We start from the raw sequence: 53,385 nt of genomic DNA, 5'->3' as shown, positions 1-53,385 counted from the left end.
GGTGAATCCGCATGCGGAGCAGCGTCGGGAGGTGTTCGGGGCGGGAACCTTGACGAGCTGGCCGCCGTAGCGGCCGAGCTTGTACGTCAGCATCGCGACCGTGCGTCCCCATGCCTCTTGTGCGATGGAGCGGTTGAGGCCGGCCTTGGCTTTGACGTTCTTGCCCGGCTCCTCGGTGGTGCCCCGAGCGGACTTGACCATGTTCGTGATGTTGAGCTGTTCGACCACGATCACGCCGTACGTACGGGCGAGGTAGGTGGTTGTCTGGTGCTGCCAGTCCAAGGCTCGTCGCGTGGCTTTTGCTCGGAGCTGTTTGATCTGGTCGTAGGTGTGCTGCAAGCGGCGGGAGGTCTTCTCCCCCTTCTTGCGGAAGCTCTTGCGGTGTGCGGCCTGCCGCTCCAGCCTGAGGAGTCTGCGGACACTTCTGGTCCGGCTCCTACTTCGCCGGAAGCTGCGGCGGCGCGCCCCTGACCGACGTGAAGCAGTACATCGAGAACCAGAAGCGCCCCATGAGCTGAGCTGAACACTGCGGACTCGTACTCATGCGCCGGTCAGAGCAGTTCCGGCATGGCCTTCACCTCCGGCGTAAACGCCGGAGCACTGGCCAAGATCAAAGGTAGAACCAGAGCGCCTACTGGCCTCCCGGTCGACGTCTCTGGCCGCTGCTGCCGGCCCGCCATGACTGATCCAAGGCATCCCTGGTGCTGTGACCGGGATGGTCCACCGTGATCGGAAGGCGGCTCGCGGGACGAGCGCACGCGCAACGGCTGGTATTACTGGGGCATGCAGGAAGAGACGGCACGCTCCGCGATCGACACGTTCATCTCCGCGTTTAACGCCTCGGACGACAGCTATGTGACTGGCCTGCTCTCCCAGGCCCTGACCTCAGACGTGGTCTTCTGGGGGCCGTTGGGTCGCAGCGAAGGAATCGCGGCGGTCGAGCGGTTCGTGCTGGACATCCGGCGCCACCCGGCGGGGACCGGCACGATGGTGCGCTGCTCAGCGGTGGACATGCCTGACGAGTGGGCCCGGTACCAGTGGGTCTTCACCACGCCGGATGGAGGCCCCCGCCTGGCGGGAACGGACGTCGTCCATCTGCGGCGGAGCCTCATCGACCAGGTCATCGTCTTTGCGGGGGATATCGAGCCGTCCGCCTCCTGAGTCGTCCTTCTGTCGCTGTCCTTCTCGTGAACTTGTCCGTTTCGGCGCTCCGGGGCTGCGGTTCGCGGTCGGTCAGGCTGCGGCGTTGAGGGGGGCGTCCGCCCCAGCTGATGCCCTTCTCGCTGCGGATGCGGGCGAGCGCCTCCGGCCGGTCATGAGCGGAGCCAGATGGTGAGGGCCGCGGCGGTTACGGTGCCGAGGGAGATGTAGCGGCGCTTGTCATAACTGGTGGCCACGGCTGACGGAGGGGCCGCCCCGTGATCGGGCGAGGTAGACCGTCCCCATGCCGCCCACGCCCAGCTCTCGCTCGACGGTGTGGACACCGTTCCGCCGTGGCGCGTCCGCGCCGTTCTCCATCGCCTGCACGCCTATCCCTGCGTGCGGTCACCGATACGTGACGCTGATGCCGACCCGTGCACCCTGGCCGATCTCCGGTCCCGCGTATCCGTCCAGCAGCGTAGGCGAACCCATCGCCCGGCAGTCCGGGAAGCCGGTCTCAGCCGTCGCGCCGCACCCGGGCCGCCTTGCGGGCCTCCGCGAGCTTGCGGGCCTCGCTGCTCTTGCGGGACGGCCTGCCACCGGATCCGCCCTTCGCGTCCTTGGTGCTGCCCAGGCCGCGGAACGGGGCGTTGTGGTTCTTGGGTCGCGATACGGCCGCCCCGCCGTCGAGGGGCTTTCCGGAGGGGGCCTTGGCGCCGGTGATCCGGCTCAACTCCGCCTCGCCCGACCGCACTTTGGTTACATTTGGGGCGACTTCGGCGTCCGCCATGACCTGGCTCGTCTCGCGGCGCTGTCCCGACAGGACGAGTGTCACGACGGTGCCGGAGCGGCCGGCCCGGGCCGTGCGGCCCGCGCGGTGCAGATAGTCCTTCGGATCGGTGGCCGGGTCGACGTTGACCACGAGGTCGAGGTTGTCGACGTGCAGGCCGCGCGCGGCGACGTTCGTCGCGACCAGCGCGGTGACCTGCCCGTTCTTGAACTGGGCCAGGGTCCGGGTGCGCTGCGGCTGGGACTTCCCGCTGTGCAGGGCGGCGGCGGCTACGCCGCTGGCCCGCAGATGCCGCGTGAGCTGGTCGACACCGTGCTTGGTGTCCAGGAACAGCAGGACGCGGCCGTCCCGCGCGGCGATCTCCGTGGTCACGGCGTACCGGTCCGGGCCGTGCACGACGAAGACGTGGTGCTCGATCGCGGAGACCGCGCTGGTCGAAGGGTCCACGGAGTGGACGGCGGGGTCGCGCAGGTAGCGCTGCACCAACTGGTCCACGTCGCGGTCGAGGGTGGCGGAGAACAGCATCCGCTGCCCGTCGGGGCGCACCTGGTCCAGGATCTCGGTGACCTGCGGCAGGAACCCCATGTCACACATCTGGTCGGCCTCGTCCAGGACCGCGATGCGCACCCGTCCCAGTCGGCAGCCCTTCCGCTCGATGAGGTCGTGCAGTCGACCGGGCGTGGCGACGACGATCTCGGCGCCATCCCGCAGCGCGGCGGCCTGCCGTCCGATGGACACTCCGCCCACCACGGTCGCGAGCCGCAGCCGCAGCGCCTCGACGTACGGGGTGAGAGCCTCACCGACCTGCTGCGCCAGCTCCCTGGTAGGCACCAGAACGAGCGCCAGCGGCTCTTTCGGCTGCGCGCGCTGCCCGGCCGTCCGGGCGAGCATCCCCAGGCCGAAGGCGAGTGTCTTGCCGGATCCTGTGCGGCCCCGGCCCAGGACGTCCCGTCCCGCGAGCGCGTTCGGCAGCGCCGCCGCCTGGATGGGGAAGGGCACGGTCACTCCGTGCTCATCGAGCGCCCGCAGAATCTCGGCCGGCAACCCCAGCTGGGCGAAGGACGTCGCCGTGGGCACTGCCGAAGTGGCGCCCGCCGCCTCGGACACATCGTCCTGCTGCCGGGCATCAGCACGTGCTGATTCGTTCACAGAGAGCCTTCCTCCGAAGGGACCGTACCGAGGAAGGCGCGGCAGGGACACGGCCGCCAGCCAGAGACATCGAACGGAGCACCGACACAGCGACACTGCAAAAGCGCAACGGTAGCACGGGGCACGCCGCTCGAACCTCCCGTGGTCGCACCGCTCAGCCGAGGAACGACAGCCGGACCTGCCAAGCTCAGCCTCGGCTTCACCGCCGAAGACTTCATCGGCGGCGGCGACCGCCTGATCGACACCCTGGCGGACTGGGGACCGACGACGCGATCGGCGACCGCCTCAACGAGTTCCACACCATCGGCGCCGACCACCTGGCGCTGGCGCGACGCCTTCACCACCTGCTGGCACCGCCTCGGCGCCCTGGCCACTCCGGCCTGACCCGCCACCCCATCCCGACAGCGGTCGACTTCCTCTTGGTCGCCGCCGTCTTCGACACGTGCCCGGGCCCGACGGCGGACAGCGTTTTCGGCCTCCTGCTGCGGGCTCAGACGCTGTTGGCCTCATCCTTTGCGGCGCGGGATGAGCAGTCCGGTGCCCTGGTAGCCGCCATCAGCGAGGGTGGTAACGCCACGGCAGGCCCGGTCGACACCCGGACTCGGTGAAGGCCCGGCAGTCGTTGCGGCTTCCGGGTAGCGGGTCACCGATGGCCACCATCAGGCGGCTGTTGGCATCAATGACCACCTGCAGGTTCGTCGAGTACTGGTAGTTCTTGCTCGAGGCCGCGACAGTGCGGTCCCTGGTGGGCACCAGCGTGCCGTCGACGATGTACACAGTGCCCTCGCGTCTGCGGCGGGCCGGAGAGATCGCCAGCAGCGGCGCGAGATGGTTCAGGATCCGGTCCGCGGCCGACTTCGACGTCCCGAACAGTAGCGCCACCTGCCGCAACGTCACATTCGTGCACCAGTACGTGGCCACCAGCAACACCCGGTCCTCCAGCGGCGATCGCCACGGCCGGCCTCGCTGGATGTCACCACCCCGCCGCCGCACCAACGCGACGAGACGGTCGAACTGCACCGGGCTCAACCCGACGAACGACTCGATCCACTTCGGATCACCTCCTGACATCACCCCACCCATGACCGGACAACGTCGACGAGCAACGGTTGGACACCGAGTGGTTCGGTCAGATTCGAGCCTTCGCGCTGGAAGCGGTACAGGGCGAGCTGTCCTGCATGGTGGGCCCGCCGATCGTGATCCTCTGCGCGACACACCTGCACTCCGGCGTGGTGGCCTGGAGCGTCGGCGCTGCGATCGTGGCGGGCGGAGCGGGGATCGCTCTGCTCAACCCCCCGCTGCGGGCCGAGGAGGAGGCGTCGGCCGACCCAGCCGACCGCCCCCGTCGCCGGAAGTGGCTGGGCCCGAGAATGATCGCGTTGCTGGTGATGGCGTTCGGCGCCACGATCGTGCTCAACGGTACCGACCTGGCCATCGTGGCCACTCTCAAGGAAGCCGGCCAGGTCTCCTGGGCCGCCGTCGTGGTGGCCGTGTACGGCGCGGCCTCCATCGCCGGCGGGCTTCTGTACGGCGTGCTCCCGCGACCGCTGCCCACCTGGCTGCTGCTCGGCCTGCTCGGGCCGGTAACCATTCCCGCCGGACTGGCCCACGACTGGCGCTGGTTGTGTGTGGCAGGCTGCGGCGCGGGGCTGCTTGCCGCACCGACTCTTTCCGCGTTGTCCGACGCCGTGAGCCGGCTCGCACCCGCGAGCGTGCGCGGTGAGGCGACAGGCTTGCAGTCCTCGGCGCTGGGCGCGAGCTTCGCCCTCGGCGTCCCGATCGTCGGCGGAGCGATCGACACGTCCGGACCGGCAGGCGGCTTCGCGGCGGCCGGCCTGGCCGGCCTCGCCGCCGCGCTGATGGGATGGCTGCTGTCCCGGCGCGGCACTCGGACCGGGCGCCTCCTTGCTCAGCGACACGTTGCCACCCTTGGACGAGGACACACCCATGGTTCGTCCCTCCACGCACTCGATCGGTTCGGGGCCTGCTTTGGAACCTCACAGCAAGCCACTGCCACCATCCGCTTTGTACGATGTGACACTCCTTCGGCGTGAGAAGTTGAGGCGAGGGCGGGACAGAAGGGAGACAGCGCGTGACAGAGCCGGAGGCACACCGTCGGCGTAGGGCGCACGGGGCGTTGGAGACGCGGGTGCTCGCCACGCTGCACGAGGCCGAGGGACCGGTGACCGCGGGCTGGGTGCAGGAGCACCTGGCCGCCGACCTCGCGTACACCACCGTGATGACGGTGCTGGCCCGCCTGCTGGCCAAGAAGGCCGTCACACGCAGGCGCGAGGGCCGGTCCTTCGTGTGGCTTCCCGCCGCGGACGAGGCCGGGCTCGCCGCGCTGAAGATGCGCAAGGTCCTGGACAGCGAGCAGGACCGTCGGGCGGTGCTGGCCAGCTTCATCACCGCGCTGCCGGAAGGCGACGAGCAGTTGCTCCGCGATCTGCTGGACCATGCCACGGACGAGGACTGAGAGCACATGGGGATCTTCGTTCTCCTCCCGTTGATCCTGCCGTTAACCGCCTGGCCGATCGCGCGCTTGGCCGAACGGCGCCTCCATCCCCGCGTCGCCACGGTCCTGCTGACGAGGGTCTCCACCGTCATGGCACTGTGCAGCACGGTGTGCCTGGCGCTGCTGATGGTGGTGGGCACCGCTCAGCTGCCCGGCAATCCGCTGCCGGACGGCTGGTCTGATCCCGAGGTGCGCGAGAGCGTTCCGCGGCACGAGGTCGCCGGAATGGCAGCGATCCCGGGTCTTCTGGCGGTCGTCGTAGCCTGCGGCCGCGCCCTGCTGCATCACTACAGGGTGCGATGGCGGGCTCACCGAGCACTGGAGGGTCTGCCGCGCACGGAGGTTGCGGTGCTGCACGATGCCCAGCCCTATGCCTACGCGTTGCCGGGCGGTCTGCGCGACCGGATCGTGGTGTCCACGGCCATGCTCGCCTGCCTCCCGCCCCGGGAGCGCCGGGTTCTTTTCGCTCACGAGCGCAGCCACCTCGCCGCCCGGCATCATCGCCATCTGCTGTTCGTGCGGCTGGCCGCCTGTGCGAACCCGTTCCTGCTGCCCTTGCGGACTGCCGTGGCCTACACGGTGGAGCGGTGGGCGGACGAGGAAGCAGCCCAAGCCGTCGGCAGTCGTAAGACCGTAGCCCGTGCGATCGGAAGGGCAGCGCTCGTCTCGCGCGGCACCCCCGCGCCCACACTCGCCGGCCTGGCCGCCCCGGGCCCGCTTCCCCGCCGGGTCGCGGCCCTGCTTGGGCCGGCGCCCGTCGTGCGCACCTGGCCGCCAGTGTTCACCACAGTGGGCCTGGCCCTGTGGGCCGCAGCCACCGGCGTTCTTCTCTCGGCGACGTTCTCGGCCAACTCGGCCTTCACACTGCTGCTCTTGCTCCGCACAGCGACGGCGCTCTGACGCCGAGGCAGCAATGGGCCCGGCAGGCGGTTCATCCCTGCCGGGCCCAAAGGCGCTTCTGTCGAATGCCGTTCGGCCGGAGTTTCAGAGGTCGAACTCGTGGGGCGGCAGATCCAGCGCGAAGCAGGCGTCCCGGACCACGGCACGCTCGGTCGCGTCGAAGTCGCCGTCGGCACCACCGATGACAATGCCGATCTGGATCACGGCACGCGCCTCGGCGGGCTTCTTCTTCGCCTTGGCGATCTCCTGAAGCACGCTCACCTTGCCGAAGTCGAAGTCGGCGGTCAGCTTGTCGAGGTTGCCCTCGAAGCGGCGCTGGAGGTCGTCGGCGGGGAAGTTCTGCAGCACTTCGTTGCTGAAGATCAGCTGCGCGACACGCTGCCGTTCGGACGGGTCGATCTTGCCGTCGGCCGCGGCGACCAAGGCACACATCGCCATGCTCGCATCGCGGAAGGCACCGCTCTTGAGGTCGTTCTTCTTCGCCACCAACTGGGTCTGCATCTGCGACGCCGAGTCCTTGATGCGGTCCCACAGTGCCATGTCGAGCTCCCTTTGTCCCGGGCCGTCGAGGACTCGCTCGAAGGCGAACCCGACAGCCAGACCAACTTCTACAGTGTTGTAGAAGATACCAGTGTGGAGGTATCACTCTCATGTACCCAGACAGATCAACGTGTGGCGCGATCCCGTCGTTCCCCTATGCGCGCCTCCTCAAGGCGACCGAGCAGAAAGGGCACCGTCCCCCGTTCCAGCAAGGCCAGTTACCACGCCTGTCGCGCCCGGTTCACCTCCGCGTCCGCATCGACCTCGCCATCGTCCTGGCCGGCACAAGGACTGGGCCCCACCGTGACCAGTTGCCGGATCAGGTAACCGATGGCCGCTCCGACGGCAACGGCGCCCGGGAGCAACCCTGCCGTGATCAAGCCGTCGCCGACGTAGGGCCGACCGCCACGGGAGCACGGTCCGTATCCGCACAGCAGAGACACCAGCCCTCCGGCAGCCGACACCCGTACGAGGGCATCGTCGCCCCAAGCAGCAGTTCGTTGCCCTCGGGCGCCTCTGACACGAGGTGACGGACAGTCGGTCGCCCATCATCGCGACCGGTAGAGGCCGCCATGGCACCCGAGACGCTCGCGGTGCTCGCGGTACTCGCGGCACTCGATGTTCGCGAAGGCTGCGATCACGCCTATCGCCCGAAAGCCCTGCCGCCTGCCCGCCCGCCCACCGATACGGACTGGTGGAGAGTCGCGCGTTCAATGGTTCCGACGCTGCGCAACCATCGAAGTGGGAACCGGGAGGAGTGTTGGTGCACGCGCTCGGCGTCCGCGCACCGTCCACCACTGCACTCGACGAGGTGAAGCTGCGTCACCAGCGCTGTCGGCGCGGCGGCGATGGCCTCGCCGGGCCATCGGCTCAGCCGTGACAGCCGGGAGGCGAAGGAGCCGATCCGGAGCGCCATGGACAAGGGGCCGAGGTCGCCACCACCTGTGCCGGCCGCACGCCCGTCTGCTGGAACCGTCCGCCGCCGAGTAACGCCGCGGCATCCGAGCAGGCTCTTGAACTCGACCTACCCGCACTCCTGGCCAGCCTGGAGACCGAACTCGCCGCCACTCGCAGCGCAGGCACGGTCCAATTTCACGGGCCCCGGGGCTGTCCGGCAGGTAACCGTGACGCTGGATCACCGAGCGCAGGATCGATCGGCCTTCGCGCCACCCCGTGACCAGCGAAACCCGCCCTCACCGCTCCGATAGCATGTTCGAACTATCGGCAATCATCCCTTCACCCATCACCAGGAAACCATATCAACCAGCGTGAAAAGTGGCCTGGTTGACTAAATGACAAATCGGCCAGGCAATTGATATCTATAGCATCGCGGGTGCTTTCGCGAATAAACGGCAGAATTACGTTCGCCGCGTGGCGTCGACCACGGGCGCTGCTGTGGGTCACGGTGGGTGTGGTGGCACTCGGCCTCCTCACTGCGCTGGAGATCGCCGCGCGTCGCTTCGGTGGCGAACCGGGTCCGATGACCAATCAGGTGAAAGAGGTGGTCTTCGCCCCCAAGCCGGGGCCGCTGTACGCCGGTTTGGCGTTGATGATGGTGGTGCTCACCTGGCGGCAACGGTTCATCGCGGCTGGTGTCGCGATCGGCATCGACGTCGTCTTCGTACTGGCGCGGTGGGCGGTCGGCGCCAGGACGACCGACGGCCATTTCTTCGGCAACGGCGCGTTGTGGGTGATTCTGGGCTGTGCGGTCATCGCTGTCACGCGCCGCACCGGCCAGGAGCGTGTCCTGCTGTTGAAGGGCGTCGGGCTCGGTCTGCTGCTGGTGGCCGGCCGCAAGACCGGTGACACCTGGCTTCTCATCACGTCGAAGACTCGTCCGGCGGTGCTCGACCAGTACGTGGCAACCGCCGATCACGCGCTGGGCAACCCGTCGTGGCTGGCAGGCCGGATCGTCACGGCCACCGGCCCGATCGGCATCCATGTCCTCGACTTCGTCTATGCTCAGCTTGCGGTGGCCGCGATCGTCTTCGCGCTGTACCAGCTGCGCAACGTGGGGATTGAGCGCCGCTTCCCGCGCCATCATCTGGTGCGCACCTTTCTGGTCATCGGCGTGCTCGGACCGGGCATCTACATGCTCTTCCCGGTGGTCGGACCGGTCTTCGCCTACGGCCCGGGCGCATCCGGCACCGGCGGCGTGCACTGGGCGGTGGCCGACCTGTGGCCGGCCACGCCGCCGCCGATCAGTACCCCGCACCCGATGCCGTACGACGAGATCACCCCCCGTAACTGCATGCCCAGCCTGCACACGGCGTGGGCTACCGCGATCTTCATTCACTCCCGCAAGGGCCCACGGATTCTGCGATTCGCAGGCGCGTTCTGGCTGATCGCCACGCTCGGCGCGACGCTGGGCTTCGGCTACCACTACGGCGTGGATCTCGTTGCCGGCGTGGTCTTCGCGCTCACGATCGAGGCGGCTCTGCGCTCGCACGAACGCGGCTGGGACCGGTCAGGAATCCAGCTGGTCAGCCACGGCACGGCAGTCTTCGCTGCGCTCTTGGTGTCCTATCGCTACCTGCCGATGGAGATGGCCACACATCCGTGGGTGTTCGGACCACTTCTCCTTCTGGCGATGACCTCAGTGGTCCACAACTACGTACGAACCACCAAACACTGGGAACCGGCGGCCGCGCCAGCGCGGCAACCGGAGCCGTTGCCCGAGCCGGCTTGAGAGGGCGATACGTTCACTGATGACCGTTTCACCTTCCCCCTGATGGTGTGAGGTTGGGTGATCGGGCCTGCCTGGTCAGCGGGATGAGTTCCGCTGTGGTGGCGGGATGAGCGAGCGCAAGCCGTGCGGCGGTGGCTTCTCCGACGGGCGGTGGGCATTGATCGAGCCGGTGATCACGGCATGGTACGCGAGGCATCCGTCGGTCAGCGGTCACCAGGACCGTTACAAGATGCGGGAGACGACGACGTGAACCTTCCCCTTGATCGTGGACACCTGGAGACTGGGACATGAGGTTCCGGAGGAAGTAGCACCAGGTGGGAAGCAAGTACACGAAGCGGTACACCGCGGAGTTCAAACGGGACGCGATCGCGCTGGTCGACTCCACGGGCAAGACGGTCACCGCCGTTGCCCGGGAGCTCGGCATCAGCTCGGAGTCCCTGCGCGGCTGGTATCGCCAGGCCAAGGCGGACCGGGGCGAGGGAGCCCCGGGTGAGCTCACCACCGCCGAGCGCGAGGAGCTCAAGCGGCTGCGCAGGCAAAACGCCGAGCAGGCCAAGACGATCGAGGTCCTACGAAAAGCCGCGGTCTTCTTCGCGAAGGAGAGCGATCGGTGAACGCGACGTACACGTTCATCGATGCGGAGAACCCACGGTGTTGCTTTCCTCTGCCGCCTGCTGAAGGTGGCCCGTGCCTCGTTTTATGCCTGGCTCGCCGCGGCGAAGGTTCGGGCCGCGCGCAAGGCCGCCGACCAGGACTTGGTCCATGAGATCACCGTCATCCACGTGGCCTCCCGCCATACCTACGGCGCGCCGCGCATCCATGCCGAACTGCGGCGCCTGGGCCGGGCGGTGAACCGCAAACGCGTCGCCCGCCTCATGCGCGAGCACTGCATCCAGGGCGTCACCCGTCGCAAGCGCCGTTCGCTGACACGGCCGGACAAGAAGGCCAGGCCGGCCCCGGACCTGATCGGCCGCGACTTCCATGCCGAGGTTCCCGGCACGAAACTGGTCGGCGACATCACCGCTCTGCCCACATCCGAGGGCTGGCTCTACCTCGCCTGCTGGCTGGACCTGGCCACCCGCGAGGTCGTCGGCTACTCGATGGCCGACCACCACCGCGCCGACCTTGTCGTCGATGCGCTGAAGATGGCCGCGGGCCGGGGCCGGCTCCGGCCCGGGTGCATAGCGCATTCGGATCGCGGCAGCGAATACACGAGTAGTCAATTCCGCTATGAAATAGGCGAGTTGGGGCTCAGGCAAAGCTGCGGACGCACCGGATCATGCTTCGACAACGCCGCCGCGGAGAGTTTCTGGGCCCTGCTCAAAGAAGAGATTGGCACCCGCCTCTGGCCCGACCGGGCCACCGCCCGCGCTGAGGTCTTCGACTTCATCGAGACGTTCTACAACCGCCGCCGCCTGCGCAAACACAAGGTCTTCGGCTACCTCACCCCGGCCGAGACCCGGCAACGGCACCAACACGACCTCGCAGCATAGGGATCGAGTGTCCAAGATCACGGGGAAGCTTCAAGCAGCGTACGCGGCCGCCGCGCGGACGGCGGAGCCGGCGATCGGAAACTGCCATGAACGGCGGTTCTGCGCCCCGCACCGAGCGGACACAGTGAAGAGCACCACGGCATACACAAAGCAAGGAGTGCAGATGTCAACGGCCATCGCCCGCCCCCCGTTCGATCCCGAGCTCGGCGCGGTCCTGGGTCTCATCCAGGGCCAACTACCGACCGTGACAAGCGAGACGATCCCTCTGCTCCGGGCGGCGTCCGCGGCGTCCGCCACGACCGATGAGGATCTGGCGAAGGCGGGTCTCACGCGCCGGGATCTGACCATCCCGGGCCACGAGGGCGCCGACATCGTCGTCAGCGTCATCGCCCGGGCCGACCACACGGGGACCGGGCCCGGGATCTACCACATGCACGGCGGCGGGATGGTCGCAGGCAACCGCATGATCGGCATCGGCCAGCAGGTGGTGCCGTGGGTCGTCGAGCACGACGCGGTACTGGTCACCGTGGAGTACCGGCTCGCGCCGGAGTTCCCCGACCCCTATCCGCTCGAGGACTGCTACGCCGGGCTGCTCTGGACCGTCGAGCACGCCGCCGAGCTCGGGATCGACCCCGACCGGCTCCTCATCGCAGGCGCCAGCGCCGGGGGCGGCCTTACCGCCGGGGTCGCCCTGATGGCCCGCGATCGCCAGGGCCCGAAGCTGATAGGTCAGGTGCTCGTCTGTCCGTTCCTCGACGACCGCGACGAGAGCATCTCGACGCTCCAGTTCGCCGAGACCGGGACCTGGAACCGCACCAGCAACCAGACCGCGTGGCAGGCCTACGTCGGGGACCGCCGCGGGACCGATGAGGTATCAATCTACGCGGCCCCGGCGCGTGCGACCGACCTGTCGGGGCTGCCGCCCACGTACGTCGACTGCGGTGGCAGCGAGATCTTCCGGGACGAGAGCATCGCGTACGCCACCGCACTGTGGCACGCGGGTGTCTCGGTGGAGCTGCACGTGTGGGCCGGCGGGTTCCACGGCTTCGACGAGATCGCTCCTCACACGGCCGTCGGCCAGGCGGCGATCGCCACCCGCAACGACTGGGTCGGGCGTCTCTTCGGATCAGCATCTTCCTGACACTGGCAGTTCGCGCGGGCCCGGATCGCAGGGGCCCGCGCGACGTCCAGGTCGCGATCGCGGTGCCGACAGCGGTGTCACACGTCCTCGACTAGTTCGTCCGTCGTCATCGAGACAGCACTAGTGTGGATAACCCCAGGCAATGGAGCCCAGTATGCAGGAACTTGTCGGGCGGCTCACCGCTCTCGACCCTGAGGCGAGTGATTCGCTGAAGGTCATCGCGTACTTCGACGCCCTGGTTGCCTCTGGAGTAGGCCTCGGAGGACTCCTGCGCGCTGCCGCAGCGCTTTCGGGAGCGATCGCGGGAGCCGAGCGTCGCGGACGGATCACCAGATGTGACCCCAGCGGTCGCCGTCTGGACCCCTCCCCCGATGTGGTGCGGTCTCCTGAGCGGGCCAGCCACGACGTCCGCGTCTGGCTCGAGCGGGACGGAGCGCACCACGCCAACGACGAGATGGTCGTCGAGCGGCTCGGGATCGCGGTGGAGCTGCTCAATCACCGCGGCGCGCCCGACAACGCGCTCGACATCGTCGTCGACGCCAACCATGGGATCGCCGAGCGAACCATGGCGCTTGCCCGACTGCACCTCAACGCGGGCACGAGGATCCGGATCGTCGCCACCGGCGTCGACCAGCCGCGTCTGGCCGGGCCGTCGACAGTCGTGCCGACGCGCTACGGCATGCTGTGCGCGACTCTCGACGCGTCGGGGAAGGTCGAGCCTGCCGGGCGTGCCGGCCTCGGTCTCTGGGTGCGCGCCGACCACGCTCCGCAGTCGTGGGCCGCCGCCGTGATCGCCTACCGCCTTTCCGATGTGGACGATCCGGTGCTCGACGCAACCGAGTTCGGCGCCATGCTGCGGCTCATACAGGCGTACGACCCTGAGATCCCTCACGAAGACATCGCGACGCTCCGCAGACTCGACACGCGCACCAGCGCAATCCTGCGGACACTCGTCGAGATCGACAGCATTCGCGCGGCAGCCGAAAGGCTTGGGATGCACCACTCCACGGTGCAGGCGCGGCACGCGGCCATCACCCGTAAGCTCGGCTACGACCCGCGGACCCCCCTGGGACGCATGCGGTACATCGTCGCGGCGATCCTGTTGCGCCTGACAGACCGTCCCACCGACTGAACCGGCGGAACGTGGGTCTTCTCCAGCCCGCGATAGCCGCCGCATCCCGTGACCGTGTGCCAGTTCGTTGACCGTGCCCCCGATGCGGATCTGACCGCGTAGGTCCGGCGCCCTTCGGGGCTGTCGTGCTCGGCACGGGCGCGTCGTTGCAGGTCGAGCAGGGTCCTTCGCAGCGTGCCTGGGCCTCGAACCGTCCCCAGCATCCCGCGAAACCAAGCCCTCACACCGGAGAACTTCAAGATCCCCGACGGAGTCAAGCCCAGCCCTCGAGTTTGACCATGCCGGTCAACTCGGCAACTTGCGTGCCGGTCCGCAGGGGGCCGTCCTGCTCCAGCGCGGGATGCCACAGGTGGTCGGGCCGAGCCTGGATCGGGCGAAACCGGCTCGGTGACGGGATACCCAACCGAGAAGAACGTGTGGATGCCACGCTCGCGTAGCGCGCGTATGTGGTGCAGGAACGCTTTGGCGCCGCCGGCGCTATCGGTGCGCATGAGCAGGTCGGTGCCGTGGCGGTAGGCGTCGGGGATCTGGGCGAGGGCCGCGTCCAGGACGGTGATGTGGTCGACGGCGGTGCTGGCTCCGGCGTTGCCCGACCTGAGCAGGCCGGCCAGGCCTTCGCCTGTATTGTCCAGGAAGTGCAGGATTGGGTGATAGCCGAAGCCGCGTTTGTAGGTGACCGCCGCCTGCTCTTCTCCGATTGGCAGGTGACCAGGGTGGCGTCGAAGTCCAGGGCCAGGCCGGACAGGTCGCGGTCACCGGATCGCGAAGCGGGTATCCCTGCCCGGGTCTCGGCGGCCTGCAGCCAGGCGACCTCCCGCGCGGCAGCCCGGGCCGTGCGCAGTGCCGCCAGCGCAGTGGGGTCGCTGCCGGCCGGCAGCCGGCAGGCGGTCGGGGTGAAGGCCACCGTGCCGAACACTCCACGCTGGTCACGTAGCAGTGCCAGGTCGGTGATGCTCTCGCCGCCGTCGGCAAGCATGACTGCCAGTTCGGTCGCGATCCGCCCGGGTTCGTGCCCGGTTCCGCGGGGCCGAAGGGTCCCGGCCGCGTGCTGGTGGGCACGCACGATCGTGGAGTTCACCGAAACAGCCCAATCGAGGTCCTCGTCAGCGCCGGCCCGGGCCGTCATCCGCAGGACCACCCACGCGATGCGCGCGAACTTCACCCGTGGCTCAGTGTCCTGAACCGGCTTCAGCCTGCGCGCTGCCGTTGGTGTGCTCCGGCGACGGCGTCCTGAACCGGCTGCCGCACTCCGGCATCCGTAGGCGCGGCTGCGCACCGGTGGTCGGCGTCCACGGTGAACGCCACCGCACCCCCGACTGCGTCACGTACGGCACCTCGCCGGGCACCTACTGGTCGTCCGTGTCGCGTGCGGCGTCCCCAAGGCCCGCCAACCACTCCCCGTCAGGCAGCACGTCCACCCCCAACGGATCATCGAGCACCAGTTCGTCGACGACCTCCGTGCCATCCGTCACGTCCGTGGACACCGGCTGCCCGGGCTGCCCTGCCGGCTCGGAGAGCACGTCCGGCTGCCCAGGACCGGGCGGCGACGAGGTGTCGGCCTGGCGCGTCGAATCCGGGTCGTCCGGCGTGAAGGAGGTGTCGAAAGCGGGATCCTGCTTCGCCTCGGACTCGTCCGGGTCCACGCCCTCCCGCGGGGACTCCCGCCGGTCCTCCTCCTGGGGGGACTGCTCCTGCCGCGCGTCCTGCTGGTGAGGGGTCTCCTCCTGGACCGAGGGGGTCGTCCGGCCGCCGCTTGGGGGTTCCTCCTGCTGGGCAAGCCGCTCCTGTGCCGGCTCCACAGCCGGCTCCGGGGGTGCCTCCGTCGTGCGCATGATGATATTGGCCGTGACCCAGCGGGTGCCCCGGGGGCCCACGACCTTCAGCAGGCCGACCGCCCGGACCAGGTGGCTCGGGACGCCGTCGGCCTCGCCCGCGGTCGGGGTACCGAAGCGCAGCATCTCGCGGCGGATGGCACCTTGCGTGAACGTCTGTCCGCTGGTGACGCGTTCGCCCGCGAGCGGGACCGTCGGGCCGAGACGGTCGGTCGCCGAGGCTTGCAACGGTCCGCTGTAGCCGAAGGTCAGCGCCGGGTTCGTCGCCAGGTTGCCTTGCGTGGACGAGCCGTCGTTGGAGATCTCCACCCGGTCGATCGCGGTGTCCGTACTCATCGTCATGCTGTGCGGAGCGTAGATCGTCATCTGGACGGAGGTGCGGGCCGCGCCCGGCTGTCCCAGGTACGGCGCGGTGGCCGCGGGGTGCAGCAGCGTGAGGCGGCCGGTCGCGGCCAGCTGGGTCAGCCGGATGAACATGCCCTCCGACGACGTGGAGGTGGGTAGCGCGCGTTCGCCGCCCAGCCCCGGATCGACGGCGCGCAGCGCCTCGGCCAGCTGGCCTGATCCGTCGTATTGGTAGATCTCGAAGGGACGGTCGGGTACCCACGGCCGGCCGCTCAGCGTCGCTCGGACCTCGGCGGGGACCTGCATGTCGATGGCGACCTGGTCCGGCTGCGGTTTCAGGGCCCGGGTCGGGTCGTCGGTGTAGACCGCGGGCGTGACCTGGTGCCGGGGCTGCGGCGTCGCGGCCGGCGGCCGCGACCCGTCGACCTCGGCGGGTTTCTCCGGCTCGACAGGTGTCTCCGACCCGTTGAAGCGAATGACCGCGCGCGCCGGGACGCTGTCGCTCACCTGCCGCAAGGGCAGCAGGCCGGACAGTGCCCGGAACGCCCGTTGCACCGGCGAGGTGTCCATGAGGCCTGCCAGTCCGGTGTACTGGGCGATGCGTCGCGCTCCGCCCGCCAGGTAGAGGGGCAGCGCGACCGCCAGCACCTCTGCCATCGGCCTCGCGGTAACGGTCACCTCGTAGTCGTAGGCGAGGCCGAACTCGGAGGTGTCCTGCATGCTGCGCTGCCAGGCCCGCCGTTCACGGGTCGAGATCGCCGACTCCATGGCATCGGTCTGCCGGGTCATCGACACGGTGGGCCGGAACCGGTGCCCGTTGTGCTGCACCAGCGGCGAGAAGTCCAGCTCGTTGGCGACCGAGGTGACGCGGGTCTGGCGGGTGGTACCGGGGACCGGCAGGGCACTGCCGTCGCCGTTGGAGTGGCTGAGAACGGTGTCCAGGCCGGCCTGCTTCAGGGCCGACCGGCCGCGCGCCTCCCCAAGGTCTCCGGTGGGCCGAGCGCGCAGCGCCACCTCGACCAGCGTCGGGCCCAGCCACGAACGGTGCACGAAGTGGAAGGCGGTGTGGCCGGCCGGGCCGGCGTTGACCAGGGTGCGCAGGCCGAGCGAGGAGGCGTGCTCGTTGATCCGGGACAGAACGCCGGGCAGATACGTGGCGTGGCCGGGCACGGTCGCGCCGGGGGCGATCTGCTCGACCAGTTCCCCGACCCGGTTGGCGAAGGCGGACCTGCCGCCTTCGGGGTGGAGTTCGACCACGGAGCCGAAGCCGAGCTGACCGCCGCTCTCGACGAACCAGGACGGCAGCAGACGGTTGGCGGGACCCGTGTACTGCGGAGCCGGCACATCCTGAAGCCTGAACTCCGGGTGGTTGATCAGGTCGTTGTCGGAGAGCAGGAACTCCACGGCGTCCGGGACCTCGATGATCCTGGTGTCCTGGCGGCTCGGTCCGCCGGCCAGCACGCCCGTCACGACGTTACGCAGGCCGGTCCTGACGGTGACCTTGTAGGTGGCCGTACCGCTGAAGCGGTGCGGGAGAACGCCGTTCTCGCTCGTGACGCGGAAGGCCGCGGAGTTGTCGTTGACGGTGGAGCTGTCCGTGGTGCTCGTGCGTGTCAGGAACCGGCCGGAGGGGGCGAACGTGCGCCGCGAGTCGCCGTAGTCGGCGGCGAGGGAGATGCCACCCGCGTGGCTTCGGTTGTCGCCGCGGGTCTCGGCGGAGGCGTCGACGGACTGGATCCAGCGGTCGTAGTCCATCACTCCGGGACGCGGCAGCGCGCGCACGTCGGTGAGGAAACCCTCGACCTCGACGGTGACATCGGTGCCCGCGAGGAGTCCCGACGTGCCGGCGCCCTCGACCACATAGGAGTCGCGGAAGACCCGGTAGGCGTTGGCCGTCATGTGGTGCGGTGACAGACCCGCCTCCACGACCTCCTGGGCGACGCTCTCCGACGCGAGAAGGTCCTCCCCCACGCTGAGGCGCTTGGTCCAGCGCCAGCCCCCGGCGACCTGGTCGGCGGCCCAGCGTATGGTGCCCAGGCCGCTGTTCAGCGTGCCCGCCGTGGACCGGTGGAGCAGCGTCGCCAGTGACTGGACACTGCCGCCCAGCGTCGTCTGCGGCTGCTCGGCGGCGTCCATTTCCTCGCCGACGGGACGCACTTCGGCGGCATCCGTGCGCTGCTCGGTGGCCGCACCCTCGTGCTCCCTCGTGGTTTCGGAGTCCGCTGTGCCTTCCTTCCGCTCCGTCGTCTCGAACGCCCCGGGAATCCTGCCCGGTCTGACGCCCTCGTCGCCCTCCACCGGCTGGTGCTCCGGGGTGTCGGTGGTGGCCGTCGGTTGCTGCCGTCCGGTCGGCACCCAACTGCCGGGCATCGTCTCGGTGTCCGCGCTCTCCTGGTCCGCGCTCTCCTGGTCCGCGGACGTGTCGTCGGTCAGAGAGCCGAGCATCTCGTTCACCGCGGTGCGGATGGCCCGGCTGCCCTCGGCCCGTTCGACCATGGCCGTCTCCGGCAGCCGCAGTGCGCCTGCGAGCTTGCCGGCGTCGGCGTCGGTGAGTGCACGCGGCCGGGGCCTGGCCAGCGCCTCCTGGGCGCCGGGTTGCGTCAAGGTGCGGTATGTCAAGGTGCGGTATGTGGGCAGCGCCACGTTGACCGTTCCCTCGGCCGAGCGCGGCTCCGGGGCGGGTCCGTGGCTCCAGGAGATCTCCGCGCGGTAGGTGACGGGCAGTGTGAAGAGGTGGATGCCGTCCTCGGTGGGGGTGAGCATGTAGTACTCGTGTCCGGTGCCCGCGCTGGAACCCGTCGTGAGGGAGCTCTGCCTGCCGTAGGTGTACTCGGGCGTGAGCCCTTGGAGCCACAGGTTGCCCCGGTCGTCGAACGGGTTGGTCATCGATGCCCGACCGGTGCCGCTGATCGTCCAGGGCGCGCGCTTCAACTGCTCGTCCCCCGAGATCGTGGAGCCGGTGTAGTTGAGCGTCTGCATGTCGTTCAGGTGGCGGTCGAGAGTGACACCGCCGTCCGGGCCTTCCAGGTAGCGGCGTTCAGCCGTCATCCGGAACGACACGCGCTGGGTGCCCTCCAGCGTGGTGCGTTCGAACCAGACGGTGTGGCCGCCCTCGACCATCTCCTCCAGTGCCGCGCGCAGCCCGATGCCGGAACGGATCTGCTCCAGTTTGCGAACGTTGGTGAGCCGCTGGAGATGATGTACCTGATCGACCGGGCCGCGGTACGAGTCGTCGGCGGGCGGCAGGAAGCCGTGGTCGCGCAGCCAGGTCTCGAGGCCCTTGTGGAGCGCTTGGGTCCCGTTGACGGTCAGCGGCGTGGTGGACACGCCGAGCGAGCGCAGGTGCAGCACCTCGGGCGGCAGGAACCGCGGGGCCGGCGACGTCCCGGAGACGGTCGCGGCGGACGGCACCCGCAGGATCAGCGGATACCTGCGGTCGGTCGCCAGGGGCGTGCCTCCGGCCGGGCCACGCTCGCGTCCACTCGGCCGCACCAGCGTGATGTGGTAGCGCGCGTCCGCCAGTTCCCGCAGCAGCGGCTTGGTGGTTCGCAGCGAGCGCGCGGTCCTGGCGCTGCCGCCAGAGGCGAGGGTGTGGGTCACCTGGTGCTGGACGGCGCCCGTCACGGCCAGGGTGAACCCGACCGGCTCGGTGCCGGTCACGGGGTCGGGCCTGCCGGCGGCGAATCCGGTGCTGACGCCGAGTCCCGCGCCGGAGGCGTTGGCGACCGACGCGGTGCCGGTGAGCCGGACCGAGCGCAGAACGTGGGATTCCAGGGAGGAGTTGTGGGTCGGCGGCCCGACGATGCTGCCGGGGCCGGTCCGTTCCTCGAGTTCGGCGTGGACGCGCAGCATGCCGATGAGCGAGCCGTCCTTGGCGAACAGGGTCGGCGACGTGTGGGCACCGCTGTACATCAACGGCAGGTTGCCGCGGAGGTTGCCCTCGCCGAAGAACTGTCGCAGCTCTTCGAGCGACGCCTCGGAGATGTCGGTCAGGTCCCGCTGGAAGGACAGGAGCACGTCGGAGAAGAGGTCGTCCGCGCGCGGCACGCTCTCGACCGCGAACAGCGGGACCCGGTCGAGCAACGTCTCCAACGGCGCCGGACGCCCCTCCGGGCCGTCCAGGTCGGTCGGCCCGGCAGGGTCCGTCTCGGCCTCGACCAGGTGCTCGGGGAACCACACCGTCAGCGCGGAAGGCGTCGCGGTCTGCGGCGTGTGCCACCGGTCGGCGGGCTGAACGGTGGTGACGGCCTGCGTCAGACCGGTCGTGGTCCGCACCTGCCAGGTCATGTCGTACTCGTACCGCCACGACCGCTCCCGGCTGCGCAGCTCGGTCATCGGCTGCACTGTCTCACCCACCGAGACCGTGCTGGTCGTCTGATTGTGCGTATACGTCAGCTGCGGGGAGAGCGTCACCCTCCGCAGCCAGTTGGCGTGCGGGGTCTGCCAGGTGTGCGCGTGACTCAGGCTCATCGAGCGCAGGTCGGCGATGCTGCTGGTGCCACCGATCTCACTCACGCCGAAGTCCCAGCGCTGGATGGCGACCGGCGGCCCGTCCGGCATCTCATGGATCTCCGGATCCACCTTCCGCGGCGAGGACAGTTCGAGGCGCACCGCGACCGGATACGTCTGCCCGCGGTACGGCGCCCGCACCGGGAAGCCGTGCTCGCTGAACAGGCGCGCCCACTCACTGCTCAGCGCGCGGGAGGTGAGCGTCTGACGGACGACGGCACGGAATGCTTCATCCGCGCCGCGATCACCCTCCACCTGCGCGAACACCTGCTCCTGGAGCCAGTGGACGGTCACCTCGGGGACCGGCGCGACATGGAGCAGACCCTGCGAACCGTCCCTCGTGGAGCCGAACTCCCTGACGGCGGCGCTGAGCTCGGCCGGCCCCTCCCCGATCGGCGCAGCCGGCACCACCGCGATGAACTCGTCCGGTACGACGGCCGGGTCGTCCGGGCCTTCCGACTGGTCCGGCCGCGCCGAACGGGCGTCCGGCGGGTCCTCGCCGGACGTCTGCGCGGGCGGCTGCCCGGTGTCCGTCGGCTCGCCGGGGTCCTTCTCCCCGTCGTCCCCGGTCGGTCCGACCGCTTCCTGGTGCGTCGAGGAATCCGCCTGCGCGGCGATGCGGCGCGCGACGTCGTGCGCGGCTGCGACGTCCTGGTCGCTTCCGTCCAGGACTTCCGCGGCCTGGGGGAGTTCATCGCGCTTGGCGGCTTGATGTTGTTCGTCCGGGGTTCCCTCTTCCTGGACAGGCTCTGGCCCGACGTGCCGGCCCAGGATCGCTTCCGCCTGGCGCGCGGTGTCCGCCGAGAGCTCCGCATCGCCGGCCCGGTCGTCACCGGGCGACGCCAGCGCCGCGGAATCGACCGCGCTGGCGGGTGCCGCCGCGGGCATCGGCTCTGCCGCACGCGCGTCACCGGGATGGTTGGCGGAGTCGAGCTCTGGGGCGGGCCGGCCCATGATGACGTCCCCAGCGGCCCAGGCGTCCGACAGCTGATCGGGGGCCCGGCCCAGAGGTGGTTCCGCCACGTCGTCCGGCAGGCCCTCTGGGTTCATCCCGTCCGTGACGCCGGGGAGTGCGGGGTCGGCGTCGGTGTGGTGGCTGGGTCCGGGGGTGGGCCCGGCCGGCGGGGAGGCATCGGGTGAACCGTCGTCCAGGACGTCAAGGGGCGTGTCCCGGCGAGCGGCGCCGCCCCGCATACGAGGCGGCTCCTGCCCGCGATCGGCCTGGGCGATGCGTTCGGCCTGATCCGGAAGGTTGAGGCGCCGCCAGATGCCCTCACCGCCCGCCGCGTCCACAGCACGACGACGGGCCTGCTCGAACGAAGCCCGGTCCGCAATGCCTGCTCTGCGCCGCAGGTCCTCGTCCCGGTCCAGCGGCTCGTAGCGGGGCGGACGGTGGTCCGGGCTCGGCGGTGCGGCCGCCGGGCCGCGCTGCGCGGTGGCGCCGGCCGACGGCCTGAAGGTCTGCCAGCCCGGTTCGTTGCGGTTCCCGAACCCCAGCTCGTCCTCGGTGTTGAGGGTGTTGAACCCGTCACGGAGCTTGCCCACGGGCGCGTAGACCGTACGTCCGGTCCTGTCCGCCATGAGCTGTGCCAGCGGTATCTTCTCCGCGGTCCGCGGTCCGGGCGGCCGGGTCCCGGCGTGGTCGAGGATCAGGGCAAGTGGTCCGGTGGCCAAGGGCTGGGTGGCGCGCAGGTCCTCGGCGACGAAGCGGACGAACTCGCTTGCGGCCACGGTGACGTCCGTGTCCTTCGTCCTGTCGTGAAGGGTGACGTATCCGCGCTCCGATGCGGAGGCCTCGATGAAGTACGGGCGGTGCTGAGCCCCCGTCCCCTGCCAGGGGAAGGTCCGGTTCCGCCGGGCGTACCTCGGGATCCCCGGGTCGGACCAGTCGAGAACGTCCTGGTACTCCCGCGTCTCCAGCAGGGCCCGGTAGTACCTCGATCGGTTCGCCGGCTTCCCGTAGGAGAGGCCGAACGGCCGGTGGTCACCGTCCACAAGAGGATGCTGGGTGATGGCGTCCACCGGGAGGGGGGCTCCCCTTGTGGGCGAGACGGCGTGCAGGACCGGTTCGTCGGGCAGGGTGCCGAGATCCTCCGGGCGGCTGACCGCCCAGGAACCGTGGTCGCCGTTGCGGGGGCCGGGGTGGGTGACGGCCTGGGAGTCGCCCTGCCGGGTGAGCGTGACCGTACCGCTGTAGGACCACACCGGCCTGCCGGTCCTGGCGGCGATCAGCTGAGCGCTGTGCAGCCCCAGGGAACGGCCCGACCAGAGCAGCACCAGGGGAGCACCGTCCGGGACGTCCCGCAGGCGCGCGGCGATGTCCTGCGAGAGGTGCCACCGGTTCAGGACGGGCACGGTGCCGTCCGCGCCGACGACGAGGGCCTCGTCGGGGAGCCTGACGAAGAACGGATCCGTGTCACTCCCGGCCCACGGGGCCCGGACCGGGGTCACGCCGTCTTCCGGCCGCGCGTGCTGGGGCATGAAGACGGCGTCGTGCACGATCCCCGTGACCGGGGCGACGGCCTGGGGTCCGTAGTCCAGGCCCCACAGGTCCTGTCCGGGGCCCCCGATGTCGGTGAGCCGGACACGGTGCGCCTCGATGTAGTTCCGGAGGCGGTCGACACTCGACTTCCGGCTGCTGGTGCCCCCGCCGTCGCTCCGCTGCCGCTCCCAGTCCGTGATCCTTTCCAGGACCGACGACAGCATGTTCCGGTGCCCGGCGCCGATGCCGTTCCGGGTCGCCAGCTCCAGGAGCTTGACCTCGGCGTCGATGCGCTTGAGCGCCGCGGAGCGCGAGTACCTCCTGGGCCGGTTGGACTCGGTCATCCAGTCGGTGACGATGGCATGGTCGTACTCGGCCGAGCGGGCCCTGCGCCCCGACAGGGCGGAACTGTGCAGTGGTGTCCGGGGCGGCAGTACCAGGTCCACGGCCGCCGCCGTGCCCTGGGGCAGGAACTCCCGCCAGCCGTTCAGCTCCGGATTGTCGGACCTGGCCACCGAGATCCGGAGCGAGACATCGGTCGTGCCCACTGACGCGTACACCGTGCGGCCGGCCGTGTTGGCGACCATCTGCGCGAGGGACGGCTGCGTCGTCGAGCTGCGTCCGGCCCCGTTGACGAGCAGGACCAGCGCAGTGCCGCGGGGCAGGTGCTCGGAAGCCAGGTGGTCGACGACCAGCTGCGAGAACTCCGCGTTCGGCACCGTGACGCGGCTGTTCGGGCCGTCCGCACGGGAGAACAGAGTCACCGACCCGTCGGTGAACGAGAGCGCCTCGACGAAGTACGGGGTCCTGACGCGCTTGGCGGCACTACGCCAGGGAACCGGCCGGGTGGAGGGGTCCCTGCTGTCGTCGAACATCACCTCGTAGTCTTTCCTGCCCGCCAGCGCGCGGTAGTGCTCCGGTCGGAGACGGTCCGCGGCCGCCATGATGAAGTCGGCACTCAGGTAGGACAGGCCCCTGATGTCGTGCTGCCGGTCGACGATGAGCTGGTGGTGGAAACCGTCCCTCGGGACCGTGCCGTCCGCGGGCCCCATGAGGTTCGCGGCGTTCAGCGCGTCGGGGCGGCTGACCGTCCAGGACGCCAGCGGGGTGCGTGCCGAGTCGATGCCGGTGATCCGGAGCAGCCCGCGGTTGTTCAGCACGGCCGCACCCGTGAACCACCAGACCGGGCGGCCGGTCCTGGCAGCGAGCAGCCGGGGGGCGTGCGCGGTCAGGCCGACGCCCCGCCGCAGCAGCACCAGCGGGCCGTTCCCGGGCAGACCCGCCAGCTTCGACGCCACATCATCGGCGAAGTCTCCCGCGTTCACGTCGTTCCGGGCGACGATCACGACGGGCGCGGACGTTGTACGGCTGTCAGCCCAGGGCGCTGTCTCCGGCCGTCCGCGGTCCACGACGGAGCCGTCGCGCAGGGTGCCGGTGTACACCGTGTCGGTGACGACGTTCCCGTCCGGCACGGCACTCGTGTAGTCCAGGCCCCACGGCGGTCGGCGCCGCTCCGGCGGCTGGTCGAGCCAGCGCTTCAGGGACTCCACGTGGGTCCTGAGGACACGGACGTCCTGCTCGCGGCTGCTCACGATCCGCGCGCCACCGGCCTGCTTCCCCTGCTCCCAGTCCCCGATCGTCTCCAGGACCAGCTGCAGCAGACCCACGTGTTCCTGGGTGAGGCCGCCGTTCCGGACTGCTGCCTCCAGCCTGCCGACCGCGGCGTCGACGGCCTGGAGGCGCGGCGAACGCGACAGTCCCGGCCGGGACGAGTCGCTCTTCCACTTGGTGAGGACCGCGTGGTCGAGTTCGACGGCACTGGCAGCCCTTCCCCTCAGGTGCCTGCCGGGCGGCAGGGCGGCCACCTCCGCCGCGTACGCGGGCAGCCGCTCGGGCTGCCGCCGCAGCGCCCCGGCCCGGGAGGACTCGCCCGCCCGGGAGCTGCCGCCCGGCAGGCCCGGCCACTTCCGGTCGAGGGCGGCGAGCGCGACACGTTCGGCCTGGTGGCGAGAGTTGATCCGCTGCCACGGCCCCTGACCGCCGGCGTCCGCCACGGCACGGCGGTGTGCCTCCTCGAAGGAGACGGGGGCGTCCTCCAGGAGAATCCCGTACTGCCCCCGCAGATACGCGTCCACGTCGGCCCGCAGGGCGGCCACGTCCGGGGGGCCCGGGTCCTCGGGCTGCGGAATACCGGGCCGGGAGAGCCCGGGGTTGTGCTCGGTTCGGGGGTCGCCGGGCAGCAGGCCGAGGACGTGGTCCAGCGCCTGCCTCAGGACGGGTGCCACGGGCCCGGATGCCTCTGCGGCCGAGATGCGGTCGGCGATCGTCGCGAGCGTGACGCTCACGGATGGGGGCAGGGGCGCACCGCTCAGCACATGGCGGGCAACGGCCTCGCTCAGCGTGCGGACCTCTTCGGCCCGGATCACCGGGGTGCTTTCGCCGGACGGAGTCAGTACGCGGATCCAGCGGATCGGCCCGAAGAGTTGGGCCATGCCGTCCACGAGCGGGTGCTCGCGAAGGGCCCTCACCTCGTCGGCGTCGAGCGCGTGTGCCACGGGGCGTTCAGCCACCGCATAGGCGTTCCGCTCGACACCCGCGACTTCTTCCAGCGCGGCGGCGAACTGGTCATCGGTCATCCTGGTGGGAGCGCCGCCGAAGTGCCGCAACTCCAGTAGCGCCATGGGGTGGGTGAGGGCACCGTCGGCGTCGTCCAACTCGGTGTAGTCGTGCATGTCGACCGCTTCGTATTGGCTCACCTGGCGGCCGTCGGCCGCCTGCCCCATCAGGGCCGTGGCCAGATAGTCCCGCTGGAACACATTCCACGGGGCGACCACCAGATCGAGCGGGTGGTCGAACTCGCCGGGCGTGAACTCGTGTCGCATAGCGATGGACCAGGGGTGGGACAGCAGAAAGCGAAGTGAGTCCTCGATGTTCTGCTCGATCTGCCCGTGGTGTCGCGTCAGGAACTCCCGCACATCGGGGCTCAGTGCCCCCCTCACCGTGAAGAGCGGCGTCCGGGAAGCCGCGGGCAGCATGTTCTTGATCAGATTCTGCGGCCAGTGATGGCGGTTCAGCGGCGCCGCAGCCACATGGCTGAACACCAACCGCAGGTAGCCGTGCAGTTCTTCCGCCCCCGGCACGTCGCGCAGGAACGAGAGCATGTACGGCGGGACGGCGTGTCCTGTGCGCTCCTGGACATAGCCGGCCGTCACCGCGTCGGCCAACTGGTGTCCGGCAGTCATGGCCACGGCGAACTGCGGCCTTGTCAAACGCTCGTGAACGGCGTCGAGGACGACGGACAGGCCCCTGGGCGGCACCCCCACCGTGAACTGCACCATGGCGGCGTGCCCCGGACCCGACGGGGAGGGCGCCACGGCAACGTGCTGGCCTACCTCGCTGAGCTGCCACCCCTCCGTGGCCGGGAAGAGCTCCGCCAGCGAAACAACCCGACCCGACGTGTCAGGTTCCGTAAGACGCTGCCGTATCGCCCTGTACAGCTCGATCGCCTGCTCGCGCGGCAAGCGCCCCTCTTCGCCGGGCAGCACCGCCATCGGCGGCAGGACGATCTCCGGAATGGCGTGCCTCTCCAGCACCGGCGCATGCCCGGCGACCGCCGCGGCCGCGGCCCGATACGTCGGTTGCAGTTCGCCGTCGGCGTCGCGGTAGAAGCGAAATGTGTCCACGACCAGTTGCACGCCCGACGGGTGCTCGGCCAGTTGCATGCGCCGCTGCAGCTCCCGGCCGGGGGGAACGGTCAGCAGGGGGTGCTGGTCCTCGGTCTCCGTTCCCACCGCCCCACCGACCATCGTCTGCGGAGGTTCTCCGTTCCTGCCGTCACCGAGAGCACTGTGGTACTCGTGCAGGTACACGACGTCGTCGAGGTCGAGGTCGGGGACTGTCTCCCGCGCCGCCTGCCCGGCCTGGGCGTACGCGAGCTGCGCGTCCTGAACCCGCTCCTTGTGGTCCTCCTCCGGATGGGCAGCTGCCTCGGCCCGCGCACGGCCGAGAGACGCGAGCGCCCGCTCGACTGCCCGCAGCCGCTCCGTCACCAGCACGTCCCGTGCGGCGGTCGGCCCCAGTTGGCGGCCCTTGCCTTTCTCGTCGGCCGCGGACGGCACGTCCCGCGCCACTGTCACCGCCGCCGTGATACGGCGCAGCGCCTCCCGGTAATAGGTCCCGGCGGCCTCCCTTCCGATCACCGGCCGATGTCCCAGAGCGTCTCCGACCAAGGCCGAAGCCTGGCTGTACGCCGTACGCACCGCCTCCGGCGAGAATCCGTTGGCCCGCGCCCACTCCACCAAGAACTCCGGTTCCAGCTTCTCCGCCAAGTGCGGTGCGGACGGCGTTGGTTCCACGCGCACGGCGCCCGGGGACGCGACGGTCCCGTCACGGGTGTTGTCGAAGCCGACGTCGAACCCACTTTCGGTGCCCGTGGTGGGCATCGGCCGGAAGCCGTCGCGCCCATCGGTGGCGGAAGCCAGAGCGGCATCTGGCGTCGAGGCCCTGAGGTCCGCGGAGAGCACCTCACTGCTCGAGTGGTCGCCCTCACGAGCCGCCTGGGGCCGTGCGGAAGCCGCGACGACTCTGCCGTGGGAAGGATTCCGGCCCTGTTCGGAGGGTACGGCCGTGGCCGGCCGGAAGGTGAGCCAGGTTCCCTCGTTCCCCTGCCCTCCCGTGCGGACGTTCAAGTGAATCGAGACCTCGTCGGACGGCGCGTACACCGTGCGACCAGTTGTGTCCGCCAAGCGCTGGGCCATCTGCCACTCTGGAGCCCGGAACTCACCGCCGGTCAGACAGGACACCAGGACGATCGGCGCGTCGGCGGGCCGCTGACGCAGGCTGGGCCGGCGGTTGAGCAGGGCCCCCAGCTGGCCTCCGTCCACCCGAGCCACCTGGGCCCGGTCGCGGCCGCGGGGCAGCTCGACATAATGCTCCCGGCCGTGGGCGACCAGGAAATAGGGCCGGGCATGCGGTGAGTCCGTGACCCAGGGCAGGGGGCGTTCCGTACCCGGGCGCGGGTTGAGGCGCCCTGCCTCGTCTGTGTCAGCCTGGCTGTAGATGGTCAGCGTGCCCAGGCGCGCGAAGGCCCGCTCCCGCATGGCCAGGTCGCGGTCCATGAGGTAGGCCCGGCCCAGCGACTCGTGGCTGTTGTCCGTCAGCGTGTGGTTCACGAGGGACTCGTCCGTCAGCGCCCCGCCTCTGAGCGGGACGACCAGGCCGGACTCGGGGAGGACCGTGGCGCGTTCTGCGGGGGTGTGCGCACCCAGGTCGTCGGGCCGGCTGAGAATCCACCGGCCGACCGGACGCGAGCCGTCCGCGGGAATGACCGTCTCCATGACGGAGCGGCTCGATCCTGGGGCGGCTACCAGGCGCAGGGTGCCGTCGAAGCTCCACACCTGCCGACCGGTCCGGGCGGCAACGAGCCGCGGCATCTCCAGCCCACCGCTGCCGCTGTGCTCGGCAAGCAGCACGATCGGCACGCCGGCTCGCAGACGAGTCACCTCCGGATCGGCGGCGAGGAAGTCCGCGACCTCGTCCGGTCTCATCACGGCATTGCCCATATCGGTATGCACGCGCAGGCCCCTGGCCGAGCCGACCGCCACCACGAAGTACGGGGGACGGGCAAGGGGGTAAGGGGTCCACCACGGAACGCGTTCTGTATCGCTGCGCCCCACCACAGCGTCGCCTGCCAGACGCGTGACGCGGAAACGCCAGGCATCCAGGTTGGCCAGAGGGGCCTGAACCCGGAGGTCAGGGGGGCGTACATCGAGGCCGGCAGGACTGCCGTACGCCGTGACCGCCTCCCCGCGCGGTACTGGCACCGAGCGGTGGAAAAGGCGGTCTCCACGCCGGGAGACCTGGGCGGGCCCGGCCTCGGACGACATCCTGCGGCCCTCGCCACCGCGCGACGACGAGGACAGGGCCCCGCTGTCCTCGGCCTCCTGGCCGACGTCTCGTACATCGTGCCCGCCCACCGTCTCGCCGCTTCGCGAGGCGGAAAGCGCGGAGTCGTGCTCGGCTCGGGGATCACCGGGCAGCGGGCCGCGGGCGTGGTCCAGCGCCTGGTGCACCAGCCCCGAAGTCTGGCTGTACGCCCCACTAACCCAGTCCGTCGAGGAGCCGTTGTCCCGCGCCCGCTCTGCCAGGAACTCCGGTTCCAACTCCTCCTCGCCGACCGCGAAGTCCGCAGACTGATTCTGTCCCCGTACGGAGGAACCATCGTCCCCCGGTGCGTCCTCGGGCAGGTTGGAGACGTCGGTGGCGACAGTCCGGCCCAGCCTCTCGGCCAGTTCCGGGTCGAGTTCGGGATGCCGGGCCAGCAGCCGCAACTCGTCCTCCGGGTCGAGACCGAGATCGCGAACGGTCACCTTCATGGCACTGCCGTCCAGCAGAATCCTGGTGCGGGGGTCCACCGGCAGATCGCCCACGGTGGCACCGTCGACTTCCGCGCGGCGCAGGGCGGACCCGTACAGCAGCTTCAGGGTCTCTTCATCGAGCGGCCGTCGAACGGCGTCCAGCTGAGCGGCCCGGTGCGCGGGCTCTTCCTCCGACGTCGCAGGCGTGGCCTCCGCCTCCGCTGCCGGATCCGTGACCTCCTCGGCCCTCGGAGGGAACAGGTGGGCGAGGCCGCGTTGGATCTCGGCCTTGGGCATGCCGTCCTGCGTGGGCAGCATGGCGATGAGACCGCCTGGCACCCGGACCCGCAGTTCGCGCCTGTCGGCGCCGCGCAGCACGACGTCGACGTCGAAGCGGTAGTGGGTGTAGTCCCGGACCGCCTCTTCGTTGTGCTCCATGGTCGCGGAGACGCCGCCGTCGACCTTCGTCTCCGACTCGGTGCCGATCTCGTTGGGCTGCCGGCCGAGCAGGGCGTCCTCGCTGACGCCGCCACCGCCCTCCGGGCCGACGCCGAGGTAGCGGCCGGACGTACGCTCGCGGCCGACTTCCTTGTCCTCGTCGCCCTGCTGGTAGCGGCGTGCCTTGAAAAGCTCGTTCTGGTCGAGCAGTCGGCCGGCGGAGACGAGGTCGAGGCCGACGGTGACCGTGCGGCCCGCCACGTTCACCGTGTACTCGTGCGCGAGCAGACGCGACACGGAGGTCCGCAGCATCGTGTGGCTGGTGTCCTGCTCGTACACGAGACCGGCCCGGGTGCCGTGGCCGACGGCGGGCACCTCGCCGACCTTGGACGAGGCGATGTCGGGCAGTGCCCGGCTCGGGATGGCGACGACCTTGGCCCACTCGCGGATCACGCGGGCGGCCGGCATGTCCCATGGGTGCAGTTCCTGGAGTATCTCGGCGACACGCCGGGGGGTGAGGTCCTGCTGAGACGCGGTGGCCGTGATGGCCCGGTCGAGGTGGGCCCAGCGGGGCACAGGCGCTTCGTCCGCCGCCTCGGCGGTGGGCGGACGGGCCGGCGGATCGCCCGCGTCGACCACCAGGCGGGAGGACACGAGCAGACGCACCGACCCGGCGATGTCCTTCTTCTCCGAGCGCCAGGTCCACGGCTGGTGGGTGTGCCAGGCGTTCTCCACGACGTGGCGTCGGCCTATGAGCCGGGCGAAGAGACCGACCGCTCCCACCGTGCCCCGGCCCAGGGTGCTCAGGACTTCCGGCATCTGCCGACTGGTCCCCATCTGCACGCGGAACGTCAGCGGATGCTCGAACTCCTCCGAGCCCACTCGTGTGTTCGCCCGGTAGATGTCCACGAACTTGGACATCTGCGTTGCGGAGTCCGCCGTGCGGCCGTGAACTCCCGCGGCCAGGTCGAGCCCGCCGTGCCCCTGCTGGTTGCTGTCCTCCTCGTGCTCGCCGCCACGGCCCGCGATGCTGACGCCCACGCCGTAGGTGGTGCCACGGGCGTTGACGGTCTTCTCGTCGGTGGTGCTCTCCGCACGCAGGGTGAGCTTGGCGTCGCTGCGGGAGCGGTAGGACGTGGCCTCGTGGATGCGGGTCACCTCCACGTGAACCCACAGGTAGTTCGTCGTCCCGGCGAAACCGGACGTCGGGAACCAGGTGGTGATCCCGCCGTCCGTGAGCGCGCTCCACCGGGTTCTGAGCGCTTCGGGGCGGAAAGCCGCCACGAGCGCGGGCGCGACCTTGGTGGGGTGCAGTACGCCCCGGTCCTCCAGGGTGCGCAGGATGTGCGGCAGAACGTCACCGGAGTCCATCAGTTCCGGATGCACGGCGGTCCGGAGTACCGAGCCGCCCACGTAGGTGCGCCGCGGGGGCTCGGGGACCGGGCTGTGGACGGCGGGCGTGACCGCCGACGACGGGCCAGAGGCGATGGCCCCGGCCTGCGGAGCCTCCGGCTCCGTCGGCCGCGGCAGCAACTCGGCGGGCAGAACGTCCTCCCGTCGCCGGTCCGGGACCAGGACGTCCATCCCGTCACGGACCCTGATCACGCGGGTGCGCTCCTCGGGAGCCGCGCCGTTCCGCCACCGTGTGAGGGTCACGGAGTACACGGCGTCGGCACGCACGGCCGACGCCGCCTTGTAGGTGGCCCGGGTGACGTCGATCGCCCCGTAGTCGTTCTCCCGGGTGCGGTTGACCAGGTCCCACGAGATGTCCCCGTGGGCCTGGAGGACCACACGGCCGCCGGGCACCCAGACCTCCCTGTGGTGGCCGATCGCTCCGTCGGCGATCTCCACCTCCTGGCCCGCGTCGGAGCCGAAGCGCACCTGCGGGCCGAGGCCCGCCTGCAGTCCCAGCGCCACGCCCCGACGGGACTGGACGGCGTGCTTGGAGACGGCCTGCGCGTACTGCTCGATCTCCGTGGGGCCCTCGCCGGCCATGGTCCCGGCCAGGGTACGAGTCCGGTATCCGCGCAGGCGGATGGTGAGGGTGGCCAGTCGCCCGTCCGCCTTCGGCAGGACGATCACCCGGCCGGTCGGTTCGGTGAGCTGGCCGAAGTACGCCGCGAGGTCGCCGGGGCGCAGAGCCGCCAACAGCTCTTCGGGGACCGGCCGCCGGGTGCCAGCGTGATGGGTGTAGAGGCTGGTCGCCAGATGTGCCAGTTCGGGGCTGTGCAGGAACGCCGGGTAGAGGCCGGCCGTCCCGTTCTCCAGGCGCAGCCGGCCCTCGGTCGCCTCCGGCCACTGCCGCAGGAACGCGGCGCTGCCCGCCGCCGCGGCTTCGTCGGGTGCCGCGGGGGCGCTCGGTGTGTGCTCGTGCGGCACGACCACCTGTGCCATGAGCTCACCGGGCTTGTCGATCCACCAGGTAAGGGCTGACTGCCGCCCGTCGGTCCGGGCCATCGAGAGCTCGTACACCACCTCGTAGCGGTGCTCGTCGACGTTCCCGTCGGTCTCCAGCCGGCGGTAGGACTTGGCGACCGAGGTGAACGACTCGCCGCGTCCGAACCCTGCGCGCCCCACGAGCCGGACGCCGCCCAGTTGGGCCCGCACCATGTGCCCGAGGCTGAATCGCACGCCGCCGCCGGCCCCGCCCTGGACACCGAACGAGGTCTCCAGATGCGAGGTGACGGTCTCCCCCATCGCGGCGCGGGTGTTGTACGTCAGGGCGTAGCTGATGGAGCCACGGTGCTCCAGCAGATGGGCACGCACCGACAGCAGGTAGCGTCGCCCGCCCACGAGGACGGGGTGCCGCACCCCGGCGACCAGGTTGTTCAGGTCGCCTTCCAGCGCGGGACGGCCGAACAGTGTGGAGAGCTGACGGTCCACGAGAGCCTGGTCGTGGCGCCCGACACCGCCCGGTTCCTGCTGCAGGGCCCAGCGGAAGTGGTCCTCGACCAGTTGGGCGCCGGGCAGGGCGGTGGCGACTGCGTAGCCGAGGCCGCGGCGCGTGGCCAGGGCCATCGGTTCGACGGGCCGCTGCGGGACGGCCGTGGTGTGCGGCGGGGGCGACAACTTCCCCGCCGGCGTGTCCAGCCGACGGGGCCGCACCATGATCCGTTCGGGTTCGGCCTCCGCCTCGCGCAGCAGGGCCCGCACGTGCGGTTGTGCCGCGATCGGTCCGGGCAGCACGGTCGGCGCGAGCTGTCGCAGTTCAGGGCTGTGCACCGCCCCGAGCGCGTACTCCTCCAGTTCCCGGGCGCCGTCTCCGTCGCGCCAGCGCACGACGAGCTCGGCGTCCACGACGGCTTCCACCGGATCCAGCCGGCGGTGCGTGGTGCTCGTCCAGTCCAGCGTCACCTTCAGCCGCGCATGGTAGCGGGCGTACGGCTGCGGACCGTTCGTCCGCATGATGGCGTGCGAGAGGGACTGGGACGACAGACTGTGGCTCCACCGGCGCGACCACTCGACGCCCAGTGAGGCCATGGGGGCCAACCCCTTGATCGATCCGGTGCGAGGCTGGTGCACCGCGGGGTCCACCAGGCCGACCACGTTGGCGACGACCGCGTAGCCGATGGAGCTCTTGCCGCCGCGGCCCTGCACTCCGGTCCGGCCCGTGCCGAGGTCCTGACGGGTGATCATGTTCGCCAGGCCCGTCAACCGCAGCCCCTCGATGCCCGCGCGCAGACGGAAGTGGCCGGAGAACCCTCCCATCCCGCGAAGCCCGCTGCCCACGACGATCTGATTGCTGGTGTCGCCGCTGGTGAACACCCAGCGGCTGCGGTTACGGAACGCGGTCTCGTTGACGAGAAGTTGGGCCTGGCGGGTCACTTCCGCCGTGGTGCCCGCCGACAGGCCCGCGCCGCGCAGCACCTGCTGGAGCCGCAGGACGACCGGGTTGAGGTCGACGGCGTTGACTGTCTCGGAGGACACGTGCGGCCGAGGGCCCGGCGATGGTTCTCCGGTGACCGCGTCCTCGGGAATGGTGGTGAGCGGACCGCGGTCGGGGCGAGCGGAGGCGGCTGTGGGGGCTTCCGTCACGGCGTCCGCGGACGTGGCCGGCGTTTCCGGATCGGAGTCGGCGTTGGGCTCGACGGACTCGGTGGGCGCGGCGGACTCGGTGGGCGCGGTGGGCTGGATGGAACTGTCAGGGAACTCCACGACCAGGCCGCGAGGAAGGGACACCTCTTCGCGGGGAATCAGCTCGGATCCGTCGACGTAGACCTTGATCTTCAGGCCCGCCTCGAACGGTGTGCTGCTGTCCACGAACAGCTTGTGCCCGGTGATCACGTTCTGCTTCAGGCCGACGTTCGTGAAGACCGAGGACACGCCCTTCATCTGTCCTGCGGCCACCACGGCGGTGGCGGCCCGCAGGGCGACGTTGATGGCCGCGAAGCCCATGGCTTCGACGGTGCTCGACCGGGCCTGCGTCACGCTGCTGGAGACCGCGGTGGAGTTGAACCGCACGGCGTAGCGGCGCACTCCGTCCGAGTCCGTCTCCGCCACGGCGGGCCGGGGATCGTGCAGGACCGGCCGCAGCCACACGGTGCTGTCGCCGGACGTCACCATCCGCCCCTCGTTGAGCAGTCGGTTCCACGCCCGGGGATCGGACTGGGCGAGGATCTCGGTCAGGTGCGGCGTCAGCTCTCGGGCCAGGCGCTGGTCGGGCAGCGCGTCCGCGACGGCACGGGCGTGCTGTGCGGCGCTCTGCGCGTCCCAGCCATCGACCTGACGGACCGTGAACTCGCCGAGCATCCCGAGCCGGGTGTACCAGGGCGCCTGCGCGGCCTCCACCACCTGGTCGACCACGCCGTCGTCTCCCGAGGGCGTGGCCGGGGCCGCCGGTGGTTCGGCGGGCAGGTCGGGCCCGTTGCTGTCGGGGTCACTGAAGAGCCGGGCCACGGCGGCAAGGGACTCGTTCTCGATACGACTGGCGGCCACGTCACCGACCGGACGCGACTGGGCTGTGATCGCCGACGTACCGGCCAGCTGCGCGACACCGCCGGAGTGATGCTGCTGGGACGATTTGCCTTTCTTCTTCGCGCCGGCGGGCAGCCCCGCGCTGCGATCGGGTGCCGTGGCGCCCGGGATGTACCGCACTGCCTGGGCAGCAACCGCATGGGCCGCTTCGACGTCGGGTTGCCCGCCATCGGCGTGCAGCGCGCGCGCCACAGCCTCCAGTGCCTGCTGATACGGCCGACGGGCGGCGACTGACTCGGCATCGGTACCAATGACCATCGGCACACGCACATACTGCTGGAGAATGGACGCTGCCTGCGCGGCCCTCTCCTGTCCTATCTCGGGCAGCAACTCGTCGTGTGAGGAGACGGCCGGTGCACCCTCCCGCTCCTGGACGACGGAGGATCCAACGGAACCAGGATCCGGTGCAGATGGCTGCGCCGAACGGACGAGCGGCATCCAGTGCCGCTGCACGTCACCGCGCACGAGATAAAGAGGGGCCGCGTCAGAGATATTGAGGTCAGTAAAGCGCTGGAACCGGCCGTTCTCCGCGCGCAGGACCTCCAGGGGCCTCCCAAAGTAGTAGGCCGCGATGAGAGGGGACACATCGCCCACGACACTGTCGTAGTGTCCCGGCGTTACCAGGAGGGACCGGAACCACTCGGTCACATCGGCACGGATACCGTCCCGCCCCCTGCTCTCCGCCACGTACTGATTCACCCAATAGGTGCGCTCTTCCACACTCCTGAACCCACCCGGCTGCCGGTCAGCCTGATACTCCGCATAACCGTGGAGGAGAACCCATTCCCCCCGCCCCCAGAAGAAGTCACTGTGACGGTTGAAGTAATCCGCCAGCGCATGACGCAGACCCTGCGCGGAACCCACAGGCTGCCCGTTGGTCAACAAAACCAGAGACGAGAACAAACAGTCCCCATCCCCCCGCACCTCGACCGCCGAAAAACCCGCACTCTCAGCAGCCGACACCATCACGCCAAAAGGCCCCTCCCGCAGACCACGTGAGGCAGAACCAACCCCGGAGCCAGCCACCGAACCAACCCCAGCACCCTTCCCAACGCCCTTCCCGACGCCCCCGTATTGCCGGCAGAGGCGAGTGACGGCAACGCGCAGGGAGCGGCCTCTGTCGCCCGGGGCAGGGTCGTTGAGAGCCTTCTGAACGGCCGGGTTCTCAAGGACGTCGGCAATCCACCCTCCCAGAGGGCCCGCCCCCAGCCCACGCAACTCCCCCAGCAGAGCCACCACCGCCCGATAACGGACCGCATCGCCCCCCTTGGGGAGGGCCTGACCCCACTCCCAGTGGAAGACGGTCGTCTCACTTTTACCGAGAAGCCGGCCGATTTTCGGCCGGCCAATTCTTTTCCCACGCAGTTGCAAGAGATGTTCTTTGTCGAGCAGATCAGGCAGAGCGGGATGTCCCGGCGCGGGCAGAGCGGGATGTCCCGGGTCGGGCAAAGCGGGATGTGCCGGGTCGGGCAGACCGGAAGACGCCGACTGCTGGGCTTGTGGTGCCCGCGGGGTGGTGCGGCTGGTTTCCCGTGCTAGGTGGTAGTTGCGGTGTAGGCGGTGGATTTCCTCTGAGGGGAGCGCTGTGCCCTGGGAATTGACGTGGTCCCAGACACCACCGAGCGTGGCATCGGGATTGGACGCCGCAACGCGGAGAAGACCGTCCGTCTGATCCGCAGTGAGCGGCGCACGCCCGGTACGCGCCCACGGCACGGCCACCACAGACGGGCCATGCCAGGAAGCGTCCGCGTGCACGCCAAGCACTCTCCGTGCAGCATCCGACGGCGGGTTGATGACGGCATCGACATCGATAGGCGTCGGACGGTCAGACACCCCGGGCACCGAAGACCGCGCGAAGGCCTCCAGCAAAAAGTCCCCACCGCCACCTTCGCCGTCCATGTCATCGTCGCCGTCGCGGTCGAGTTCCATGTCGTCGCCGTCGCCATTCCGGTCGTGCGGTGACTGCCTGCCGGCCGGCGACCCGCTCAGCAACCCCGGCAACGCAAGACCAGGAAGAGAAGACAAGGGGCCGCCAGCCGAATCACCGGGCAACGCAAGAGAAACACCCTCGGGCGATGGAGAACGGCCGAACAACCCCTCATCAAGATCCTCATCGAGCCTGTCCCCGAGAACATCCACATCCCCAGCGGAGTTGACCAGGCCGTCACCGACAGCATCCTCCGCGGCGTTCCCGGAAACGGGTTCGGCTACATCGGACCGGCCCATAACGGAGTCCACAATGGAGGTCCACTCAGCCTCGGAGAGACCGTTGAAAAATGCCGGCGACTCCCCCCCGACTCCCTGCGACAGATAACCAGCACCGAAACCATCACCGAGGATATCCAGAAACGCGAGATCGCCGTCGGCGTAGTTGCTGGGCCCCGCAACAGGCTCGGCCGGCGGGAGGACACCAAACCCATGGTCATCCAGACCCTCGTCAGGTGTGCGCGAAGAACGGCTGCCACCCAGCAGACCGGACCCTCCCTGACCCCCTACCGCCCCCGCCCCATGGTCGGCTGCCGTAGCGCCCTCGATGTCCCGCAGCGCCTGGGCGGCGACCCTGTGGGCCTCTTCGATGCCGGGCTGCCCACCATCGGCATGCAGCGCGCGCGCCACAGCCTCCAGTGCCTGCTCATACGGCCGACGGGCGGCGACCGACTCGGCATCGGTACCGATGACCACCGGCACACGCACATACCGCTGGAGAATGCCGGCTGCCCGCGCGGCCGCCGCAGACCCCACCACGGCCAGCAACTCGTCAGAGACCGACAGCATGGGTTCCGGCCCGGGCCCGGCGGATCGCGGGAGAGCACCGTGACTGCCTTGAGTCTGATGGAGCATGTCCCACTGCTGCTGAGTGGGGTCCGGGGTGCGGTAGGCGGCTTTGAGGTGGCGCGACAGATCTCGGGGATCTTGCTGCGCAACACCTTGCTCGGCGATGTGCAGTTCGTAGGCGATCGCGTCCTGCATCCGGTGGAACAGGTGCTCATACCCCGCAGGGCTGCCACCCTCGGGCAGCCCGTGATCGGCGGCAAGGAAGTGGAGCGCCTGGGTCAACAATTCATTACGAAGAGGATCGGACAGAGTTGACACCGCATGGCCGGCAAATGCGAAGTACTCGTTCCACCGGAGGTGTTGAGCGATGGTGAATTCTTCGCTCCATCCTCTGAAGTCCTCCCCGATTTCCTTGTCCACCCAATAGTCCTGCACCACACGTGCCACCTCGACCGGGTCAGGTCGAGAGTCGGGCTCCTGAGCAGAGCCCAGATGACTCATCACTTCCCGAACAGTCGGCCAGTGATCATCGAGGGGCCGTTCCTTGGAGGCGCCGAAGACCGGTTCGACATGGCGGACCGCCCACGTGAAGTCGAGGATATCCGAAACATCCGGAGGCGCCTCCTCGAAAACCAGTTCGATACGGTTCAGCTCATTTGCACTGGCACTCGGCGGCAGAAACTCCCTGATGGCGCGTTCGGCAGCGTCCACGAGGGACAACTCGTGCTCGCCGAACTCCGAAGAGCCAAGAGCCGGGTCACCGACCTCATGTCCGGGCACCGAACCCTGGACCGGAACGTCGGCCGGCCGAACAAGCCTCACCGCAACCGAGGTGTCACCGAGCCACCGACCACCATCCTCCGCCGCGAGGGGGGGCTCACCCCCCGTTCGCACGAACATGCCGTCAACGTCCCGGGGCGGCCACACCTCACGACCGTCGCTCGCGGTCAGACGCCGCCCCAATGTCACGCCCAGAATCCGACTGCGCAGATCCTCACGCTGGGCCAGGAAGTGGACGACACCCCGCCACACAAGGTCCGGATCAGGGTGGTCCGAACGCGCGATGGCCTGCTGCAACTGCGCAGCGTGCAGATCACCGTCGCGGTTGTACAGACTGCGCACCGCGGACTGGACAAGATCCTGAGCAAAGCTCAACGTCCGCTGACGAGACCAGTCAACAGCACGCACCGGATCCGGAGCGGACAGCCACGAAACAGCACTTCCATGGTCGACGCCCGAGATCACTCCATTACCGAAGCGATGGAAATTTACGTCTACATCCTTGAACGCGTTTTCGACCTCCCCCCACACCAGAGGGCCAGTCCGAAGCATCACCGAGTTTCGATATACATTGTTCCGACTCATCATCGAACCATGGTGAGAATTCTCTTCGAACAACTCCACCTGAGTCAGCGCATACTTGCTCGCAAGCTGCTTTTCGAGGCCCTGCACGAAAAGATGTCGAGGCGGCGCCAGCAAAGCATCGTTCCCCTGGCTGCTGGACGCGACAAGCGAACTGTGCCTCTCGCCAAGACGCAGGAAATCGTCAAGCGACTCCACCGAACTGTCCCCGTCGACATAGAGACCACCGAACTCGTTGATGATCTCCACACGCAGCACATCGCTCGCAGCCGCATACCCCGGACCAATCCGCTTGGCCAGTTCGGTCCGAAACTCATCATTCAGACTCATAGGACGCTGGGCATTGAACACCTCGTTCACACCCACAAGCAGAATGCCCGCCTGGCGCGCCCAATCGACCAGACGACGAACAGCAGCAGTCGCAGAATCATCACCGCTCGCGTCAGGCTGCCGAAGCACATTCCTGACCTGATCCCTCGACACATCGGTCCACAACACGAATGTTGCCTCACTCCGATGCTTCGCAGCGGACTCGAAGAAACGAGCCCAGAAGGTCGAGGAGGCGCCCTGCGGACTCAAGGTCTCGCCCAGCCAAATGCCATGAACTAGCCTGGGGGTCCGAACCACATCGGAATTCAGCCCAGTAGCCAGCGGTTGCTGCGTCTCCGGAGCATCGTCGTCGTCGCTCTCGCCACGCGACGCCGAAACCATCACCGCCTCGTGCTGGACACTGTACGTCCCGTCCGGCACCCGCAACCAAGTCTGCGGATCCATCCCCGCACGGTCCACATCACGCACCATGTCGATCATGCGCAGAAACTGCACATTCCCGTCCACGGTAAGCCCGCTGTAATCGTAAGGACGCCCGTCCTCATCCAAAAGCAATGCAGGCGTCGCAGGCACATCCCTATGCCCAAACATATCCGGACCCAACCGGCCCGCATCCACCTGCCCCACATCCGCAACACGAGCTGTCAGCAGCAGGTCATTCGTAAGCTCCTGAGCACCCTCCTCCCCCACGGGGTAACCTCTCCGCACAGCCACCACACCGGAAACCGGCTGATCAGCCGAGGCCGGCGTCCCGGCATCGACGGTGGGTGGGGACTCTGGTGGTTCGGTGGGCAGGTCGGTCCCGGTGCTGTCGGTGTCATCGAGGAGTCGGGCCACGGCAGCAAGGGACTCGTTCTCGATACGACTGGCGGCCACGGGGGTGGCTGGAGCCGCCTGGTCGCCGTCGGGACCGTAGAGACGCTCGGACCGCGGCGGGTCAACGTCGCCGTACGGTCGGTCTCCGCCCGGCGGCGGCGTGCCGCGGCTGCCGCCGCGCAGGCCGACTGGCCCGGAGTCCTGGAGGGCAAGCGCCAGCGCGTCCGCTTGCTGGGACAGGCCGAGATGACGGCGGGACTGCGGCTGACGCTGCCACGCGGCCACGATGTCGTCGTGCAAGGCGCTGACGGGGCCGCCCTCCCTGCGACTCAGCGCCGCGTCCACCCAGACCTTCATCTGCTCACGGAACACGGAGCCCGGTGTGGTCAGTTCGGTGTAGCGCGCGCGGTCCGCCGCACTGCCGCTGGTCACCCCCACAGCCCGCCAGTGGGCTTCGGCCAGCTCCCGGGCACGCTCGCGCATCGCCGACTCGGAGTCGAGGGGCCTCAGGCCGTCCGGCGAGTGGGCCGCGTCCATCCCCGCACGGGCCACCTCCGCGACATCCTGCCAGTACGCGTCGGTCGGCCCGGGTTCCGCCAGCTCTTGGTCATGCCCGAGCACCAGTTCCGGGGGCCGTTCGCCCCCGTAAAGGGCGAACGCACGGGTCACCAGATCCGCCGGCAGTCCGCGCAGCGCCGGTTCGGCGGCGACGGCCTCGGCGAACCGTGTCTCCTCCGCCCCGCCGTCGGACACCGTGGCGGTCGAGTCCGGCCGCCCTCCTTGAACACGGCCGGACTTCGAGCTGGTCGTCCTGAGTGGACCGTCGCCGGATTCCCCGGCCACCCGGCAAGCCATCGCGGTGGCGAGAGCGTCGCCGCCGATCTGCCGGGCCACGGCGACCGCGCCCCAGTCGTGCGGTTCCCAGTCGTGCGCACGAGAGGAGTCACCGAGAGCAGTACGCACCAGCTCTTCCGTGGTGCTTCGGTCGGTTCCCTCGATGTTTTCCCACGCCTGGCCGAAGGCGTCCACGCCCTCGTTCTTCAGTGCGCGTCCGGCGTCGAGAAGGCGAGTGGCCGCGTGCGGCTGCTCACTGTCGGCTCCCTGGGCGTGCACGAGCGTGTGGTAGGCGCGCGTCGCGGCAGCCAGCCGTCCGGCCCGATCGGCGGATGCGGATGCCGCGGCGAGGACGGGCACACTCCAGCCGGCCGGCGTCTTCCCCTTGTCACGAGCCCTGCCCGTGGTGCCGCCGGCCGTCCGGCCGCCGTCCGGCGCCGGGACCCCGGCTCCGGTGCGCACTCGGTCGACCAGGGCCCGTGACGCGGTGAGGAGAGGATGGTTCGCCACGGTCTCCAGCTTCGGGGGCCCCGAGACGTACTGCGAACTGCCAGTCCAGCGATACTTGTTGTCGCTGGAGCGGGTGTCGCTACACGCGAACACCACCAGGTCCACCTCGCCGTCCTCGGCCAGGGTGTAGAAGAAGGCGGCCCCGCCGCTTCCCCCGTCCAGGTGGGCATGCAGAGGCATGTGCGCCTGGCGAACGCCGGTCGCCTCACGGACGCCCTCGCCTCGCGCGGCCCGCTTCAGCACCGCGTGCTGCTCGTCCGTGAAGTCCTGCGGGCCCACCCGGGCGAAGTGCACCCGGCCCGAAAGATCCCAGGTCGATTCGTCGTTGGGGCGGAACCGGCCGAAACGCCGCGCCCGCTCCGCGTGAATCGCCGCGAGGGCGTCCTGGCGAGTGGTGACGACCTGGTGCCAGGCGTGCCCTGCCGCGGCGCGCACCGCCTGAAAGTGTTCTCCGGGGAAGATGTCCACCGACTCGAGGAAGGCCGCGAAGTGCCGGTCAAAGGCGGCGGTCCCAAAGTGCCGCTCGTCGGCGTCCGCGTCGCCTGCCGGGCCGATCGCGTCCGGCTGCGGCGCGTGCTGCTCGAAGAACGGGCGGGCCGCGTAGGCGGACAAGCGGTCCGGGTGCTCGCCGATCTCCTCGGCGAGCAGCGGGACGGCCTCCAACAGGGACAGCAACTCCGGATGAGCTGCGATCTGGCCGGCAACCCGCACACCGTGCGGCCCGGTCAACAGATCAGCCACCTCGGACGGCAGCGCAGACCGGCCCGGCCGCGGCCCGGGTGCGGCGGCCGGGCGCGGCTCGGCGGCGGATCCCAGGTGCGGCCCAGGAGACTCTCCACGGCGGCCACCGGTGTCCGCCGCAGTCGGCACCGCTGCTGTCGCGGCGGCCGTCTGCGGGGTGATCTGGGCCCACAGCTCGGTGTCCTCGCCGGCCAGGAGGTCGGCCCGTCGCTGCGGGGCCAGCGCCGCAAGCCGGTTCAACCCAGCGGTGAAGTTCGGGTCGCCGACAGCGCGCCGCTGCCACGACGGTCGGGACAGCAGAGCGGTGGCCAGGTCGCGGTGTGCGGCCATGAGCGACACGACACCCGGCCGGCGCAGGGCCCGCGCAAGCAGCTCCGGGTCGAACGGCCCCGCATGCTCCGCCAAGGCCTGGGCCGCCTCGGGACGGTGGTGCAGTGCCCCGCGCAGCCGGGAGTTCAGGGCCCTGGCGAGTTCGGGGTGGCTTTCGACGACCGTCCACACCGGGCTCCGGTCGGCGACGGCCTCATCGAGCAGAGCCCGGTTGACGCGGAGCGCCACGAGCACGTCGGGCTTGGTCCGCAGCGTCTGGAGCAGATCCGGTCTGTCGGCAAGGATGCCGGGCAGTGCACGCAGGCCGACCAGGGCGGCTCGCAGGCCCTTGCCCTGCTCCGGGGCGGCCAGGTCGTCCGCCAGGCCGGGATGCTGGCCGATCAGGCGCAGCACGGCCGGTGACGTCAGCCGCGCGCGCACCTCCGGCGGGGTGTGCGCCAGCGCCGTCACCAACGCCGGGGCACGCAGGGCCACGGGCAGCACCGCGGACGTCAGCACGGTACCCGCAAGCTCCGGGTACTCAACCAGCTGCTCCCGTACAAGGGTGCTGCTCGTCAGCTCGCGCCACTGTGCCGCGTCCGCCGCGACCTCACGGCGCTGGGTGAGGATGTCGGCCAGCCCCGGCACGCCGGCCACGGCATCAACCGACGCAGGATCTTCTACGGCACCCCGCAGCCTTCCCGGCACGGCGGTGATGGCCTGGATCACCGACTCACCCGCCCCGCGCAGCGCGACCAACAGCTCATCCGACCGGCCCAGCACCGGCACGATCGTGGGGTCAGCGGCGACAGCCCGCGACAGCGCCGGACTGACCTCCACCAACTTCGCCACCGGGAGGTTGTCGCTACGCATCAGCATGCGCTCCGACCACATCCGCTCGTAGGCGGCCGCATAGTCGGGATTCCGCAGAACCGGCTCTATTTCGGTGTTGAGTGCGGAATGGAAGTCATCCGAGCTGCGGGCATAAATGTCGAACACCCGGTCCTCGCGGGCCAGCAGTCCGGGCAGACGGAGATCCGACAAAAGCTTGTGCAACTCCTCCGGGGAACGCCTGACAGCATCGAGAAGAGACGGCCTGATCTGCAGCAACGCCCGCAGATCAGGCGTGAAGAACAATGGCTCGGCCAGGTAGGGGCGGTCAAGCACCGCCTGACGCAGCTCATCCGTGTCGAGCACGGCGCCGTACTCCTCCAGGATGCCCTCACCAAGCGGCGAGCCGGAGGCGGCCAGCGCCTCCCCAACGACCATGGGAGGCGTCCGGCTCTCCAGAAAGGGCCGCAGCCGGTCGACGACCGCAGTGTGCTCCGGGTTCAGGACGAATCCGTCCGTACTCAGCAGTGCAGGGCCTGTCTCCACCACGGCACGGGCGAAAGCCTCAGTGGAATCACCGGTCTGCTCACGCCTGGCCAGCGCGTCGAACTCCCGCTCCCGTTTTGTCCATTCCTCTGCGAAGCGGGGGCGCGCGATCGCCTCACCCAACACGTCGGGTCGCCGCAGCAGTACCCGAGCGGTGGGGGTGTCACTCGTCAGCCGTTCGGCCAGCAGCCCGAACAGGGGACCATCGGTTAGCAGCCGCTTCCAATGCGCGGACGAGAGCTCACCGAAGGCGGGCATGAGAGCACGCAGCAGGTCGGGATGCGCCTTCACGCTGTGTGCCACGGCCTCCCACTGCGGATCCGTCAGATCCCGTGTCAGCCCCTTCCAATGGCGGTACATCAGCGCGGACAGGACTCCACCGCTGGCCCGTACCGCCTCGCCCACCGCAGAGTTCGCGGTCGCCAGTTTCCCTACCAGGGTCCCGGACTGAACCACTGCTGCCGCGGTCCACGGATCCTGAACCAGGCGGTCAGGGGACAATTGGTAGAGGGCGCGCGGGTCCTGGAGGGCAAGGGAACTCATCGCCGGTGCGCGATACAGCAGCTCTCCGAACCAAACATCGGTTGCTGCCCGGTGGTTGATCATCTCCTGGTAAAGCTTCATACCTGTGGACCTGAAAAGGTAGTACAAGGAGATATGGCGTGCGGCGGCCACAAGGACGGTCTTCGCCGCTTCGTCGTTGTCGGGCAGCAAGACATCCGGCGGCAGGTCCAGCACGCCCCGTATGTGATGCGGCTCCCACCCGGCCGTTTCGTTGCGGGCCAGCAGCCGGAGAACGGGGAGTCGGAGTTTACCTTCCGGCCCCAGCAGCCTCTTGACGGTGGGCATGTCCGCGAGGACCGCATTCCACGCGGGCGAGGTTCCCCGCAGTCGAGCCAGTAGCGGTCCCATGGGCAGTTCGTTGACGTTCTGTTGCCCCTGGGGGACGGGGCGCCATGTACGGCGTTGCTCCGGGCCGCCCTCGTTGACGAGCGCCTTTTCCAGCGCCTGGTCGGACACGGTGTCGTAGCACGTCGGGTCGTAGGACAGGGCAGCCGCGACCTCCTGGTTACGGACGGCCACCTCCATCGCCTTCTGGTGTCTCAGAAGCCGCTCGGCGAGGGCCGGTGCGGTCTCCAGGACCTCGGTGAGCCTTGGGGCGGCGCTGAGCACCTTCAGCACGACCGGGTTGGCAGTCACCAATGTGAGAGTCCGCCCTGAGGTGAGAGCCACTTGCATCTGCTCGGGGAAGGCCCGAAGTACGGAGCGCAGCCGGGTGTCCGTCAGCACGGTCCGGAAGTTCTCGGCGGTGAAATTCTCGTGCGAGGCCGAGCGGAACGCTCGGGTGATCAGGGCCGAGGTGAGGCCTGCCTCGGCTCCCAGTTGCCACAGCAGCTCGCGCGCTTGTTCCCGGCCAAGGGAACGCACGGCACCACCGAAGTTCGGGGCGGCCGAGGCTATGTACGCGACATCGCGCCCGATGGCCTGGATGTCGCGCACGATATCCAGTCGGCCATCGAGATTCCGCAACAGGTTCAAGGAACGTACGAAGATCAGATCTCGCAGATCCGGTCCGGCCTCCAGCTCATCGAGCACTTCGGCACGGTTCAGGATGCCCGCGACGTCCTTTTCCGTCTCGAAACGCTGCGTGTCGTACCACTGCGGATGCGCGGAGACGAGTGCGGCCAGGACACCAGGGCGAGCGTCCAGACGTGCGACCAGCTGCGGGTCGTGGCTCAGCAGCGTGTACAGACGGGTCTGCTGCGAAACCGCGTAGAGCACGTCCGGGTGTTGCACCAACTGTTCCTGCAGCGGGCCAGGGACTTTGAACACGTTCACCACGGTCCGCACTACTGCGTCCTGCCCTGGCTCGGGCAGGCTCGGCAGTTGCTCGAGCACCAGGACCGCAGCATTCGCCACGGCGTTGCGGTCGACCAGCCGGCTCGGCAGCCGCTGTTCCACGATCTGGCGAAGTGATCCCCTCGGCGTGGCCTGCAGGATGCCGCCACCCTCGTGTCCTTCGGCGGCGGAGCCGGCATCCTGGCCGACCCGGACGGCCTGGGTCCGCGGGGGGCGGCTCGGCCCGGCAGATGAGGACGCCGCCGTGTCGGGACCGTTGCCGGACTGCTGCCGGGACGGCTTCTTCTTCGCGCCGCCGGACAGCCCCATGCTGTGACTGGCAGGTGTGGCGCCCGGGATCTCCAGCAGTGCCTTGGTGGCGACCTCGTGGGCCGCGTCGACGTCGGGTTCGCCCCCACCGGCGTGCAGTGCGCGCGCCACCTCTTCCAGCGCCCGCTGGTACGGCAGGCGGGCGGCGACCGACTCGGCGTCGGTACCGATGATCAGCGGCACACGCACATGCTGCTGAAGGATGAGGGCTGCCAGCTCGGCCGTCTCCGGCCCCACCTCGGCCGAGAACTCGTCGGAGACCGGCGGCACGATCTCCGGCCCGGACCCGGCGGTGTCGCCGGCCTCCGCGTCGACCCGGTGTTCGGGCAGACCGACGGCCGAGCCGCCGTCACCGTCCTCGACGTTCCTCCGGACGTCGTCCTCGGCTGCTCTGTCCTTCGGTCCGTCGCCGCGCGACGCGAGGTCTTCCCGATCCTGACTGCCGGGGACTTCGTCCGTGCCGAGGTGAAGAGCGTCGCCGTGCTCAAAATCCAGTGTCCGCGCGGATGTCGACGCGACAGGCCCGTCGGACTCGGCAGGCCTGACAGGCGCCCCGCCTGCGGGGAGACCCTCACGGCGTTGCGTGCCGAATGCCCGCCGCAGCCGCAGCGACAGTTCCTCCGCACGCAGGCTGCCCTCGTTCCGGTGCAACTCGTGGGCCACCGCGTACACCATGTTGCGGTAGAGCCCGTAGTAGCGGTTCGCCCTCTCGTCGGCGGTGACCGGTTCGATGGGCGAGTCGCGATGGTCGCGCGCCACAATGCCGGCAGCACGCATCCACAGGTCCCGCTGGCGGCTCTGTGGCAGGGCCTTGATCGTCGTACGGGCAGTGTCGAACCTGCCCTGCCAGGTGGCAAGTGTCCCCGGATCCACCTCTGGATAACTCGGCCGACGCGCCCGTCCTGAGGCCTGACCGGTGACACCCAACTGAGCGAACTGCTGTGTGGCAGCGCGCGTTTCCATGTCGCGGCGCACGGCTTCAGCCTGCCGGAGGGCCTGACGCAGCTGAGGGGATTCATCGCCGGGCGCCTGGCGCAGGTGTTCCCGGGTGCGCTGGATCAGGTTGGCAAGCGCGGGTTCGGCAAGTCGGTGGGGTGTGCCGCCCTGCTGGGACGAGGCAAGCCACACGCCCAGTTCACGGGCCTCGGACAGGGACAGCAGCGCCGCCCCCGTGGGCTCCGTCAGCTTGACGGCCTGTGCCAGCAGAGCGGCCGTCCCCTCGACGTCGGGGTGGTTGAGGACGCGGGTGATGTCCTGCCTGACTCGTGCCAGGCCTTGAGACGGGTCGTGGGATGTGGGCGTCTGCGAAAACGCCTGCTGCGCGATGTCCGCGAGAGTATTGAAGGCACGGTCGACCTGCGCCGATGTCATAGACCTGCCTGTGTACCCGAGGTGCCGCATCTCCATCAGCGCGAGCGGACGGCCGCGATGAACGTCCAGGGGGAAGTCATCCATACCGACGGCGGTATCCTGACTGATTCCGTGACCGTCGCGGGTTCGGCCCAGCAATGCTGTGTCGAGGTAGTCACGGACCGTGTACGGGGTCGTTTCACTCAACGACTCCCCCAGCAGCCCGGCCACGTTGGGGCTGTCTCCGAATTCCGGCGGGTTGTCCTGGACCAGCCTCACCGCCTCAGCGCGCAACGTCTCTGTGATGAAGCCCCTTTCGTTTTCCAGGAAGGAGATCACCGGGGCGCTCAGCGTGCTCCGCACGTCCGCCAACGTGTTGCGGGAGGCCACGGACAGCATGTTCTTCAGCAGGCGGCGCGAGTAGCGCATCCACATGGGGGTGGCGGTGACGTGCTCGAAGACCAGCCAGGCATAGCCGTGTATTTCCGCCACCTCAGGCAGGCCGGCCAGGTAAGGCATGTGGCGGGTCCTGACCTCAGTGCCGACGATGCCGCTGGTGAAGCGCGCGGCGACCTTCTCGGCGAAACTGTTTCCCGCGGCAAATACCGGCTGCAGTCCGGGCTGGGTTTCGGCCTGGTGCCGATGCGCCAACTGAAGCAGCGGAAGCAGTCCTGTCGCGGGCACGCCGACGGTGAACTGGGTGTAGGCCAACGGCTCCGCGTCCCTGGGGCCGGGGTTCACGAGGGCATCGGCTCCATGGGGCGAGACCGTCCAGCCGTGCCGGCCCTGGAGCAGATCCTGCAGCGACTCGGACTCCCCCGTCTCGCTGGTCTCCGCCAACGCCTGCCGGATCTCGTGCAGCACGGCACGTGTCCGTTCCGGAGAGATGCGGTGCTCGCCCGGCAGGACGGCGGTCGGCGCGGTCCTGACCTCGGGAATGGGGAATCGCACTTTGACGAGTTCGTGCTCGCGGTAGCCGTCCAGTGCGGCCTGCTCCGGCGTCGCGTACAGCCGCTCGTCGTCGTTCCGCACGGTCCAGAAGGTGCGGTGGTCAACCGTGATCTGGACGCCGGAGACGTGCCCGGCCAGCAGTGTCCCGTACGGGGGCGGCTCCCCGTCGCCCCAAGTACTGTCCGCGTACCACTCGAGGGGATGCTGGAGTTCGACCTCTATGCCCACGGCGCCACCGCGCAGTCGCAACGGCTCACCTCCGTTGGCAATGGCACCCGCGATCTCCTGGGCCAGTGCGCGCTGGTGGCGTCCGGTCAGAAGAGGTGCCAGTCTTTCGTGCTGCGCGGAGACCGTGGACGCGTCCACCGGGCCGTACGGCCAGCCAAGGTCCCGCAGACCGCGGTTGACCTCGGCGAGCAGATCGGGGCTGACCTCGCCGAGCCCGGCATCGGGCTCGGCCGGTGGGAAGACACCGAGCGATTCACCGCCCCGGCTCCCGTCGGGTGTGCGCGAAGGACGGCTGCCGCCCCGCAGACCGGGCCGACCCTCTCCCCCCAGCGCTCCCGTGCTGTGGTCGGCAGGTGTGGCGCCCGGGATCTCCCGCAGCGCACGGGCGGCGGCCCTGTGGGCCGCGTCGACGTCCGGGCGCTCGCCGGCGTGCAACGCGCGCGCCACCTCTTCCAGCGCTTGCTGATACGGCAGGCGGGCGGCAACCGACTCGGCATCGGTACCGATGATCACCGGCACACGCATATGCTGCTTGAGGATGAGGAATGCGTGCTCGACCGTCCCCGGTCCCACGTCGGCCGGCAACTCGTCCCGCGGGACGGCCGCCCCGCCCTCCCGCGCCGCGGCGGCGGAGGGTCCGGCGGAACCGGGGCCCGGTGCAAATGACCGCTGTGAGCGGACAAGTGGCATCCAATGCCCCCGTGCGTCACCGCGCACGAGATGCAGAGGGGCGGCGTCAGCGGCATCCTCGAAATCAAAGCGCTGGAACAGGCCGTTCTCCGCGCGCAGGACCTCCAGCGGCCTCTCGAAGTAGTGGGCCGCGATGAGGGGGGCCATCTCGCCCACGGCACCGTCGTAGTGTCCCGGCGTCATCAGGACGCCCCGGAACCAAGCGGTCACTACGGCACGGACATCGTTTCGACCTCTGAGCACCTCCACGTACTCGTTCACCCACAGGGTGCGCTGTTCCTGACTCCTGAACCCACCCGGACCCTGTTCATCAGCCTGGTGTTCAGCGTAACCGTGGAGAAGATGCTCTTCCCCCTCGTCCCAGAAGAAGCCGCTGTACTCATGGAAGAAATCAGCCAGCGCACGACGCAGACCGTGCACGGAATCCACAGCCTGCCCCGGCCCCGTCAGCAGAAACAGAGACGAGAACAAGGAGTCCCCGTCACCCGGCACCTCGATCGCCGAGAACCCCACGCGCTCAGCCGCCGACACCGTCACGTCAAGCACATGGAGCTGGGTGATGACCTCGTGGAGTTTGCGGCCGCTGCCGTCGCGGGCCTCATCGCGGAGGACATTCTGCACGCCCGGGTGCGCGAGAACAGCGGTGATCCACTCCCCCCGACGCCCAACCCCTTCGAACCCGCGCAATCGCCCCAGCAGAGCCAGCACCGCCCGGTAGCGCACCCCGTAATGCTCTTTGGGGGGCCTCCCCAACTCCCACTTTTCGACATACATCCGTCGGGCACCAATAGCCAGGGCGATGTCCCGCTGGGAAATCCTCCCACGCAGTTCCACAAGTTGTTCGTTGTTGAGCAGAGCGGGCAGCTCGGAAGGTTCCGGCGCAGGCAGACCCAGGTGGTGTCGCTGGTGAAGGCGGGTGATGATCTCATGCAGTTTGCGGCCGCTGTCAACGTAGGCAACTGCGTTGAGGACGTTCTGCACGCCCGGGTGCGCGAGAACAGCGGTGATCCACTCCCCCCGAGGCCCAACCCCTTCGAACCCACGCAACCGCCCCAGCAGAGCCAGCACCGCCCGGTAACCCACCGCCTGGTACCCCTGGGGGGACGTCGCCCCCGACTCCCACTCGGCGACAGTCTCCTCTCCTGTACCGAGAGGCCGGGCGATGTCCCAATGGGAAAGTCCCCCACGCAGCTCCACAAGTTGTGCTTTGTCGAGCAGAGCGGGCAGCTCGGAAGGTTCCGGCGCGGGCGGGTCCAGGTGTTCGTTGTCGAAAGGCCTCGGACCATCAGACACCTCGGGCGCCGGAGAGCGCCCGAATGCCTCCAGGAGGAAGTCCCCGTCATGGCCGACAGCGTCCGTACCGTCGACGTCCATGCCGTCGTCGCCGTCATCAGTCCGCCCGTGCGGTGACTGCCTGTCGGCCGGCGGCTCGCTCAGCGGGCCGGGCAGTGCGAGGGAAACGGGCTCGGGCAACGGGGAAGCGCCGAACAATCCGTGCTCGAAGTCCTCATCGAGTCCGTCCTCGGGGACATCACCAGCGGAGTCGTCCGGGACATCACCTGTGGAGTCGACCCGCGCGTCACCGACGGCACCGACGGCACCGACGGCACCGACCGGGATATTCCCAGGGACGGATACGTCTGCGAAGACCTGCTCCGCAAGGGCTTCAAACTGGTCCTGGGGCATACTGTTGAGCCGTGCCAGGCTGTCTTGCCAGTCATCCTGGCTGAGCCCGGCAAGGGACTCGGGCGGCGGGAAGACACCGAAGGAATCGTCGTCCGAACCCCCGTCGGGTGTACGTGAGAGGCGGCTGCCGCCCCGCATTCCCGAGTCTGCTCCGAGAGCTTCGACGGCGATCAGTGTCCCCTTCTCCTTGGGGCCGATCCTGTCCCAGTACGGATGCCTCGCGCGGGCAGCCTCGTGGGCAGCGACGAACTTCTCGTGCGTGAGGCGTTCCGTGCCCCAGCCTTCGAGTTCCTTGGAAGCCCTCGACTCCAGGTCCGCTTCGGCCTCGGCGCTCGGCGAGGTCCGGTCGGGCAGCGGTCGGTCGGAACCGGTCGACCGGGGCCGGCGGGCAGAAGCTCTCTCGGGTTCCGGTGCGTCGGCGGACGGGGCGCCGGGACGAGTTGTCTCCGGTCCGGAGGAGTGAACCTGCCCGTCAGGTACGTGGGCGTCGAAGCGCTCGCGCAGGTCGGCGGCCAGATCCCGGGCCGCGCCCTCGCCGTGGATGCGGTATTCGTCCGCGACCAGGTGCAGCATGCTCTCAAGGGGCTCGGTGAGAACTTCGTCCCGCTCGAAGGTCTCCCTGAGCCCGGCGGAGTCGTGCCCGGTGCTGTCGGCGACGAGGTAGATGGCGCGGGAGTAGACGTCGGCGCGCTCGGAGGCGCTGCCGACGGCGAGGCGGCGGTGTGCCTCGGCGACCTGCGTGCGCCAGTAGTCGTCGGCCCATGAAACGAAGGGCTCGTCGGACTGCGGGCGTTCAGGGGACTTCTCCGCACGGCGTGCCTGAGCCTGCTGCGGCGACATCACCGGTTCGTCATCGGCGGCGTCGGCAGTGTCGGCGGCCGAGCGGGCGCGAGCGGGGGCGTCGGTGCCGGAGGTGCGGGCGGCCGGCTCGGTGGCCGGGGCCTCACGCGGGAGGTCGTCGCGGTGCGGGGGTTCGCCCGGTATGGACGTGGCGTCGCGGACCGGGGTGTTCCGGTCGGCTTGCGAGGCGGGGGGCCGGTCCCCGGGTGGAGGGGGCGGGCCGTCGGACTGCGCGGCGGGCCTCACCGGGGCGGCGCCGTCGGCCGTGGCCGGGGGGCGGGCTTCCGTGGCCATGGCCGGGGAGCGGGCTTCCGTGGCCATGGCCGGGGAGCGGGCTTCGATGGCGGTCGCGGCCCTGGTCTCGGTGGCGGACTGGTCGGACGTATGGCGTGCGATGAGGGCCGGGAGTTCGCCGGAGAGAGCGGCGCGGCGGGTGGTCCAGGCGGGCAGGCGCGGGTCGAGGCTGCCTGGGCGGGCGCCTGTGCCGTCGGCCGGTGCGCGGGTGAAGGTGCGGTCGAAGAGGTCGGTGACGCGGCCCACGTGGTCGTCGATGACGCGCTGGCGGGCTTCCTGGGTCAGAGGGATGCCGGTGGTGCTGATGTGGCGGGTGACGGCTTGGCGGGCCTGGTCCATTGCCTGCTGGGCGTCGGTGTTGCGGGCGACAGCGAGGGCGACTTGGTGTTGCGCGGCCTCCGGGGTGACGGCGTCGGCGACGATGCCGGTGGCACGCCGGGCCTGGTCGGGTGCCGGCGCCTCGAACTGGGCGTCAGCCCATTGGTCGAGGCGGCTGTGCACACTGCCCGCGAGGGCGATCGCCGCGGTGCGCTGCACGGCCATGTCGGCGCCGTGCACGCGGGGGCCGTTCGCGGTGAGTTCGAAGGTACGGGCGAAGTCCCGTCCCAGGCCGCTTGGACCGGTGAGGGCGTTGCGCCAGGAGCCGCGGGAGGCCTCAGCCACCTGCTGCACGACTGGCCGGATCGCCGCTTCCTTGGCCCGCTGGGCCTCCATGTGCCGCATGTCGCCGCGGGCGGTGGTGTCCAGGAGGTCGTGGACCTGCTGCTGATTGCGCGTCCACAGGATGTCGGCCTGGCGGGTGAGCCGCTCGGTGAGACCGACGGGGTCGTGTCGTAGCGTGGAGGGCTCGGTGCGGGCGACGGCGTTTTCGGCCTGGGTGCGGATGCCCGGTTCGAGGGCCTGCCAGGCGGTGCGGTGAACGCGGCCGGCCGTCCCGGAAGTGGACAGGGCATGAGCGCGGGCGTCGGTGGCCGCGGTCTCGGTGGACTCAAAGGGGGTGCGGGCCCAGGTGCCCCAGTCGGAGTCGAAGCGTCCGGCGAGGTGCTGGACGACGCTTTCGACGGCGGCCTGACGTGTGAGGTCGGTGGTGATCTCCTCGGGGCTGCGGGGGGCTTCGGAAGGGAAGCGGCCGTACTGCTGGGCGACGTGCTCGCGGGCGCGGGCGATGACGTCGGGGGGCAGGTACGAGCTGGCGGCAGCCGCCCAGGGCGTCGCGGTCGCATCCAGCCCGACCTGCTCGGCGTTCTGTTCGGGGATGCGGTCCGCCGTGTCGGACGCCCTGCCTGAACCCCCGGTGGGATCGCTGGTTCCCCATCGCCGACGGAGCCAGGCACCGTCGTGGACCTGGCCCTGGTGCTGCCCGGTGCCGTCCTGTTCACGGTGGAACGTCCAGGAACCCTCGTCCGCGAACGGCACACCGGGGGTGTCGGTGAAGGTGCCGTCGAACTCGGGTGCCTTCGGGAGGTCGAAGTGCGTGTTGATGTCGGGGGCGTGCCCGTGAGATGCCTTCCCCTTCCAGCCCCGCCCGTGGAGATTGCCGATCGCACCCGATGCCGTGCCCAGCCCGACCGTCATGCCGTCGTTGGCGCCGCCCTCGGCGAAGTCGGTCAGCACGGTCGACCCCACGCCCGCCGCAGCACCGATCGCCAACTGCCCCAGCAGACCGGACGCGAACTTGGGCGCCGCCATGTGACCGAT

General features: G+C 69.6%; 15 protein-coding genes and 3 pseudogenes. 12 read left to right on the top strand and 6 right to left on the bottom strand.

The features are described 5' to 3' along the window. Positions 1-414: pseudogene (locus tag ACWD5D_RS40780) on the bottom strand (zinc ribbon domain-containing protein); the annotation flags it as partial. An 11-nt stretch (positions 415-425) separates the two neighbouring features. Between ACWD5D_RS40780 and ACWD5D_RS40775 the strand changes: the two are divergent. Both ACWD5D_RS40775 and ACWD5D_RS40770 read left to right on the top strand, forming a co-directional pair. Then, a pseudogene (locus ACWD5D_RS40775) lies at positions 426-518 on the top strand (transposase); the annotation flags it as partial. A 265-nt stretch (positions 519-783) separates the two neighbouring features. Next, positions 784-1,161: a nuclear transport factor 2 family protein gene (locus tag ACWD5D_RS40770; RefSeq protein WP_451377805.1), complete on the top strand. Its 378-nt coding sequence runs from the start codon at positions 784-786 to the stop codon at positions 1,159-1,161. A gap of 496 nt (positions 1,162-1,657) precedes the next feature. Here the strand turns inward: ACWD5D_RS40770 and ACWD5D_RS40765 are convergent, their stop codons facing one another. Beyond that, a complete protein-coding gene (locus ACWD5D_RS40765; protein ID WP_451377804.1) occupies positions 1,658-3,079 on the bottom strand; it encodes a DEAD/DEAH box helicase in 1,422 nt (473 codons plus the stop codon). Between the two features lie 141 nt (positions 3,080-3,220). Here ACWD5D_RS40765 and ACWD5D_RS40760 point away from each other — a divergent pair, with 141 nt between their 5' ends. After that, entirely contained in the window at positions 3,221-3,463 is a 243-nt protein-coding gene (locus tag ACWD5D_RS40760; protein WP_451377808.1) for a hypothetical protein, read from the top strand. Positions 3,464-3,513: 50 nt separating this feature from the next. On the opposite strand, the pseudogene ACWD5D_RS40755 reads toward ACWD5D_RS40760, so the two are convergent. Next, positions 3,514-4,162 (bottom strand): annotated as a pseudogene (locus ACWD5D_RS40755) (transposase); the annotation flags it as partial. Between the two features lie 26 nt (positions 4,163-4,188). On the opposite strand from ACWD5D_RS40755, the gene ACWD5D_RS40750 reads away from it, so the two are divergent. The 3 genes from ACWD5D_RS40750 to ACWD5D_RS40740 are packed head-to-tail and all read left to right on the top strand — an operon-like array spanning position 4,189 to position 6,494. After that, complete coding sequence (locus ACWD5D_RS40750; RefSeq protein WP_451377803.1) at positions 4,189-5,133, top strand: MFS transporter; 945 nt, start codon at positions 4,189-4,191, stop codon at positions 5,131-5,133. 38 nt (positions 5,134-5,171) lie between these two features. Continuing rightward, on the top strand, positions 5,172-5,555 hold the full coding sequence (locus tag ACWD5D_RS40745) for a BlaI/MecI/CopY family transcriptional regulator (RefSeq protein WP_451377802.1): 384 nt from the start codon (positions 5,172-5,174) through the stop codon (positions 5,553-5,555). Between the two features lie 6 nt (positions 5,556-5,561). Then, complete coding sequence (locus ACWD5D_RS40740) at positions 5,562-6,494, top strand: M56 family metallopeptidase (protein WP_451377801.1); 933 nt, start codon at positions 5,562-5,564, stop codon at positions 6,492-6,494. A gap of 84 nt (positions 6,495-6,578) precedes the next feature. Here the strand turns inward: ACWD5D_RS40740 and ACWD5D_RS40735 are convergent, their stop codons facing one another. Further along, positions 6,579-7,034: a tellurite resistance TerB family protein gene (locus ACWD5D_RS40735; RefSeq protein WP_451377800.1), complete on the bottom strand. Its 456-nt coding sequence runs from the start codon at positions 7,032-7,034 to the stop codon at positions 6,579-6,581. Between the two features lie 1,390 nt (positions 7,035-8,424). On the opposite strand from ACWD5D_RS40735, the gene ACWD5D_RS40730 reads away from it, so the two are divergent. The 6 genes from ACWD5D_RS40730 to ACWD5D_RS40705 all read left to right on the top strand — a co-directional run bounded on the left by ACWD5D_RS40730 (position 8,425) and on the right by ACWD5D_RS40705 (position 13,489). Further along, a complete protein-coding gene (locus ACWD5D_RS40730) occupies positions 8,425-9,723 on the top strand; it encodes a phosphatase PAP2 family protein (RefSeq protein ID WP_451377807.1) in 1,299 nt (432 codons plus the stop codon). A 106-nt stretch (positions 9,724-9,829) separates the two neighbouring features. Continuing rightward, positions 9,830-9,973 carry a hypothetical protein gene (locus ACWD5D_RS40725; protein WP_451377799.1) on the top strand — a complete coding sequence of 48 codons (144 nt, stop codon included), beginning with the start codon at positions 9,830-9,832 and terminating at the stop codon, positions 9,971-9,973. 64 nt (positions 9,974-10,037) lie between these two features. Beyond that, positions 10,038-10,337, top strand: coding sequence for a transposase (locus ACWD5D_RS40720; RefSeq protein WP_073772198.1), 300 nt, complete (start codon positions 10,038-10,040; stop codon positions 10,335-10,337). A 21-nt stretch (positions 10,338-10,358) separates the two neighbouring features. Further along, the gene (locus ACWD5D_RS40715) at positions 10,359-11,216 is read left to right on the top strand and encodes an IS3 family transposase (protein WP_451377798.1); all 858 of its coding nucleotides are present in this window, start codon (positions 10,359-10,361) and stop codon (positions 11,214-11,216) included. A gap of 163 nt (positions 11,217-11,379) precedes the next feature. Beyond that, entirely contained in the window at positions 11,380-12,357 is a 978-nt protein-coding gene (locus ACWD5D_RS40710) for an alpha/beta hydrolase (RefSeq protein ID WP_451377797.1), read from the top strand. 154 nt (positions 12,358-12,511) lie between these two features. Continuing rightward, on the top strand, positions 12,512-13,489 hold the full coding sequence (locus ACWD5D_RS40705) for a helix-turn-helix domain-containing protein (protein WP_451377796.1): 978 nt from the start codon (positions 12,512-12,514) through the stop codon (positions 13,487-13,489). On the opposite strand, the gene ACWD5D_RS40700 is transcribed toward ACWD5D_RS40705, so the two are convergent. Both ACWD5D_RS40700 and ACWD5D_RS40695 read right to left on the bottom strand, forming a co-directional pair. Beyond that, positions 13,405-14,121 (bottom strand): hypothetical protein, encoded by a 717-nt coding sequence (locus ACWD5D_RS40700; protein WP_451377806.1) that lies wholly within the window; start codon positions 14,119-14,121, stop codon positions 13,405-13,407. The genes ACWD5D_RS40705 and ACWD5D_RS40700 overlap by 85 nt on opposite strands. 714 nt (positions 14,122-14,835) lie before the next feature. Further along, a complete protein-coding gene (locus tag ACWD5D_RS40695) occupies positions 14,836-53,376 on the bottom strand; it encodes a hypothetical protein (protein WP_451377795.1) in 38,541 nt (12,846 codons plus the stop codon). Positions 53,377-53,385: the final 9 nt, after the last annotated feature.

The organism is Streptomyces sp. NPDC002520 (genome assembly GCF_053595235.1).
The sequence above is the reverse complement of the archived record's forward strand: the minus strand, read 5'-3'. Positions and strand labels throughout refer to the sequence as shown.

Excerpts from the sequence above, each read along its gene's own strand:
- ACWD5D_RS40770 (WP_451377805.1), top strand. The coding sequence starts at position 784 with ATGCAGGAAGAGACGGCACGCTCCGCGATCGACACGTTCATCTCCGCG.
- ACWD5D_RS40740 (WP_451377801.1), top strand. The coding sequence starts at position 5,562 with ATGGGGATCTTCGTTCTCCTCCCGTTGATCCTGCCGTTAACCGCCTGG.
- ACWD5D_RS40735 (WP_451377800.1), bottom strand. The coding sequence starts at position 7,034 with ATGGCACTGTGGGACCGCATCAAGGACTCGGCGTCGCAGATGCAGACC.
- ACWD5D_RS40725 (WP_451377799.1), top strand. The coding sequence starts at position 9,830 with ATGAGCGAGCGCAAGCCGTGCGGCGGTGGCTTCTCCGACGGGCGGTGG.
- ACWD5D_RS40715 (WP_451377798.1), top strand. The coding sequence starts at position 10,359 with ATGCGGAGAACCCACGGTGTTGCTTTCCTCTGCCGCCTGCTGAAGGTG.
- ACWD5D_RS40710 (WP_451377797.1), top strand. The coding sequence starts at position 11,380 with ATGTCAACGGCCATCGCCCGCCCCCCGTTCGATCCCGAGCTCGGCGCG.
- ACWD5D_RS40705 (WP_451377796.1), top strand. The coding sequence starts at position 12,512 with ATGCAGGAACTTGTCGGGCGGCTCACCGCTCTCGACCCTGAGGCGAGT.
- ACWD5D_RS40695 (WP_451377795.1), bottom strand. The coding sequence starts at position 53,376 with ATGGCGGCGCCCAAGTTCGCGTCCGGTCTGCTGGGGCAGTTGGCGATC.